58 protein-coding genes (1 of these 58 running past the window's edge) are annotated in these 55,769 nt (G+C 60.6%); 30 read left to right on the top strand and 28 right to left on the bottom strand.

Annotated elements, in window-relative coordinates:
- Positions 1-52: 52 nt before the first annotated feature.
- Complete coding sequence (locus HX811_RS28940) at positions 53-439, bottom strand: MarR family winged helix-turn-helix transcriptional regulator (protein ID WP_003207888.1); 387 nt, start codon at positions 437-439, stop codon at positions 53-55.
- 309 nt (positions 440-748) lie between these two features.
- Here HX811_RS28940 and HX811_RS28945 point away from each other — a divergent pair, with 309 nt between their 5' ends.
- From HX811_RS28945 to yghU, 4 genes are read left to right on the top strand one after another with little or no spacing between them, the layout of a single operon-like run.
- Positions 749-3,937 carry an efflux RND transporter permease subunit gene (locus HX811_RS28945; protein ID WP_177048469.1) on the top strand — a complete coding sequence of 1,063 codons (3,189 nt, stop codon included), beginning with the start codon at positions 749-751 and terminating at the stop codon, positions 3,935-3,937.
- Position 3,938: 1 nt separating this feature from the next.
- The gene (locus HX811_RS28950) at positions 3,939-5,120 is read left to right on the top strand and encodes an efflux RND transporter periplasmic adaptor subunit (protein WP_102605049.1); all 1,182 of its coding nucleotides are present in this window, start codon (positions 3,939-3,941) and stop codon (positions 5,118-5,120) included.
- Positions 5,113-6,555, top strand: coding sequence for an efflux transporter outer membrane subunit (locus HX811_RS28955; protein WP_177048470.1), 1,443 nt, complete (start codon positions 5,113-5,115; stop codon positions 6,553-6,555). The genes HX811_RS28950 and HX811_RS28955 overlap by 8 nt, the downstream gene beginning before the upstream one ends.
- 5 nt (positions 6,556-6,560) lie before the next feature.
- Positions 6,561-7,394 carry a glutathione-dependent disulfide-bond oxidoreductase gene (yghU, locus tag HX811_RS28960; protein ID WP_177048471.1) on the top strand — a complete coding sequence of 278 codons (834 nt, stop codon included), beginning with the start codon at positions 6,561-6,563 and terminating at the stop codon, positions 7,392-7,394.
- A 96-nt stretch (positions 7,395-7,490) separates the two neighbouring features.
- On the opposite strand, the gene HX811_RS28965 is transcribed toward yghU, so the two are convergent.
- From HX811_RS28965 to HX811_RS28975, 3 genes are all read right to left on the bottom strand, one after another.
- On the bottom strand, positions 7,491-8,786 hold the full coding sequence (locus HX811_RS28965) for a cation:dicarboxylate symporter family transporter (protein ID WP_177048472.1): 1,296 nt from the start codon (positions 8,784-8,786) through the stop codon (positions 7,491-7,493).
- Between the two features lie 91 nt (positions 8,787-8,877).
- Entirely contained in the window at positions 8,878-10,086 is a 1,209-nt protein-coding gene (locus HX811_RS28970) for a pyridoxal phosphate-dependent aminotransferase (RefSeq protein ID WP_177048473.1), read from the bottom strand.
- Positions 10,087-10,097: 11 nt separating this feature from the next.
- Positions 10,098-10,763, bottom strand: a complete 666-nt coding sequence (locus HX811_RS28975) for an RraA family protein (protein WP_003207901.1) — start codon at positions 10,761-10,763, stop codon at positions 10,098-10,100.
- 117 nt (positions 10,764-10,880) lie between these two features.
- Here HX811_RS28975 and HX811_RS28980 point away from each other — a divergent pair, with 117 nt between their 5' ends.
- Together HX811_RS28980 and HX811_RS28985 are read left to right on the top strand one after the other, a co-directional pair.
- On the top strand, positions 10,881-11,777 hold the full coding sequence (locus HX811_RS28980; RefSeq protein WP_177048474.1) for a LysR family transcriptional regulator: 897 nt from the start codon (positions 10,881-10,883) through the stop codon (positions 11,775-11,777).
- Between the two features lie 51 nt (positions 11,778-11,828).
- On the top strand, positions 11,829-12,752 hold the full coding sequence (locus tag HX811_RS28985; RefSeq protein ID WP_177048475.1) for a LysR family transcriptional regulator: 924 nt from the start codon (positions 11,829-11,831) through the stop codon (positions 12,750-12,752).
- Here the strand turns inward: HX811_RS28985 and HX811_RS28990 are convergent.
- Complete coding sequence (locus HX811_RS28990; protein WP_177048477.1) at positions 12,655-13,359, bottom strand: TetR/AcrR family transcriptional regulator; 705 nt, start codon at positions 13,357-13,359, stop codon at positions 12,655-12,657. The two genes, HX811_RS28985 and HX811_RS28990, sit on opposite strands and share 98 nt — an antisense overlap.
- Before the next feature lie 124 nt (positions 13,360-13,483).
- On the opposite strand from HX811_RS28990, the gene HX811_RS28995 reads away from it, so the two are divergent.
- The 4 genes from HX811_RS28995 to HX811_RS29010 all read left to right on the top strand — a co-directional run bounded on the left by HX811_RS28995 (position 13,484) and on the right by HX811_RS29010 (position 17,237).
- A complete protein-coding gene (locus HX811_RS28995; protein ID WP_003207907.1) occupies positions 13,484-14,707 on the top strand; it encodes an MFS transporter in 1,224 nt (407 codons plus the stop codon).
- A gap of 112 nt (positions 14,708-14,819) precedes the next feature.
- On the top strand, positions 14,820-15,200 hold the full coding sequence (locus tag HX811_RS29000) for a type 1 fimbrial protein (protein WP_177048479.1): 381 nt from the start codon (positions 14,820-14,822) through the stop codon (positions 15,198-15,200).
- Positions 15,201-15,222: 22 nt separating this feature from the next.
- Positions 15,223-16,128 carry a LysR family transcriptional regulator gene (locus HX811_RS29005; protein ID WP_177048480.1) on the top strand — a complete coding sequence of 302 codons (906 nt, stop codon included), beginning with the start codon at positions 15,223-15,225 and terminating at the stop codon, positions 16,126-16,128.
- Positions 16,129-16,244: 116 nt separating this feature from the next.
- Complete coding sequence (locus HX811_RS29010; RefSeq protein ID WP_003207912.1) at positions 16,245-17,237, top strand: MBL fold metallo-hydrolase; 993 nt, start codon at positions 16,245-16,247, stop codon at positions 17,235-17,237.
- Between the two features lie 7 nt (positions 17,238-17,244).
- Here HX811_RS29010 and HX811_RS29015 read toward each other — a convergent pair whose 3' ends face one another.
- Entirely contained in the window at positions 17,245-18,168 is a 924-nt protein-coding gene (locus tag HX811_RS29015) for a LysR substrate-binding domain-containing protein (protein WP_177048482.1), read from the bottom strand.
- A 196-nt stretch (positions 18,169-18,364) separates the two neighbouring features.
- Here HX811_RS29015 and HX811_RS29020 point away from each other — a divergent pair, with 196 nt between their 5' ends.
- From HX811_RS29020 to HX811_RS29040, 5 genes are all read left to right on the top strand, one after another.
- The gene (locus HX811_RS29020) at positions 18,365-19,285 is read left to right on the top strand and encodes an ABC transporter permease (protein ID WP_003207915.1); all 921 of its coding nucleotides are present in this window, start codon (positions 18,365-18,367) and stop codon (positions 19,283-19,285) included.
- Positions 19,286-19,292: 7 nt separating this feature from the next.
- Complete coding sequence (locus HX811_RS29025; protein WP_008433279.1) at positions 19,293-20,156, top strand: ABC transporter permease; 864 nt, start codon at positions 19,293-19,295, stop codon at positions 20,154-20,156.
- Between the two features lie 62 nt (positions 20,157-20,218).
- Positions 20,219-21,799: an ABC transporter substrate-binding protein gene (locus tag HX811_RS29030; protein WP_177048484.1), complete on the top strand. Its 1,581-nt coding sequence runs from the start codon at positions 20,219-20,221 to the stop codon at positions 21,797-21,799.
- A 5-nt stretch (positions 21,800-21,804) separates the two neighbouring features.
- On the top strand, positions 21,805-23,310 hold the full coding sequence (gene argH / locus HX811_RS29035; RefSeq protein ID WP_023659030.1) for an argininosuccinate lyase: 1,506 nt from the start codon (positions 21,805-21,807) through the stop codon (positions 23,308-23,310).
- Between the two features lie 11 nt (positions 23,311-23,321).
- The gene (locus HX811_RS29040; protein WP_003207919.1) at positions 23,322-25,145 is read left to right on the top strand and encodes an ABC transporter ATP-binding protein; all 1,824 of its coding nucleotides are present in this window, start codon (positions 23,322-23,324) and stop codon (positions 25,143-25,145) included.
- Positions 25,146-25,189: 44 nt separating this feature from the next.
- Here the strand turns inward: HX811_RS29040 and HX811_RS29045 are convergent, their stop codons facing one another.
- The 6 genes from HX811_RS29045 to HX811_RS29070 all read right to left on the bottom strand — a co-directional run bounded on the left by HX811_RS29045 (position 25,190) and on the right by HX811_RS29070 (position 30,524).
- Positions 25,190-25,486, bottom strand: coding sequence for a DUF3144 domain-containing protein (locus HX811_RS29045; protein WP_003207921.1), 297 nt, complete (start codon positions 25,484-25,486; stop codon positions 25,190-25,192).
- A gap of 82 nt (positions 25,487-25,568) precedes the next feature.
- On the bottom strand, positions 25,569-26,861 hold the full coding sequence (locus HX811_RS29050; RefSeq protein WP_177048486.1) for a sorbosone dehydrogenase family protein: 1,293 nt from the start codon (positions 26,859-26,861) through the stop codon (positions 25,569-25,571).
- Positions 26,858-27,286, bottom strand: a complete 429-nt coding sequence (locus HX811_RS29055; RefSeq protein ID WP_003207924.1) for a DUF2231 domain-containing protein — start codon at positions 27,284-27,286, stop codon at positions 26,858-26,860. Before HX811_RS29055 ends, HX811_RS29050 begins: the two co-directional genes overlap by 4 nt.
- Before the next feature lie 123 nt (positions 27,287-27,409).
- Complete coding sequence (proP, locus tag HX811_RS29060; RefSeq protein ID WP_003207926.1) at positions 27,410-28,912, bottom strand: glycine betaine/L-proline transporter ProP; 1,503 nt, start codon at positions 28,910-28,912, stop codon at positions 27,410-27,412.
- A gap of 128 nt (positions 28,913-29,040) precedes the next feature.
- On the bottom strand, positions 29,041-29,931 hold the full coding sequence (locus HX811_RS29065) for a bestrophin family protein (RefSeq protein ID WP_087692921.1): 891 nt from the start codon (positions 29,929-29,931) through the stop codon (positions 29,041-29,043).
- A gap of 86 nt (positions 29,932-30,017) precedes the next feature.
- Positions 30,018-30,524: a GNAT family N-acetyltransferase gene (locus tag HX811_RS29070; RefSeq protein WP_177048488.1), complete on the bottom strand. Its 507-nt coding sequence runs from the start codon at positions 30,522-30,524 to the stop codon at positions 30,018-30,020.
- A 101-nt stretch (positions 30,525-30,625) separates the two neighbouring features.
- On the opposite strand from HX811_RS29070, the gene HX811_RS29075 reads away from it, so the two are divergent.
- Both HX811_RS29075 and HX811_RS29080 read left to right on the top strand, forming a co-directional pair.
- The gene (locus HX811_RS29075; protein WP_177048489.1) at positions 30,626-31,534 is read left to right on the top strand and encodes a bifunctional oligoribonuclease/PAP phosphatase NrnA; all 909 of its coding nucleotides are present in this window, start codon (positions 30,626-30,628) and stop codon (positions 31,532-31,534) included.
- Between the two features lie 78 nt (positions 31,535-31,612).
- A complete protein-coding gene (locus HX811_RS29080; RefSeq protein ID WP_134327639.1) occupies positions 31,613-32,308 on the top strand; it encodes a tRNA (adenine(22)-N(1))-methyltransferase TrmK in 696 nt (231 codons plus the stop codon).
- A gap of 3 nt (positions 32,309-32,311) precedes the next feature.
- Here HX811_RS29080 and HX811_RS29085 read toward each other — a convergent pair whose 3' ends face one another.
- Entirely contained in the window at positions 32,312-33,166 is an 855-nt protein-coding gene (locus tag HX811_RS29085) for an aldo/keto reductase family oxidoreductase (protein ID WP_008433296.1), read from the bottom strand.
- 71 nt (positions 33,167-33,237) lie between these two features.
- Here HX811_RS29085 and HX811_RS29090 point away from each other — a divergent pair, with 71 nt between their 5' ends.
- Together HX811_RS29090 and HX811_RS29095 are read left to right on the top strand one after the other, a co-directional pair.
- Positions 33,238-33,870 carry a TetR/AcrR family transcriptional regulator gene (locus HX811_RS29090; RefSeq protein WP_256344479.1) on the top strand — a complete coding sequence of 211 codons (633 nt, stop codon included), beginning with the start codon at positions 33,238-33,240 and terminating at the stop codon, positions 33,868-33,870.
- A 92-nt stretch (positions 33,871-33,962) separates the two neighbouring features.
- Positions 33,963-34,826 (top strand): DNA/RNA non-specific endonuclease, encoded by an 864-nt coding sequence (locus HX811_RS29095; RefSeq protein WP_177048491.1) that lies wholly within the window; start codon positions 33,963-33,965, stop codon positions 34,824-34,826.
- A 19-nt stretch (positions 34,827-34,845) separates the two neighbouring features.
- Here HX811_RS29095 and HX811_RS29100 read toward each other — a convergent pair whose 3' ends face one another.
- The 6 genes from HX811_RS29100 to HX811_RS29125 form a co-directional block, all read right to left on the bottom strand.
- Positions 34,846-35,025 carry a DUF1289 domain-containing protein gene (locus HX811_RS29100; protein WP_003207939.1) on the bottom strand — a complete coding sequence of 60 codons (180 nt, stop codon included), beginning with the start codon at positions 35,023-35,025 and terminating at the stop codon, positions 34,846-34,848.
- A 4-nt stretch (positions 35,026-35,029) separates the two neighbouring features.
- Complete coding sequence (locus HX811_RS29105; protein WP_008433303.1) at positions 35,030-35,401, bottom strand: hypothetical protein; 372 nt, start codon at positions 35,399-35,401, stop codon at positions 35,030-35,032.
- A gap of 364 nt (positions 35,402-35,765) precedes the next feature.
- Positions 35,766-36,980: an MFS transporter gene (locus HX811_RS29110; RefSeq protein ID WP_177035766.1), complete on the bottom strand. Its 1,215-nt coding sequence runs from the start codon at positions 36,978-36,980 to the stop codon at positions 35,766-35,768.
- 5 nt (positions 36,981-36,985) lie between these two features.
- Positions 36,986-37,315: a hypothetical protein gene (locus HX811_RS29115; protein WP_008438861.1), complete on the bottom strand. Its 330-nt coding sequence runs from the start codon at positions 37,313-37,315 to the stop codon at positions 36,986-36,988.
- 2 nt (positions 37,316-37,317) lie between these two features.
- Positions 37,318-37,881, bottom strand: a complete 564-nt coding sequence (locus HX811_RS29120; protein ID WP_177023147.1) for an isochorismatase family protein — start codon at positions 37,879-37,881, stop codon at positions 37,318-37,320.
- 28 nt (positions 37,882-37,909) lie between these two features.
- Positions 37,910-38,359, bottom strand: a complete 450-nt coding sequence (locus HX811_RS29125; protein WP_003214523.1) for a MarR family winged helix-turn-helix transcriptional regulator — start codon at positions 38,357-38,359, stop codon at positions 37,910-37,912.
- Between the two features lie 99 nt (positions 38,360-38,458).
- On the opposite strand from HX811_RS29125, the gene HX811_RS29130 reads away from it, so the two are divergent.
- A complete protein-coding gene (locus HX811_RS29130) occupies positions 38,459-38,701 on the top strand; it encodes a hypothetical protein (protein ID WP_177021312.1) in 243 nt (80 codons plus the stop codon).
- Positions 38,702-38,759: 58 nt separating this feature from the next.
- Entirely contained in the window at positions 38,760-39,863 is a 1,104-nt protein-coding gene (locus HX811_RS29135) for a beta-eliminating lyase-related protein (RefSeq protein WP_177048493.1), read from the top strand.
- A gap of 32 nt (positions 39,864-39,895) precedes the next feature.
- Here HX811_RS29135 and HX811_RS29140 read toward each other — a convergent pair whose 3' ends face one another.
- Positions 39,896-40,288, bottom strand: coding sequence for a tautomerase family protein (locus tag HX811_RS29140; RefSeq protein WP_003214522.1), 393 nt, complete (start codon positions 40,286-40,288; stop codon positions 39,896-39,898).
- Positions 40,289-40,395: 107 nt separating this feature from the next.
- On the opposite strand from HX811_RS29140, the gene HX811_RS29145 reads away from it, so the two are divergent.
- A complete protein-coding gene (locus HX811_RS29145) occupies positions 40,396-41,259 on the top strand; it encodes a LysR family transcriptional regulator (RefSeq protein WP_134326054.1) in 864 nt (287 codons plus the stop codon).
- A gap of 4 nt (positions 41,260-41,263) precedes the next feature.
- On the opposite strand, the gene HX811_RS29150 is transcribed toward HX811_RS29145, so the two are convergent.
- Positions 41,264-42,253, bottom strand: a complete 990-nt coding sequence (locus tag HX811_RS29150) for an AraC family transcriptional regulator (RefSeq protein WP_008438855.1) — start codon at positions 42,251-42,253, stop codon at positions 41,264-41,266.
- Positions 42,254-42,318: 65 nt separating this feature from the next.
- On the opposite strand from HX811_RS29150, the gene HX811_RS29155 reads away from it, so the two are divergent.
- The 3 genes from HX811_RS29155 (at position 42,319) to HX811_RS29165 (ending at position 44,747) form a co-directional block, all read left to right on the top strand.
- Complete coding sequence (locus tag HX811_RS29155) at positions 42,319-43,551, top strand: MFS transporter (protein ID WP_177048494.1); 1,233 nt, start codon at positions 42,319-42,321, stop codon at positions 43,549-43,551.
- Positions 43,552-43,845: 294 nt separating this feature from the next.
- Positions 43,846-44,244, top strand: coding sequence for a glyoxalase/bleomycin resistance/extradiol dioxygenase family protein (locus tag HX811_RS29160; RefSeq protein WP_087693746.1), 399 nt, complete (start codon positions 43,846-43,848; stop codon positions 44,242-44,244).
- Complete coding sequence (locus HX811_RS29165; protein WP_177048496.1) at positions 44,244-44,747, top strand: DUF2867 domain-containing protein; 504 nt, start codon at positions 44,244-44,246, stop codon at positions 44,745-44,747. Before HX811_RS29160 ends, HX811_RS29165 begins: the two co-directional genes overlap by 1 nt.
- 28 nt (positions 44,748-44,775) lie before the next feature.
- Here HX811_RS29165 and HX811_RS29170 read toward each other — a convergent pair whose 3' ends face one another.
- Positions 44,776-44,994 (bottom strand): DUF4287 domain-containing protein, encoded by a 219-nt coding sequence (locus HX811_RS29170; protein WP_003214516.1) that lies wholly within the window; start codon positions 44,992-44,994, stop codon positions 44,776-44,778.
- 85 nt (positions 44,995-45,079) lie between these two features.
- Positions 45,080-46,753: a M24 family metallopeptidase gene (locus HX811_RS29175; RefSeq protein WP_177048498.1), complete on the bottom strand. Its 1,674-nt coding sequence runs from the start codon at positions 46,751-46,753 to the stop codon at positions 45,080-45,082.
- A 77-nt stretch (positions 46,754-46,830) separates the two neighbouring features.
- On the opposite strand from HX811_RS29175, the gene HX811_RS29180 reads away from it, so the two are divergent.
- Positions 46,831-48,330 (top strand): PLP-dependent aminotransferase family protein, encoded by a 1,500-nt coding sequence (locus HX811_RS29180; protein ID WP_177048500.1) that lies wholly within the window; start codon positions 46,831-46,833, stop codon positions 48,328-48,330.
- 199 nt (positions 48,331-48,529) lie between these two features.
- Here the strand turns inward: HX811_RS29180 and HX811_RS29185 are convergent, their stop codons facing one another.
- Complete coding sequence (locus HX811_RS29185; RefSeq protein WP_177048501.1) at positions 48,530-49,867, bottom strand: MFS transporter; 1,338 nt, start codon at positions 49,865-49,867, stop codon at positions 48,530-48,532.
- 321 nt (positions 49,868-50,188) lie between these two features.
- Positions 50,189-51,904 (bottom strand): ABC transporter ATP-binding protein, encoded by a 1,716-nt coding sequence (locus HX811_RS29190; RefSeq protein WP_177009657.1) that lies wholly within the window; start codon positions 51,902-51,904, stop codon positions 50,189-50,191.
- A gap of 600 nt (positions 51,905-52,504) precedes the next feature.
- Here HX811_RS29190 and HX811_RS29195 point away from each other — a divergent pair.
- A complete protein-coding gene (locus HX811_RS29195; protein ID WP_087693737.1) occupies positions 52,505-53,158 on the top strand; it encodes a hypothetical protein in 654 nt (217 codons plus the stop codon).
- Between the two features lie 86 nt (positions 53,159-53,244).
- Here HX811_RS29195 and HX811_RS29200 read toward each other — a convergent pair whose 3' ends face one another.
- On the bottom strand, positions 53,245-53,724 hold the full coding sequence (locus tag HX811_RS29200) for a hypothetical protein (RefSeq protein ID WP_023659022.1): 480 nt from the start codon (positions 53,722-53,724) through the stop codon (positions 53,245-53,247).
- Positions 53,725-53,960: 236 nt separating this feature from the next.
- On the opposite strand from HX811_RS29200, the gene HX811_RS29205 reads away from it, so the two are divergent.
- The gene (locus tag HX811_RS29205) at positions 53,961-54,194 is read left to right on the top strand and encodes a hypothetical protein (protein WP_003214497.1); all 234 of its coding nucleotides are present in this window, start codon (positions 53,961-53,963) and stop codon (positions 54,192-54,194) included.
- Between the two features lie 22 nt (positions 54,195-54,216).
- Here the strand turns inward: HX811_RS29205 and HX811_RS29210 are convergent, their stop codons facing one another.
- Both HX811_RS29210 and HX811_RS32115 read right to left on the bottom strand, forming a co-directional pair.
- On the bottom strand, positions 54,217-54,549 hold the full coding sequence (locus tag HX811_RS29210) for a DUF6124 family protein (protein ID WP_177048502.1): 333 nt from the start codon (positions 54,547-54,549) through the stop codon (positions 54,217-54,219).
- A gap of 325 nt (positions 54,550-54,874) precedes the next feature.
- Positions 54,875-55,003, bottom strand: coding sequence for a hypothetical protein (locus HX811_RS32115; RefSeq protein WP_256344480.1), 129 nt, complete (start codon positions 55,001-55,003; stop codon positions 54,875-54,877).
- 114 nt (positions 55,004-55,117) lie between these two features.
- On the opposite strand from HX811_RS32115, the gene HX811_RS29215 reads away from it, so the two are divergent.
- Both HX811_RS29215 and HX811_RS29220 read left to right on the top strand, forming a co-directional pair.
- A complete protein-coding gene (locus HX811_RS29215) occupies positions 55,118-55,717 on the top strand; it encodes a hypothetical protein (RefSeq protein ID WP_177009660.1) in 600 nt (199 codons plus the stop codon).
- Positions 55,718-55,765: 48 nt separating this feature from the next.
- Positions 55,766-55,769: the start of a hypothetical protein gene (locus HX811_RS29220; RefSeq protein WP_177048503.1), read on the top strand. The gene runs 389 nt beyond the window's last position; 4 of the gene's 393 nt are visible here — the first part of the coding sequence; its start codon is at positions 55,766-55,768; the stop codon falls past the right edge of the window.

Raw genomic sequence — 55,769 nt, forward strand, 5'->3', positions numbered from 1 at the left:
GCTGTAAGAGCGGAACCAATACAAGCCATCACCCAAATAACGGATATGCCCCCTAACCCAACAACGCCCGAGCAAACTCATCAGACGCAATAAAGTCCATGGCCTTGCGCAACTCGCAAGCCGCCTCAGCCCCAAACACCTCATCAAACCGCACCGCCATCTGCCTGGACACCACCCGCGCCTCTTCGTATTTACGCTGCCCCGCGTCGGTCAACAGCACCCGCCGGCTGCGGCGGTCCAACTCATCCACCCGCAACACCACCAGCCCATCCCGCACCAGCGGCTTGAGCGTATGCCCCAGGGCCGACAAATCCATCACCAACGACTGCGCCAGGTCGCGCATCTTTGGAGCGTCCCCGTTGGCGATGTGGTTCATCAGCGAATACTGGGTGGCCTTCAGACCAAACGGCGCAAACGCCTCGTCATAGATCTGCGCCATACGACGGGACGCGCGCCGCACGGCTCCGTTGGAGCAGGTGCTCGGGCTATTCAGGACAGGCGGTGCGCATTTCACAGGCTGATCACTCGCTACAGATCAAGGGTTAACCGAACGTTAATCCGGCAAGATGAATATTGACACATGCTGCAACAAATTAGTTGCGTATGCCACTAAACGCTATATCGTGGCATATGCCTCTATTTTGACCGGATGTCAGTGCAGTTGGCCCGGAACACAGACGGGCGGGGCAGGAGGGAAGCGCTGTTCGGTACCTCCTTCAGTCATCAACTTCCTGTCTGGATCACATCTATGCTCAACCTCGTGCGCATCGCATTGCGGCGCCCCTATACCTTCCTGGTATTGGCTATTTTCATTCTGATTGTGGGCCCGCTCGCGGCCTGGCGTACCCCGACCGACATCTTCCCCGAAATTCGCATCCCCGTGATTGCCGTGATCTGGCAGTACACCGGCTTGCCGCCCGACCAGATGGCCGGCCGCATCACCTCGCCGTTCGAGCGGGTGCTGACCACCACGGTCAACGACATCCGCCATATCGAGGCGCAATCGCTGAACGGCTACGGCATCGTCAAGGTGTTCTTCCAGCCGGGAGTCAATATCAGTACGGCCAACGCGCAGATGACTTCGGTGTCCCAGGCCATCCTGCGTCAACTGCCGCCGGGCACCACGCCGCCGCTGATCCTCAACTACAGCGCCTCGACAGTGCCGATCGTGCAGTTGGCGTTGTCCGGCAAAGGCCTCAGCGAACAGAAACTCGGTGACCTGGGCCTCAACACCGTGCGCCTGATGCTGACCACGGTGCCCGGTGCCGCACTGCCATACCCGTTCGGCGGCAAGACCCGCCAGGTGCAGATCGACCTCGACTCCGCACGCATGCAGGCCCGTGGTCTCTCGGCGCAGGACGTGGCCACTGCCCTGGCCACGCAGAACCTGATCACCCCGGTGGGCACGCAAAAGATCGGCAGCTACGAGTTCAACCTGCAACTGAACAACTCGCCGACGGACTTCCACGACCTGGAAAACCTGCCGATCAAGACCGCCGACGGCACCACCGTGTTGATTCGTGACGTGGCCACGGTGCGTGACGGCAACCCGCCGCAGACCAACATCGTGCATGTCAACGGCAACCGCTCCGTGCTGCTGCCGGTGCTCAAGACCGGTTCGGCGTCGACCCTCGGGGTGATCGCCGGGATCAAGGACAAACTGGCCGACAACAAAGGCGCCTTGCCGCCCAACCTGAATATCGACCTGATCGGCGACCAGTCGTTGTTTGTGCGCTCGGCGATCAGCGGCGTCGCCCGTGAGGGGATCATAGCGGCCGCGTTGACCAGCCTGATGATCCTGTTGTTCCTCGGCAGTTGGCGCTCCACGGTGATCATCGCCACGTCGATCCCATTGGCCATCCTGTCGTCGATTGCCACGCTGTCGGCGCTCGGCGAAACCCTCAACATCATGACCCTCGGCGGCCTGGCATTGGCCGTGGGTATCCTGGTGGATGACGCTACGGTGACCATCGAAAACATCAACTGGCACCTGGAACAGGGCAAGCCGGTGGAGACGGCGATCCTCGACGGCGCGGCGCAGATCGTCACGCCGGCGTTCGTGTCGCTGCTGTGTATCTGCATCGTGTTTGTGCCGATGTTTTTCCTGGAAGGCGTGGCGCGCTTCCTGTTTGTGCCGATGGCCGAAGCGGTGATCTTCGCGATGATCGCCTCGTTCATCCTCTCGCGAACCCTGGTGCCGACCCTCGCCAATTACCTGCTCAAGCCTCACGAACATCATGCGGACGGTACGCCGGTGGTGGCGCCGTCGAGCAACCCGCTGGTGAAATTCCAGCGCGGGTTCGAGCGCCAGTTCGAGGCGTTTCGCGGGGTTTACCACGGGGCATTGGAGAGTGCCTTGCACCACCGTCGTATCGCGGTGATCGCGATGCTGGCGTTCGTCGCCGTGTCGTTTGCGCTGGTGCCATTCCTGGGTCGCAACTTCTTCCCCGACGTCGACTCCGGGCAGATCCTGTTGCATGTGCGTGCACCGATCGGCACGCGGGTCGAGAGCAATGCGCGGCTGGTCTCGCAGATCGAGAACACCATTCATAACGTGATCGAGCCCCGGGAGCTGGCGGCCATCGTCGACAATATCGGCCTGGCCATCAGCGGGATCAACGTGGCCTACAACAACACCGGCACCGTGGGTTCACAGGACAGCGACATCCAGATCAGCCTGAAAGAGGGCCATCGTCCCACCGCCGAATACATGCGCGAACTGCGGGAGCGGCTGCCCCGTGAATTCCCGAATGCGGTGTTCTCGTTCCCGGCTTCGGACATCGTCGGGCAGATTCTCAACTTCGGTTCTTCGGCGCCGGTGGATGTGCAAGTCAGCGGCAATAACCTGCCCGCCAACTTCACCTACGCCAGCACGTTGCTGCGGGAAATCCGGCGGGTGCCGGGTGTGGTGGATGCGCGTATCCAGCAGTCGCGGCAACTGCCCACGTTCAAGATCGATGTGGACCGTACCCAGGCCCAACTGGTGGGCCTGAACGAGCGCGACGTGACCAACAGCCTGGTGGTCAACCTGGCGGGTTCCAGCCAGGTGGCGCCGACGTTCTGGCTCAACCCGGCCAACGGCGTGTCTTATCCGATTGTGATGCAAACCCCGCAGTACGGCCTCGACACCCTGGCCGCCCTGCATAACCTGCCGTTGAGCGGCAGCCCCGGTTCGGCGCAAGACCAGACCCTCGGCGGCCTGGCGTCCATCGAACGCAGCCACGCGAACTCGGTGGTGACCCAGTCGGACATCCAGCCGGTGGTCGAGGTGTTGACCGCAATCCAGGGCCGCGACCTCGGTGCCGTCGCCGCCGACATCCAGAAGATCATCGCCGCCCACGCCAGCGAAGTGCCCACCGGCTCCAAGGTGCTGTTGCAGGGCCAGGTGCAAACCATGAACGCGGCCTTCGGTGGCCTGTTGTTTGGCCTGCTTGGCGCGGTGGTGCTGATCTACCTGCTGATCGTGGTCAACTTCCAGTCCTGGGCTGACCCGTTCGTGATCATCACCGCCTTGCCGGCGGCGCTCGCGGGCATCGTGTGGATGCTGTTCATCACCCACACGCCGCTGTCGGTACCGGCGCTGACCGGGGCGATCATGTGCATGGGCGTGGCCACCGCCAACGCCATCCTCGTGGTGAGCTTCTGCCGCGAACGCCTGGCCGTGCACGGGGATGCGGTGCAGGCGGCGCTTGAAGCCGGCTTTACCCGTCTGCGCCCGGTATTGATGACCGCGATTTCGATGATCATCGGCATGGCGCCGATGGCGCTGAGCCTGGGGGAGGGCGGCGAACAGAACGCCCCGCTGGGCCGTGCGGTCATCGGCGGGCTGGCCTTCGCCACCATTGCCACGTTGTTCCTGGTTCCGCTGATTTTCAGTCTTGTGCACGGGCGGCGTCAGCACGCCACGCTTGCGACCACCGCCACTCAAGGGGTTTGACATGTCTGCTTCCGTTTCCAATCCGGGTTCGCCCCGCCGTAAATCCCGTGGTCTGCTCTGGCTGTTGCTGGGGCTGGTGGTCCTGGTTGCCGTGGTGGTATTCGGCATCGGTGTGCGCGCCAGCGAATCCCATGACCTGAAAACCTGGACCGATGCCCAGGCGTTGCCCAGCGTGATCCTGATCACCCCGAGCGTGCAGCCCCAGGGTCCGATCCTGAACCTGCCGGGGCGTCTTGAGGCGTACTCCCGGGCGTCGATCTTTGCCCGGGTCAATGGCTACCTCAAGACCTGGAACGTCGACATCGGCGACCACGTGAAGGCCGGGCAACTGCTGGCCGAAATCGACACGCCGGAGCTCGATCAGCAACTGCTGCAAGCCAAGGCGGTGCTGGCTTCGGCCCAGGCCGACGAGTCGCTGGCACAGACCACCGCCAAGCGCTGGCAGGCAATGCTTTCGTCGGACTCGGTGTCGCGCCAGGACGTGGATGAGCGCACCGGCGACCTGACTGCCAAGCAGGCCAAAGTGGTCGCGGCCAGGGCCAACGTCGACCAGTTGGTTGCCACCAAGGGCTTCCAGCGTTTGACTGCGCCGTTCGCCGGCGTGGTCACTGCACGCTCCACCGATGTGGGGGCGTTGATCAGTGCCGGTGGTGCCACTGGCAAAGAGCTGTTCGCGGTCTCCGACGTCAGCCGCCTGCGGGTGTATGTGCAGGTGCCGCAGTCGTCGGCGCCGCAGATCCAGGTGGGCACCGTGGCGCGTCTGAGCGTGCCGGAGTATCGCGGTGAAACCTTCAACGCCAAGGTGATCGCCACTGCCGATGCGGTGAACGCCGCGTCCGGCAGCACCCTGGTGCAACTGTTGGTGGAGAACCCCGGCAGCCGCCTGTTGCCGGGCGGCTACACCAGCGTGCAGTTCACCTTGCCGGTGCAGACCGACGTGCTGCGCCTGCCTGCCAGCGCCCTGGTGTTCGATGACAAGGGCATGCGCGTGGCCACCCTCGACGCGAATAATCATGTGCACTTCAAGACCGTGACCATCGCCCGGGACTTCGGTGACAGCGTGGAAATCGGCAGCGGCCTGGTCGCCACCGACCGCGTGATCGACACCCCGCCCGACGGCCTGGCCGACGACGATTCGGTGCAACTGGCCGCCAATCCCGTGGAGGCCAAACCCCATGGCTAAGCGCACTTGCCTGGTATTGGTCGCGACCCTGGGCCTGGGCGCCTGCCATCTTGCGCCGCCGCTGGACGTGCCGGAGGTACCCATTGCCGCGCAGTTCCATACCCAGGGACCGTGGACCGTCGGCACGCCGAACGACCAGGCGAGTCGCGACGGTTGGTGGCACATCTACAAGGACCCGCAACTGGACGCGATGGAGCAGCAGTTGCTGCAAAGCAACCCGGACTTGAGCGCGGCACTGGCTCACTATTCCCAGGCCCAGGCGTTTTTGGCCCAGGCGCAATCCGGGCTGTTTCCAAAGCTGATCGGTTCCAGCAATGCCCAGCGCATTCGCCAGTCGGACACCCGGCCACTGCGCTCGGCCAGCCCGCCGAATGTTTACGATTCCGGGACAGTGGGGGTAGAGCTGGACTATGAAGTCGACCTCTGGGGCCGTGTGCGCGACACCGTTGCCGCCGGCACCAGCGACGCCCAGGCCGCCAAGGCCGACCTGGCTTCGGTGCGCTTGAGTTTGCAGGCACAGTTGGCCGACAGCTATATCCGCCTGCGTGGCATCGACCGGCAAGACCAGTTGCTGCAGGAAACCAGCGATGCCTATGCCAAGGCTTTGAGCCTGACCGAAGGCTTGCACGGCGGCGGTATCGTCTCCGGGCTGGACGTGGCGCGGGCGCGTACCCAACTGTCGACGGTCAAGTCGCAGCTGAGCCAGAATTTGGTGCAGCGTGCAGTGCTTGAACACTCGATAGCGGCGATGCTGGGTGAGTCCGCATCGACCTACACGATTGCCCCAAGCGTTGCGGATATCGCCTTGCCCGGCGTGCCCACCGGTGTACCGTCTACGCTGTTGCAGCGTCGGCCGGACATCGCCGCTGCCGAGCGCCGGATTGCCTCGGCCAATGCACGCATAGGGGTGGCGAAAGCCGCCTGGTTCCCGGCCCTTACCCTGAGTGCCCAGGGTGGTTTCCAGAGTGATGAGTTCGCGCACTTGTTGAGCGCGCCCAACATTTTCTGGGCAATTGGCCCGTCGCTGCTGGGGACGATTTTTGACGGCGGCGCGCGCCAGGCCGGGGTGGACAATGCCAAGGCGGCAACAGATGAAGCCGCAGCCAAGTATCGTGGTGTAGTGTTGACCGCGTTCGAGCAGGTGGAGAACAACCTGTCGATCATCTCCGGGCTCGACACCGCCCTGGTTGACCAGCGCGATGCGGCGGCAGCCGCGCAGTACGCCGAGGACTTGTCCCTGGCCCGCTATCGCCAGGGTGGCGCGGCGTACCTGGACGTGGTGACGGCGCAGGTAGCGTCGTTGCAGGCACAGCGCACGGTGCTGGATCTGCAGACTCAACAGTTAAGCGCCAACGTAGGGCTGATCAAGGCACTGGGTGGCGGCTGGAACCTGGCCCAGTTGGCCGCCACCCCGAAATTGAACCCCAAGGAGTAATAAGCATGACTGATTACGTACCGCCAAAAGTCTGGACCTGGAAGACCCAAAACGGCGGCACCTTCGCCAGCATCAACCGGCCCATTGCCGGCGCGACCCACGACAAGGAATTGCCGGTAGGCCGTCATCCGTTGCAGCTGTATTCGTTGGCAACGCCCAATGGCCAGAAGGTCACGATCCTGCTGGAAGAGCTGCTGGCCCTGGGTCACAAGGGTGCGGAATACGATGCGTGGTTGATCAGGATCGGTGACGGCGACCAGTTCGGCAGTGGCTTCGTCGGGGTCAATCCGAACTCGAAGATTCCCGCGCTGCTGGACCGCAGCGGGTCCAAGCCGATTCGGGTGTTCGAGTCGGGTGCGATCCTGCAGTACCTGGCCGAGAAGTTCGGCGCGTTCCTGCCCACCGAACCGGCGGCCCGTGCCGAATGCCTGTCGTGGTTGTTCTGGCAGATGGGCAGCGCGCCGTACCTGGGCGGTGGTTTCGGGCATTTCTATGCCTACGCGCCGACCAGGATCGAATACGCCATCGACCGCTTCGCCATGGAAACCAAGCGCCAACTGGACGTACTGGACAAGCAATTGGCCGAGCACGAATACATTGCCGGGGATGAGTACACCATCGCCGACATGGCGATCTGGCCGTGGTACGGCGGCCTGGTGAAAGGCCGCTTGTATGAGGCGGGGGAGTTTCTCTCGGTGCAGGATTACAAGCACGTCGTGCGCTGGGCCAATGCCATCGAAGCGCGGCCGGCGGTGCAGCGTGGGCGCCGGGTCAACCGTGTGTCGGGCGAGCCGTCAGAGCAACTGCGCGAGCGGCATGAGGCGTCGGACCTCGACTGACACGGCGCTCCCTGTGGCGAGGGAGCTTGCTCCCGCTGGGCTGCGCAGCAGCCCCAAAACCTGCGCCCACGTTCTACCTGAAAGAATGCGGGCTGCTTATTGGGGCCGCTTCGCAGCCCAGCGGGAGCAAGCTCCCTCGCCACAGGTTTCAGCGGTGCCTTCACGGCGTTCCCACTTGGCGATCACCAGCGGTGCCAGAGCATTGCCCAGCACGTTCAACGCGGTGGTCGGCATTTCCATCAGGCGATACACCCCGGCGATGAAGGCGATGCCCTCCAACGGCAAGCCAGCACTCGCCAGGGTCGCCGACAGAATCACGAACATGAACCCCGGCACCCCGGCCGCGCCCTTGGATGTCAGCACCATGGTCACCACCAGCAGGGCCTGGTCGCCAAGGCTCAGGTCGATGCCATACAACTGCGCCACAAACAGCGTGCCGATCCCCAGGAACAGCGACGCACCGTCCAGGTTGAACGAATACCCCACCGGCACCACAAAGCTCACCAGCGAAGGCGGCACGCCGTAGGTTTCGAGTTTCTTCATCAGTTGCGGCATCACCGCCGCCGAACTGGCGGTGGAGAACGCCAGGATCAGTTCGTCCTTGATATGTCGCATCAACGCAAACAGGTTGATCCCGCACAGCCGCGCGACCAGGTTGAGCACCACCAGCACGAAGAATGCAATCGACACGTAGCTGACCAGGATCAGCTTGGCCAACGGCAACAGCGAGCTGAACCCGAAATTGGCCACGGTCACTGCGATCATCCCGAACACGCCGATGGGCGAATAGGCCATGATCATCGACGTGACCTTGAACATCGCCTCCGACACCCCGCGCAGCAGGGCAATCACCGGGTCCTTGCGCTCGGCCGGCAAGCGCGAAACCCCGAGGCCAAACATCACCGCGAAGAACAGCACCGACAGCAAGCTGCCCTGGGCCATGGCGTTGATCACGTTGTCCGGAATGATCCCGACAATGATCTGCCCCAGGCTGTGGCCGCCGCCGGCGCTGCTAGTGGGCAAGGTCACGGCACTCGCTTGCAGGCTGGCCAGTTCGGTACCGGCGCCCGGCTGGAGCAGGTTGCCCATCACCAGCCCGACGATGATCGCCAGGGTGGTGATGCAGAAGAAATAGCCCAGGGACTTGACCCCGATGCGTCCCAGGGATTTACCGTCACCGTGCCCGGCAATGCCCACCACCATGCAGGCAAACACGATGGGCACGACGATCATCTTCATCAGCTTGATAAAGATATCGCCCGCCGGTTGCAGCAGGTTGTCCACCAGCCACGGCCGGGATTCGGGAAAACGGTGCAGCAGGGCGCCGATGGCGATGCCGGCGAGCAAGCCGATCAGGATTTGCCAGACCAGCGCGATGCGGGGCTTGTGCATGGGAATGCCTCATTTATATCAATGATTATGAGTGTTGTTCTAGGCAGTCAATGAGCGGCCATCCCTGGCCGCCGGGTGGGGCGGGAATCCGTCAGCGCAATCGATGGCACGCTTCATTCAGGCGACGGCAACCTTCTTCAATCACGTCAAGCGAGCTGGCGAAAGACAGGCGGATATACGGCGACATGCCGTACGCCGCACCACTCACGGTGGCCAGGCCGTGTTCCCGCAGCAGGTACTCGGCCAGTTGTGTGTCACTGTCGATCCGCTCGCCGTGGGCGGTGGTCTTGCCCATCAGCCCGGCGACGTTGGCGAACACGTAGAACGCGCCATCCGGTGGCGTGAAGCTCACGCCGGGAATGTCTTCGAGCAGGCCCAGCATGCGTTCGCGGCGTTGCTGGTACACCTCGCGCATCCCGGCGATGGGCGCCTGGTCGCCAGCGAAGGCGGCAACTGCGGCAGCCTGGCTGAGGGAACTGGGGCAGGTGGTGGTTTGCGAAAGCAGCTTGGCAATGGCCGCGATCAGCCAGGCCGGGCCGGCACCGAAACCCAGGCGCCAGCCGGTCATGGCGTAGCCCTTGGAGGCGCCGTTGACGATCAGCGTGCGCGGCTTCAGGTCCGGTGCGAGTCGGGTCAGGGAAACGTGGCGGGCATCGTCGTAGACGAAGTGCTCGTAGATCTCGTCCGCCATGATCAGCACATGGGGATGGCGCCGCAGCGCCGCGGCCAGGGCCAGCAGTTCGGCCTCGTTGTACACCGCGCCGCTGGGGTTGTTCGGGCTGTTGAGGATCACCCATTTGCTGCGCGGGGTGATCGCTTGTTCCAGGGCCTGGGGCGACAGTTTGAACCCCAGTGACTCGTCGCCGGGAATGATCACCGGCGTCGCGTCATTCAGCCGTGCGATGTCCGGGTACGACACCCAATACGGCGTGTGCACGATGACTTCGTCGCCGCGATTCAGGGTCGCCGCCAGGGCGTGATAAATGATGTGCTTGCCACCGCACCCGGCAATCACTTCGTCCAGCCCATAGTCCAGCTGGTTATCGCGCTTGAGCTTGAGGCAGATCGCCTGGCGCAGGGCGAGGGTGCCGCTGGTGGCGGTGTAGTGGGTGTCGCCACCGTGCATCGCGGCGCTGGCTGCTTCGAGGATATGCGCGGGTGTATCGAAGTCCGGCTCGCCCACGGTGAAGTTGACGATGTCCCGGCCCTGGGCGCGCAGTTCGCTGACCAGTGCGTTGGCGGCGATGCTCGGGGAGGGCGCGATGCCCAGCACCCGGTCGGACAGAAAGGCAGTGCTCATGATGACTCCCCTCAGCCTGCCAGGCCGGCCTGTTGCAACACCTTGTCGATCCAGCTCTGGCGCACCGCACCGCTGGCAATTTCGGCTTTGACTTGCTCTTCATGGGCCGCGTGTTGCGCGGCCTTGCGCAATACTTCGGCGGCGTCGGCCTGGGAGAAGGCGACCAGGCCGTCTTCGTCACCCACCAGCACATCCCCCGGGTTGATCAGCATGCCGCCGATGGACACCGGCACATTCACCTCGCCCGGGCCGGTCTTGTAGGGGCCGCAATGCACCACGCTGCGGGCGTAGCAAGGGGTGTCCTCGAAGCTCGCGACATCGCGAATCGCCCCGTCAATCACAAACCCCACGCAGCCGCGTTGCTGGGCGTAGAGCTTGACCAGTTCGCCGATCACCGCGTTGTTGGTGTCGCCCTGGGCGTCCACCACCAGCACGTGGCCCGGCTCCAGCATGCTCAGGGCCTTGTAGATCAGCAGGTTGTCGCCGGGGCGGGTTTTCACCGTGAGCGCGGTGCCCACCAGCTTGCCGGTGCGGTTGTAGCGGTTCAGCCCACGGGCACCGATGTGCCGGCCGAGGTTGTCGCTGATGTGCGGGGTGACCACGTGAGTGAAGGCTTCAAGCACTTCGGCGCAAGCCAGAGGTGGGTTGGGGAGGATGCGGGAACCGGGCAAGGACATGGCTGTAACTCCGATTGATCTTATGGGTCTGTGGCTAGATCTTAGGAGTGATGAACATACAGTTTTAGCGATATTTTATTATCTGATAGGATCGCTTTTTCTCATGGGAGATAGCCGATGATCACGTTCAAGCAAATCGACGCGTTGTACTGGATTGCCGAGCTGGGCAGTTTCGAGGCGGCGGCGAACAAGCTGAACATGTCGCAGTCGGCGATTTCCAAGCGCATCCAGGAGTTGGAAGAAACCTTCGATGTGGAGATTTTCGACCGCAGCAAACGCAATGCGCGGTTGACGGAAAAGGGCGCCGAGTTGCTCGACTACGCCAAGGACCTGCTGGAGCGTCGTGACTACATGCTGGAGCGGGTCAGCACCCGTGAAGTGCTGGTGCGCAGGTTTCGCCTGGGGGTGACGGAATTGACGGCTTTCACCTGGTTGCCGGCGCTGGTGGAGGCGTTGCGCGAGGCCTATCCCAAGGTGCAGATCGAACCGTCGGTGGAGTTGAGCAGTGAGCTGTTTCGCAAGCTGGAGAGTGATGAGCTGGACCTGGTGATCGTGCCTGATGCCTACAGTGATTCGCGCTTCCTGAGTACGCCGCTGGGCAGTGTGGAAAACGCCTGGATGTGCGCACCGTGGTTGGTCAGTGAGCCTGATCCGGTGGGGCTTGAGGCGTTGGCGGGGTACACGGTGCTGACCCAGGGTTCGCACTCGGGGACGGGCTTGATTTATGAGCGCTGGTTGGCAGCGCATGCTGTGCAGATGCCGCGCAAGTTGACCAGTCATAACCTGTTGGTGCAGGTCGGGCTGGCGCTGTCGGGGGTGGGGGTGAGTTATTTGCCCAAGGGGTGTTTGTCGCATTTGATCGAGCGCGGGGAGCTGCGCGCGCTGGTGACGGAACCGGCGCTACCGAGGGTTGGGTATGTGGCGTTGCATCGCGGGGATCGGCAGTTTGGCTTGAACCAGAATGTGGCGCAGTTGGCGGTGCAGTGTTGTGATTTTTCGCGGTTGTTGTTTTAGTTTTTCGAAGCAGTGAGCGAGTCCTTAAAGACCTACCCGGTGTAATCCATCATGAAACGCCATTTCGAAGATTTGCAGCTGGGCAGCATCGAGCTGTTCTGCCTGGCCGCCGAGGCCAGCAGCTTTACCGCCGCCGCCCAGGTGGCAGGCGTGACCCCGGCGGCGGTGAGCCGCAGCATCTCGCGGTTGGAAGAGCGCCTGGGCTCCCGGCTGTTTGTGCGCACCACCCGCAGCATCCGCCTGACCGATGGCGGCCGGACATTTTTCGAGCAATGCCGCCAGGCGCTGACGCAACTGGTGGAAGCCCAGCAGGAAATGATGGGCGCGCAATCGGTGCCGTCCGGGCTGTTGCGCATCAGCATCCCGACCACCTACGGCCATCACCGGATCCTGCCGCTGCTGCCGAAATTCCGTGGGCTGTACCCGCAAGTCAGCGTGGATATCCACATCAGCAACCGCAACATCGATTTCGTCGCCGAAGGTTATGACCTGGCCATTCGCGTGCGGGCCCAGCCGGACTCGACGCTGATTGCGCGGTTGCTGGAAGACGCCAGGCTGGTGGTGGTCGCGACGCCGTCATACCTGAAGCGTGCCGGCACGCCCCAGGCCCTGGAGGATTTGCCGAACCATGAGTGCATCCAGTACGAATTGCCGAGCAACGGGCGGCGCATTTCCTGGCTGTTCCAGGTGGACGGCAAGGAGCGGGAGTTTGCCGGGGAAGCAGGCTACAGCTGCTCTGACGACGTGCTGGGTGGCGTAACCCTGGCCAAGCACGGCGCGGGGTTATTCCAGACCTACAAGTTCATCGTCGAGGAGGAGTTGGCCAACGGCAGCCTGGTGGAGGTCTTGCAGCCTTACGGCGGGCGCTCACGGCCGTTTACCTTGCTGTATCCCCATGGCCGCTATGTGCCCCATCGGGTGCGGGCGTTTGTGGATTTTCTGCTGGAGCATCGCGCCGAATGGGCGGCGCTGTAGCGGCGGATAAGTCCCAGGTCAGCATCAGTTGGCCAATGGCAGTATCGATGGCATCAGCGTCGACGCCATCCCGGGCCAGGATCGACACGCCTTGCAGAAAACTGTCGTAGACCGTGGCCATGGCACGTGCATTGGTCTCGGCCGGTAACTGGCCTGCGCGGATGCCGCGCTCGACACAATGCACGATGCCCGCCCGTGTGCGCCCTCGCGAATGGGTCAGCCCATGGGTGACTTGTGCGTTCTCGGGGGAGGGCGCGCTCATCACGCCCAGGGCTACCATGCAGCCTTTGGGATGCCCCTCTTCACACTGCATGCGTGCCGATTGGCGCAACGCCGTCTCGATGGCCTGGCGCGGTGGCAGGCTGTCATCCCAGAGGCATTCGGTGACCTGGGCGAACGTCGCCAGATAACGCTGCACGCACTCCTGGAACAGCGCGTCCTTGGAGCCGAACGCCGCGTAGAAACTCGGCGCGGAGATGCCGCCGCCCAATCCGGCTTTCAACTGGCTCAGGGACGTCGCGTCGTAACCGTGCTGCCAGAACAGGTGCATGGCCTGTTCCACGGCCTGGTCGCGGTCGAAGGTGCGGGGGCGGCCCATCTGTGCCATGTGGAAATCCTCTCGGGTGACGAGATAAATACTAGTCGATACATAAGTCGTTGACAACGCTGCGTGGGTCGCCCAACATTTATATCGATCGGTATTTAAGTCCTCTCGCTCAAGGAGTTTCCCTGTGACCCCCTCAACCACCTTATCGGCAGACGCCGTTCCCGACCGCTTGCCCGTCGGCGCCTTGCTCGCCCTGGCCATGACCGGTTTTATCTGCATCGTCACCGAAACCCTGCCGGCGGGCCTGTTGCCGCTGATCAGCGATGGGCTGGGAGTTTCAGCGTCCATGGCCGGGCAGATGGTCACCGCGTATGCGCTGGGCTCGGTGCTGGCGGTGATCCCGCTGACCATCGCGACTCGCGGCTGGCGGCGACGCAATGTGCTGCTGCTGACCATCGTTGGTTTTCTGCTGTTCAATTCCATCACGGCGCTGTCCTCCCACTACGGGCTGACGTTGCTGGCGCGGTTCCTCGCCGGGATGGCGGCGGGGCTGGCCTGGAGTTTGTTGGCCGGCTATGCGCGGCGCATGGTTGAGCCACATCAGCAGGGCAAGGCGTTGGCGCTGGCCATGGTAGGAACGCCGATTGCCCTGTCACTCGGCGTACCGCTGGGCACCTGGCTGGGTGGGCTGGTGGGCTGGCGCACCACGTTCGGGATCATGTCGGCACTGACCCTGGTGCTGATTGTCTGGGTGCTGGTGAAAGTGCCGGATTACCCCGGCCAGTCGGCCCATCAGCGCATGCCGTTGCGCAAGGTGCTGACCACGCCGGGTGTGCGGCCAGTGCTGGCGGTGGTGATCTCATGGATGCTCGCCCATAACATTCTCTATACCTACATCGCGCCGTTCGTGGCTCCGGCGGGCTTGGTGGACCGTGTGGATCTGGTGTTGTTGGTGTTTGGTATAGCGGCGCTGCTCGGGATTTGGGTGACTGCCCGGTTGGTGGATGTGGCGTTGCGCAAGACGGTGCTGGTCAGCCTGGCGGGCTTTGCGGCGACGTGTTTGGCGTTTGGTTTTCTGGCGCAGGTGCCGGGCGTTATTTACCTCGGCGTGGCGGTGTGGGGCTTGAGTTTTGGCGGCGCTGCGACGTTGCTGCAAACCGCACTGGCGGATGCTGCCGGAGATGGGGCGGATGTTGCGTTGTCGCTGAACGTGGTGGCATGGAACAGCGCGATCGCCGGAAGCGGCGTGGTGGGTGGCGTGTTGCTGGATACCTGGGGCGTGGCGTCTTTCCCATGGGCAATGTTGGTGTTGCTGGCGGTGGGCTTCGCGATTGTGTGGTGCGCGCGACTCCATGGCTTCAAGCCGGGGCACCGGGCCCACGGTAAACCTGTGGTCGGCGGGCACTGATATTTCCAAAGTCTTTGGAAAAACCGCTTCTAACATCAGACAAATCTTAAAATAACCTGCTGCTCGGCCGATATCCCGGGGCATAGGCTTTATCACCCCCGGGAGTATCGGCATGCGCATCAAGAGAATGTATGCAATCCATGTTGGCCTGTTGTTCAGCCTGTCCGGTGCCTGCATGGCCGCGAGCCCGGTGGGGCAGGGAGTCATCTCGTTTCACGGCAGCATCGTCGAAGCGTCTTGCACACCGCTCGCCGTGGCCAACGGGATGAAACTCAACAATTGCCCTACGTCCGCACGCGGCAGCGCCATCAGCGTGCGCAGTGTGCAACCGGTGGGCTCGGTCACGGCCCTCGACCACAGCGCCGTGAACGTGAAGCTGGTCGCCGACAGTGGCCGGGGAGACCGCTATTACCAGCAGCAATATGCGTTGGTGGATGGCCAAGGGAGGCCTGTGACGTCGGGGCAGTATCTGATTACATTAACGTCACCTTGAGAGATGGCAGTGGATCAACCCGATGAACCTGACTGGACACAACCTCGCGCTCCTGACTTCCCTCAGCGTCTTGCTTGAGGAGAGGAACGTCACGCGGGCGGCGGCGAAGCTCAACCTGACGCAGTCGGCGTTATCCGCGCAGTTGTCGCGGTTGCGTGACCTGTTCGGCGACCCTTTATTGATGCCTGCTCAGTCCGGAAAAGGCATGGTGCTGACAGCACGTGCCGAACATTTGCGTCAGCCGTTGCGCCAGGCGTTGCAGGTACTGGGGACGGTGGTCGGTGACCTTCCATGCTTTGATCCTGCCAAGTCGGACCGGACCTTTGTGATTGGCGCGAACGATAACGCCGCTGCGATCGTCGCGCCCCGGCTGGTGCAGCTTGTGCAGGCTGCGAGTCCTGGGGGCATCCGGGTTTCGATACGTGCGATCGACCAGGTGTTGCTTGGCGATCAGTTGGAAAGCGGCGAGATTGACGTCGCGCTGGTATCACACAGCCGTATCGGGAACCTGTCGCACGAGTTGCTGCTGCAGGAAGAATTCAAGATGGCCCAGCGCGCCGATCACCCTCGCGGATCCGCGCCACCAACGCTGGAGGAATACCTGGGCCTGGAGCATGTGGTGGTGTCGGGTGCCGTGAACAGCTTTCACGGTTTTATTGATGATGTGCTCGCGCAGAAGGGGCGTGCGCGCCGTGTCGCGGTGTCGGTGCCTTACTACAGCATCGTTCCATTGCTGCTGCAGAACAGCGACTGTGTAAGTGTGCTTCCGTCCTGTTTCCTGAGCCGTTATGAGCGCTCGCTGGCGGCCCTTGCTCTGCCCCTCGAGGTGCGCGACTTCAGTTTGTTCTCTGCCTGGCATCCACGGTTCGACAAGGACCTGGCACATCTCTGGTTGCGCGAACAACTCAAGCTCTGCGTGCTTTCCTGACGACATCAGGCCCTGGCAGGTATCTACGCCACACATACCTGGCATGCGGAGTTTCGATTTCAACTATAAAAAACGCTTGAATAGGATGCCGCCGATTCCAACTGGAGAGCTGCACCATGACCAAGCTGACATTTACCCGCGTGTTGAATTACACGGCCCTTGCTGCTGCCCTGGCACTGGGAGCCATCGCGGCACCGGCGGTGGCAGTTGCCGCCGCGCCCCAAGTCAAAACCCAGGCCCCTGGTTACTATCGCACGATGCTTGGAGATTTCGAGGTCACCGCGCTGAGTGACGGCACCATCGATGCACCGTTCGACAAATTGCTGAATGAGCCGGCTGCCAAGACCACTACCGCACTGCGCAAGGCGTTCCTCGGGGTGCCCACCGAGACCTCGACGAACGCGTATCTCGTCAATACCGGCACTCGGCTCATCCTGATCGATACCGGCGCTGGTGCGCTCTTCGGGCCGACCCTGGGCAAGCTCGCGGCCAACCTGCAGGCAGCCGGCTACAAGCCGGAGCAGGTCGATGACATCCTTCTCACGCACATGCACCCGGACCACGTGGGTGGGCTGGTTGCCGAAGGGGTGATGGTGTTTCCGAACGCCACGGTACACGCCGACAAGCGTGACGCCGATTACTGGCTCTCGCCGGCGAGGCTGGAGCCTGCCTCGGCCGACGCCAACAGCTTCGTACCCGAGTTCGCGAAGGGTGCAATGGCTTCCTTGAACCCGTATATCGCGCTTGGAAAGTTCCAGCCTTTCCAGGGCAGCGGGGAGATCCTGCCGGGGTTCAAGGCGCTGTCCAGTTATGGCCATACCCTGGGGCACACCAGCTATCTGGTTGAGAGCAAAGGCCAGAAGATGATTGTCGCCGGTGATCTGATCCACGCCGGTGCCGTGCAGTTTGCCGACCCGTCGGTGACTATCGAGTTTGATACGGACAAGAAAGCCGCCACCACGGCCCGCGAGACCGTGTTCAGCCTGGCTGCGAAAGAGGGCGCGCTGGTCGGCGCGGCGCACCTCTCGTTTCCCGGCCTGGGGCATTTGCGTGGTCAGGGCGCCGCGTGGCAATGGGTGCCGCTGAATTACTCAACCGAACTGAAGTGACTCGCGATTAGTACGCTTCACGGGGAATCATGGAAATAAACTCCGACCTGAAGATACCTTCCATGACCTGCATGAAATCCGAGGCGAGCTTGGAGCGCTGCTGGTGACCCGGAAATACCATCGAAACCTCGAAGGGTATGTCCTGGTCCAGCGCTCTGAACGTAAGGCCCGGGTATTTCGAGTAGGAGGCGGTGAATGGATCACACACGGTGATGCCGAGCCCCCCGGACACCATTCCGCAGGCGGAGTGCGCGGCGGTGGTTTCAACGCTGGAGACGCCTGCAACACCCCGAGCCTCCATGGCTGATGTGATGCGTCGCTGCAAAGGATTGTTGGCGTTCAGGGTAATCAGGCGTCGCCCGTGCAAATCCTCCAGGGTCACCACGTCTTTGGTGGCCAACATATCGTTGGCCGGCATCACGCACACCGCGCTGATGGGTGGCAGGTTGATCACCTGGATCCCGGGATATTCCCCTGAAGGAATCTGCACAAAACCAATATCGATCTGGTTGGCAGACGTCAGTTCCAGGATGCCCACCGAGTTGCGCACATCCAACGAGGTTCTGACCTCGGGGTGCTTTCGCGCGAATCGGCATACCCCCTCAGCCACCACACTGAGCCCCAGCGTGCTCATTGAACTGATCCTCAATGTGCCGGTGCGCAGCGTCACAAGGTCCTCTGCAACCCGCTCGATGCGTTCTATGCCTTGATAAAACTTGTCCACCTCCGCGTACAACACCTGTGCTTCCGCCCCGGGAATGAGGCGATTGCCTTCACGGCGAAACAGTCGAAGGGAAAGGACAATTTCGAGGTCGCGGATGAGCCGGCTGATGGCCGGTTGACTGACCTGAAGTGCCTCGGCGGCGATAGTCATGCTTCCGGTGAGCATGACCGCCCTGAAAGCTTCCAATTGGCGAGGATTGAGTTTCATTGTGGCTCTTGATCGAATGTTGGAGGGCGCATTTTTGCGAGCGTATAACATTTTGTTATGTGCGTCCAACCTGTTGCCGGTTTGCTATAAGCATGTAACGGCGCGATGATTTAGTTGCGTGGTTTTACCAAAGAAAAGCAGTTCCCGTTATTAATATCGGGTGCCGCTTAAGTAAAAATAAAAAAGAGGATAGCGCGTGCTGAATTATACCGTCCGCAGGTTGTTACTTCTGCTTCCGATGCTGCTGGGAGTCTCCATTGTGGTCTTCCTGGTCATGCACTTTATTCCGGGAGATCCTGCGCAGCTGGCAGCAGGTCCGGATGCAACAGCGGAAGATGTTGCGCAAATAAGGCAAAACTACGGATTGGATAAGCCGCTAATCAATCAATACCTTATTTATGTCAGGAAAGTTGTCGTGGGTGATTTTGGCGAGTCATTCCAGACATTCACGCCCGTGCTCGAAGGTATAGCCAGAACTCTTCCCGCCACGATTGAACTGACCGCTGCCGGAATGTTGCTTGCCGTCATCATTGGCGTTCCCCTCGGTATTGCGGCCGCTTTGAAGCCCAGAGGCTTCCTTGATAGTTCGCTGACCACCGTTGCAGTTCTGGGCATATCAATGCCTGGCTTCTTTCTGGGACTGATATTGATGCTGATCTTTTCAGCCAACCTCGGATGGTTGCCGCCGACCGGCAGAGGCGGGCTGCAACACCTGATATTACCGGCCTTGACACTTGGTTTGCCGTATGTTGCAACTTTTTCACGGCTGGCCCGATCCACCATGATGGATGTGCTGAGGGAAGATTATATTCGTACTGCCTATGCGAAAGGTGTACCGAGTTACAAGGTAGTACTCAAGCATGCACTTTCCAATGCGGCCATTCCATTGGTGACAGTATTCGGTATGGACTTCGGCCGGTTACTGGGTGGCGCGGTTATTGTCGAGACAGTATTTGCCTGGCCGGGAATGGGGCGGCTCTTGATTGATGCAATCATGGCTCGGGATATTTATGTCGTCCAAGGCACAGTTCTTGTGTTTGCCGCGGTGGTGGTAATTATCAACTTAATGGTGGATTTGGTTTATGGCGTCCTCGACCCTCGCGTCACTTACAACTGAGGCCGATATGAAACTTCCGAAAAAATATCGGTTGGGCTTTGTCAGTTTCCTTATTTCCAATAAGCGCTGGTTCGCGTTTGCTTCATTGATCGTGATTCTGGTGATGGTTGCTGCGGCGATAGCTGCCCCTTTGTTGTTTGATTGGGATTCGGTCACCAAGATCAACTTATCAACGTCCCTTGTCGAGCCCGGTGCAAGTTCCTGGCTCGGCACGGACCAATTGGGCCGTGACTTGTTGGGTCGAGTCGTGTGGGGGGCACGAATTACGCTCACCGTCGCAGTTTCAAGTGTCAGCATTGCGATGGTCATTGGCATCGCTTTAGGTGCGGCGTGTGGCTATTACAACGGCGCCATCGCCGGGGTGGTGATGCGGGTCATGGACTCGATGATTGCATTTCCCCGGACACTGGTTGCCATTCTGGTCATCACGGTGGCGGGCAACAGCATAGTAAGCCTGACACTGGCCATCGCCATTTCAACGATCCCGATTTACGTGCGTTTCTTTGCCGGGCCGGTCATGGCATTGAGAAACCGCGAGTTTGTATTGGCCTCCAAGTCGATTGGCGTCAGCGATCTGCGGCTGCTGCTGATACATATCCTGCCGAATATCGGTTCGCTGGTCATTATCCAGGCCACCGTCTCGCTGGCTGAAGCAATCCTCATTGGTTCCGGGCTCAGCTTTCTGGGGCTTGGCCCGCCGCCGCCCACCCCGGAGTGGGGCTCGATGATTGCCGAGTCGCGGCCGTTATTGACCACCCATCCCTACGTATTGATTGCGCCCGGATTTGCACTGGTTTTGACCATATTGAGTTTCAACATTGTGGGGGATGCGTTGCGAGACTACATCGACCCGAAATCACGTAACGCATAAATGAGTTCGGCGCGGTTAAACACGCCCTGTGTGTCCACCAGAATTATCAAGCGAGAAAGATTATGCGGCGTCTGAATTGCCTGGAAGTATTGATACGGAGTTTCGCTGTTGTCGGCATCCTTGGACTGTCGGCGGGCCTATCGTTTGTTGCCAACGCCAAAGACCTGAAGAAGCTGACATTCGTTCAAGGCGCTGATATCGATACCCTGGACCCAGCGATTTCGCGCAGTGTGCCTTCCTATAACGTGATTAATCACCTGTTTAATCGGTTGGTCGCATGGGACGGTCACGGGCATAACACGTTTGTAGCTGATTTGGCGCAGTCATGGTCAAGGTCCGAGGATGGACGGCAATGGATTTTTATCCTGAAACCGGGAATTACCTTTCATGACGGCACGGCGTTTGATGCTGCAGCGGTGAAGTTTAACCTGGACCGAATCATGAACCCCAAGCTCGGTTCTCCGCACCGGTCCTACTATGCGGATATAGCTTCGGTGGATGCGCTAGCGCCGAATGAGTTACGCATCACCACAAAAAATCCGTCACCCACAATGTTGGAGTTACTGGCAAAAGAATCTTCGTCAATCAGCAGTCCGGCCGCTGTCGTTAAATATGGACGGGCTTATGGGCACCATCCCGTCGGTACCGGGCCCTACGTATTTGATAGTTGGATACCCAACGACCAGGCCGTTATTCATAAGAACAACGCTTTTTATGGAACAACGGCAAAACCGGAAACCATCGTGTTCCGTCCGGTCAGGGAAGATTCTTCCCGAGTCATAGAGCTGCGAACGAACAATGCGGATATCGCGGCAAATTTATCGCCCGAGGCGGCTATTGAATTAAAGGAACTGAATAAATCCACCTTGCTGCGGGTACCCAGCACATTCCAGGTGTTCTTTGAAATGAACCTGACCAAACCGCCCTTTGATGACCCGCGCATACGGAGGGCGGTGAGTATGGCGATTGATCGCCAGGCATTGGTCGACAAAGTGTTGTTGGGATATGGAAAAGTACCCACTGGCCCATTTCCGGAGGGTACGCAAGCCCGACGTGAATTCCCTCCGGTGAAGTACGACCCTGATGCGGCAAGAAAAATAATTAACGAGGTATATCCAGGCGGTTATCCAGGCACCGTAGTTATATGGACCCCGGCGGGACGCTATACCAAAGATCGCCAGGTCTCGGAAGTTGTCCAAGGCTATCTTAACGCCGTGGGGCTGAAGACCGAGTTTAAGGTATGGGAATGGGCAACGTATCAAAAGAACTTGTATCGCCCCGAGCCGGGCAAGGGCACGGGCAAAGGTAGCAATGACCCAAACATGTGGTTACTGGGAACGGGCATATCTGACGCGGATATTCGTTTGCGTCGAAAGTTGTCCAGCGGCGACCCGCAGAATCTCACGGGTTACAGCAACCCTCAGGTAGACAAATTACTTCAGTTGGCCTCGCGTGAACTGGATGAAAAAACACGCATGTCCTATTACGGCCAGATTCAGCAGATTCTATGGGAACAAGACCCGGACAATCTGCCGCTGTTTGACCAGGAGCAAATAATTGGTGTGCGTAAAGCGTTGAATGGCCTGGATGTCGATTATGAAGGGACCATCGATTTGACGAATGTAGAACTTATTGAGCGGTGATTTAAATGTCGAATTTACATGCCAACGAAACACTGTTAACCGACGCTCGCCTGAGTGCTCCTCCCGCTGAACGCATGGTCAAGTACCATGATATTCCGGCACTTGAGACCGAGAAACGTCAGTTTCACGAGTTTGTCGAAGTGGACCTGGCGCACACCGTGATGCTGGTTGAACAGCAGATTCTTTCTGTGTCGGTCGGGCAAGCCATCCTCGCGGAGCTGCGGTTGATTCGGGACATGGTTCCCGCCGACTTCCCGTTTGATGTAAAGAAAGGCAGCTTCCTGCTTCAGGTTGAATCGTACCTTTTCTCCCGGATCGGCGAAGACTCGGCCGGGCAGATGCACACCGGCCGCAGCCGGATAGACCAAGGGGCAACGGTACGCCGCCTGTACGACCGCAAGCGCATCCTGGCGGTGCTGGACCGTATCAATGAGTTCCAGGTGGCGTTGATTCAGAAGGCCTCCACGCATTCGGGCACCATCATGCCCGGCTACACCCATATGCAGCATGCCCAGCCCTGGGTGTTCGGCCACTACCTTTTGAGTTTTACGTCGAGGCTGCACGACAGCTTCAGCCGCTTGATGCACGCTTACACCCGGGTCAATCGCAACCCCCTTGGTGCCGTCGGCCTGGCCGGCACGTCCTGGCCGCTGGACCGTGGGCGCACCACGCACCTGTTGGGGTTCGACAGCCTGGTAGAAAACTCCAAGCTGGGCCGCGAAGCATGGTACGCAGCAGAGACGATTGGCGCATTGTCCTTTGTCATGGCCGACCTGAACGACCTGGCAACCGACCTGCATATCTGGTCGAGCGTCGAATTTGGAACGGTGGAAAGCCACGACGGCTATTGCGGCACCAGCAGTATTTTCCCGCAGAAGAAAAACCCCAGCGGCTTGGAAACCATCAAGAAAGCTGCAGGTGGATCGGTGACCTGGCTCAGCACGGCCCTGGCCACTTTCCGGTCCGAAGGTACCGGCGACCAGGCGATGCGCGACCTGCCGTTGATCCATGATGCGCTGGCCACCACCGAAGGCATGCTGGACCTGTTTACCGGCATCATTGAAACCCTGGTGGTGCATGAGGACCGGATGACAGCCCTGCTCTCCGGGAGTTGGTGCACCGCCAGCAACCTCGCCGATGTGATCGTTCGGGACCGGGGCATCTCTTTCCGCCAGGTCCACCACATCGTGGCCCGCCTGGTGCGTAACTGCCTGTACGAGGGCGTGGCTCCTGCCGGGGTGACCGGCGCCGCACTGGATCAAGCCAGCGTGGAAACTGTCGGCTCAACCCTGGGCTACTCGGATGCCCAGGTCCGCGATGCTTTGAACCCGCGCCGTTTTGTCGAGACCCGCACTTCCGCGGGCGGCGTCGGCCCGGACGAGGTCCGGCGATTATTGTCGATCGCCCAGAACGAGCTGGAGCAGGACCGTGAGTGGGTTGCGCAGAGCCGGCGCAAGGTCGATCAATCCCGTGCCGACCTTGACGCGGCCATCTCGGCGATCGTCGATTAAAGGAGCGCCTCATGAACGAGAATTTGGTAGCCCGGGTGAAAAACCTGAGTGTCGGCTTCGGCACCAGAGGGCGCGAGACGCCGGTGGTGCGCGATGTGTCCTTCGAGGTGATGCGCGGTCAGACGCTGGCGATCGTGGGTGAGTCCGGCTCCGGCAAATCCGTCACCTCAATGGCGATGATGGGCCTGATCAAGCGCGCCGGCGGACGGGTGCTTTCGGGCTCGATGGAGCTGCAAACCAGGAATAACCAGATTGTCGACCTGGTGGCGGCGCCCGAGTCTGTCATGCGCACACTGCGGGGCTCGTCCATGTCGATGATCTTTCAGGAGCCCATGACTTCGCTGAATCCGGTCTTCAAGATCAGCGCGCAACTCATCGAAGGCATCTTGCTGCATCAGCGGTGCAGCCGTGCGCAAGCCGAAGCCCAGGCATTACGCATGCTGGACCTGGTGCGTATTCCGGATGCGAAGCAGGTCATGAACCGGTTTCCCCATGAGCTTTCCGGCGGCATGCGCCAACGGATCATGATTGCGATGTCGCTGGTCTGCGAGCCCACACTGCTGATCGCCGACGAGCCGACCACAGCGTTGGATGTGACGGTGCAGGCGCAGATCCTGCGGATTATCAAGGAGCTGCAAGATAGCCTGGCCATGGGTGTGATCTTTATCACCCACGATATGGGCGTGGTGGCGGAAGTCGCAGACCATGTGATGGTGATGAAGAAAGGCGAGACCGTTGAGCAAGGTCCGGCAAGGGCAGTGCTGCAGGAGCCCAAGCAGCCCTACACCCGGGCATTGCTGGCGGCTGTTCCAAAAATCGGCTCAATGCGTGGCACTCAACTTCCCGCAAAATTTGCCTTGATCGATGATGACGTCGCAGCGGGTGCAGAACCTGCGCCTGGCGTGGCCCCGGACTACCAGAGTCCGCCGGTGCTCAGAGTCGAGTCGTTGTCCATTCGGTACGACCTCAAAGGTGGTCTCCTCGGGAAGGTCCGGCGCCGTGTGCATGCCGTCGAAGGCATCGACTTTGATATCTACTCAGGTGAAACGCTGGCCCTGGTGGGCGAGTCCGGGTGCGGGAAATCCACCAGCGCTCGTGCGATTGCCGGGCTGATGCCGATACAGGGCGGGAATATCGTTTTCGGTGGCAAGAACCTTACGACGTTGAACAAGAGCGATATGAACTCGCTGCGCCGCGATATCCAGATGGTCTTCCAGGATCCCTATGCATCCCTGAACCCGCGTCTCACGATCGAGAACAGCCTGCTGGAGCCGCTGCATGTTCATGGCATTGCACATGGCGCGCAAGCACGAAAGCAGGTGCGAATATTGCTGGAGAAGGTGGGGCTGTCGGCGGAGCATGCACAACGCTATCCGCACGAGTTCTCGGGTGGGCAGCGACAGCGGATCTGCATCGCGCGGGCGCTGACTCTGTCTCCGAAGCTGATCATCGCCGATGAAGCCGTCTCGGCGCTGGACGTGTCCATTCAAGCCCAGGTGATTAATCTCCTGCAGGACCTGCAGCGCGAGATGGGCATTTCATTCCTGTTTATTTCCCATGACCTGGCGGTGGTCGAGCGGGTCAGCCACCGGGTCGGGGTGATGTACCACGGACGCATCGTTGAGATCGGGCCACGCCAGTCAGTGTTCGAGCAGCCTCAGCACCCTTACACCCAAAGGTTGCTGAGCGCGGTGCCCTCGGCGGACCTGAACGTGCCCAGAAAGCCGTTCAGCCTGATGGAGGAGAGCGTGCCCAGCAGGATTTACGAGGTGGGCTACAAGGCTCCGCCGATCAGTTACCGCGAGGTCGCCGCGGGCCACTTCGTTGCAATTTGAGCGCCGGGTATCACAGGTCGACACACCGCCCTGTGCGGGCGGGTTCAACTGCCCTTAACGAGCATGTACTTGCTGAAATTGTTGATGTGATCATCAAGATTATCCTCAAGCATCATCCGGTACTGATCACAGAAATACTTCAGCATCGCCTCACGCGCCTGGGCCATTTCTTCGCCGGATTTAAAGCTGCGTGCGCTGACCCAGGCATTGAAGCGTGTGGTGCCGAACATCATCGAGGCGCTAACTTTGCCCAGGTCGGCGAACGCCCTGAACTGCTCGTTGGACAGCTCGATGTGCGCGTCCGCGCGATCATAGAAGCCGTTGTCGGTGGTGTCTGGCATTGCGGTTACCTTCCTGTTCGTGAGTGCGGCGAAGGTACCGCCGCGCTCCACAGGAAGGCAACCACATCGGCCGCTTCAGGCCTTATTTATTGCGCGTCACCCTCCACACCGTGTTGGCCAGGTCATCGGCAATGATCAGCGCACCCTTCGGATCAACCGTGACCCCCACCGGCCGGCCGCGAGTCTTGCCATCGTCCCCGCGGAAACCCGTGGCGAAGTCCAGCGGCTCACCGGCAGGCCGGCCATTGCTGAACGGCACGAAGATCACCTTGTAGCCCACCGGATTGTCCCGGTTCCAGCTGCCGTGCTCGCCGACGAAGACGCCGTCGGCATATTTCTCGCCCATGGCCGGGATGGAAAAATCGACGCCCAGCGCGGCGACGTGGGAACCCAGGCTGTAATCCGGCTTGATCGCGGCGGCGACCTTGGCCGGGTTCTGCGGTTGGGCGCGGGTGTCGACGTTCTGGCCCCAATAGCTGTAGGGCCAGCCGTAGAACTCGCCTTCGCGCACCGAGGTCAGGTAATCCGGCACCAGGTCCGGCCCCAGTTCATCCCGCTCGTTGACCACCGCCCACACCTGCCCGGAGCCCGGTTGAATGGTCAATGCCGTCGGGTTGCGCAAACCGGTTGCATAAGGCTTGTGGGCGCCGGTGGCGGCGTCGATCTGCCAGACCATCGCCCGGTCGATCTCGACCTCCATGCCGCGTTCGGTGATGTTGCTGTTGGACCCGATGCCCACATACAGCGAGCGGCCGTCGGGGCTGATCGCCAGGGATTTGGTCCAGTGGTGATTGATCGCGGCGGGCAGCTCGGTGACGGTGGTGGGCGGGCCACCGGCCTTGGTCTGGCCGTCTTCGTAGTCGAAGCGCACCAGCGCATCCTGGTTCGCCACGTACAGCTTGCCGTCGGCAAAGGCCAGGCCGTAGGGCGCGTTGAGGTTTTCGGCGAATACGGTTTTCAACTCGTAGGTGCCGTCACCGTCGGCATCGCGCAGCAGGGTCAGGCGATTGCCGCCCTTGACCTTGGTGTTGCCCTCGGCCTTGATCACGCTGGCGATCACATCCTTGGGCTTGAGTTTCGCTGCGCTACCGCCCCGGCCTTCGGCGACGAGAATGTCGCCGTTGGGCAGCACCAGGGTCTGGCGCGGGATCCGCAGGTCGGTGGCGATGGCCCTGATGCTGAAACCCTCGGGCACCGTAGGTTTCTGCTCGCCCCAGGCCACCGGTTCGGCGATCTTCATGCTGGGCAACAGGCCGCGCTGGGGTTCCGGCAGCTTGGGGTCGGGGCCGCGAGCCTGAGTGCTGTCGGCTTCGCCACCGCAGGCGCTCAACAACATCGCCATGCTTAAAACGGTCAGCGTGCTGGAAGGCTTCATTGGGCACCTCCCGAGCGCAGGTTGGTCAGCCCGACCCACGTGGTCACGCAGGCCAGCAGGGTCACGACGGCAGACAACACCAGGCCCGAAGGCATCACGGCCCAGGCATCCTTCGCATGCTCAAAGGCATTCACCAGGCCCAGCGCCCAGGTCACCAGCAACAGCAGGAAGTACACCGTGGGGCGCCCGGCCTTGCGGTCGGCACGCAGCAGGTTGACCAGTGCAAACAACCCCGCCAGCCCGCAGAACAGCAGGGCGCCGGCGATCAGCCAGGCGGCGAAGTTGCTCCATTGGATCTGGTAGGTCTGGTAGTAGGCAATGTCGCTCAGCAGGGCGCCGAGAAACAGCGGGACGGTACCGGCCAGCAAGGTCGCGTGAAGCGGACCAGGCGTGCAGCGGTAGGTGAGGGTGGTGGTGTCGGTCACGGGCGGCTCCTTATCGTTGAGCGGCCCTGATGAGGCTCATCAGGGCCGCGCTGACTGCGCTTAAGGAAGGAGCGTGCTGCTTGCGCGTTAGTTCACCCGCTATTCGTTTCCAAATATGTTGCGTCAGTTGATGCGTGGATGTTGCTGCACCAGGTTTTCACGCTTGGCTTCCAGCTCGGCGATTTGCGCGTCGATATCTTCGATCTTCTGCTCGATATTGTCTTCGTGCTCCTGCAGCAGCTCCTTGGCTTCCTCGATATCCGACGCCGCCGGTGCCGCGCCGCGCAGGGGTTTGTTGGCGGTTTCCTTCATGGTCAGGGCGGTGAAAAGCCCCAGTACGGCGAATACCATCAGGTAATAGGCCGGCATGTACAGGTTGTTGGTGGTCTCCACCAGCCAGGCCATGGCGGTTGGCGTGAGGCCGGCAATCAGGATCGAGATGTTGAAGGCGCTGGCGAGCGCGCTGTAGCGGATGTGGGTAGGGAACATCGCCGGCAGGGTGGACGCCATCACGCCGATAAAGAAGTTGAGCACCACCGCAATGATCAGCAGCCCCGAGAAAATCAGCCCGAGCTTGCCGCTGTTGATCAGCATGAACGCCGGAATGGCGAGAAAGAACAGTGCGATGCTGCCGAACAGAATGAAGGGTTTGCGCCCGATCTTGTCGCTGACAAAGCCAATCATCGGCTGCACGAACAACATGCCGACCATGATCGCGATGATGATCAACACGCCGTGGTTTTCGCTGTAGTGCAGGTTGTGCGACAGGTAGCTCGGCATGTAGGTGAGCAGCATGTAGTACGTGACGTTGGTCACCACCACCACGCCGACACAGGTCATCAGGCTGCGCCAGTGCTTGGTGGCGACTTCCTTGAACGAGACTTTCGGGCCGCCCGCCAGGCCTTCGCGGTCACCTTGTTCGAGTTGCTCCACGTGCTGTTGAAAGGCCGGTGTTTCTTCCAGGGCATGACGCAAGTAGAGCCCGATCATGCCCAGCGGCAGGGCGAGGAAGAACGGCAGGCGCCAGCCCCAGGACTGGAAGGCGTCTTCGCCGATCACCGCCGAAATCAGCACCACCACGCCCGCGCCGAGCACGAAGCCGGCGATGGAGCCGAAGTCCAGCCAACTGCCGAGGAAGCCGCGCTTGCGGTCCGGGGCGTATTCGGCGACGAAGATCGAGGCACCGGTGTACTCACCGCCCACCGAGAAGCCCTGGGCCATCTTGGCCAGCAGCAACAGGATCGGCGCCCAGATGCCGATCGAGTCATAGGAGGGGATCAGCCCGATGGCGAAGGTGCTCAGGGACATGATCACGATGGTCGCCGCCAGGACCTTTTGCCGGCCGTATTTGTCCCCCAGCCGGCCAAAGAACAGGCCGCCCAGCGGGCGAATCAGGAACGGCACCGAGAAGGTCGCCAGGGCCGCGATCATCTGTACGCTGGGAGACGCTTCGGGGAAGAACACCTTGCCCAGCACATAGGCGACAAAGCCATACACCCCGAAGTCGAACCACTCCATGGCATTGCCCAGCGCAGCGGCGGTGATCGCCTTGCGCATCTTGGCGTCGTCGACGATGGTGATGTCATCCAATCCAATCGGATTGACGGTTTTCTTGCGTGATTTCATGGGAATACTCAGCCGCAGGTCCATTTCGATGCCACTGTTTTGGTGGCAAGCGCTTAATGGGTCAGATACATGCGGACACTGAATAATTCACCACTGGCTGGATTTTTTTGTTAACGGCCCGGCAAGGATTAACTGATCCGCTCGCCCCCCAGGGAATCACGCTGCATCGACTGCAGGTTTTTCTCGATGGTTTCGCAAAGGGCTTCCATCTGGATCTGGTGCTCGCTGTCGCGGAACGGGCTTTGCAAATCGGTGCCGATGCGTTCGATGGCCAGCAGCATGAAGCCCACCACCGTGGACGCCAGCGGGGTGAACCAGCCCAGGGATTCCACCAGGCCCACCGGCACGATCAGGCAGAACAGCGAGATGAACAGCCGTGGGAAATACACGTAAGGGTAGGGCAGCGGCGTATTGGCGATGCGCTCCATGCCGCCCTGGCTGTTGGACAAATCCACCAGGGTCGACTCCAACCGTGCCAGGCGAATGCTGTCCAGGCGCCCGGCCTTGTATTCCTGGGCCAGCAGGGCTGCGGAGCCGTTGATGATGTCGTTGGAAAAGTTATTGGTACTGGTGCTGCGGGCGAACTCGTCGGCCGGCAGGAAGGCGCGGATTTCTTCCGGGCAAGGCTGGCCCCGCAAGTGCGCCGCCAGGCAGTTCACATACGCCACGTGACGGCGCAGCAAGGTCGCCTTTATCGGGTTGACCTCATTGTCCGGGTCATCCAGCAGCGTCAGCACTTGCCGAGCGAAGCTGCGGGAATTGTTGACCATCGCCCCCCACAACGTGCGTGCCTCCCACCAGCGGTTGTAGGCGCTGCTGTTGCGGAAACTGATCAGCACCACCAGCGCCGAGCCGAGCAGGGTGAGCGGCATCAGCGGCAGGTTGATCTTGCTGTTGAGGAACAGCATGAAGTCCACGGTGACGGCGATATCCCAGAGCAGCAGCCAGAACAGCGCCCAGCCTACATAGCCCATGGTCTTGATGATCAGGCGGTATTTTTTGATGATGGCAGCTTTCAAACGGAAACCTCGCGGCGAGCGGTAAGCATCAATGCCCTAGCTCGGACGGTGTTTACCGGGTAAAGGTTCGCCGGGGGGCCGGGTCTTCAGGCCTGGAATGTCAGGACAAAGCGGTTTTCGCCCTGGGGCTTGCCGGCCGGTGCGGGCTGGTCGGGCACGAAACCGCAGCGGGTCAGGACTTTTTGTGAGCCCACATTCTCGGGGTACACGTACGCCACCAGTTGGGTCAGTGCCCAGCGCGCCTGTGCCTCGCGGATCAGATGGTTCAGCGCCAGGGTTGCCAGCCCTTGCCCGCACGAGCGCTCACCCACGCGGTAGCCGACTTCGGCAGAGCCCTTTGGCGAGTCGATGCTTTTCAGGTTGGCGCGACCGACGATTTCGCCGTTGGCGTCTTCGATCACGAACGGGTGCCATGTGCCGGTGGCCAGGCCAGATAGATAACCGTCAATATGCTCGGCGACGCCCTGCACCGAGTAAAACGATGGGTCGCGCGCCTCGATATGCGACTCGAACCACTCACGGTTACGGGCTTCGAAGGCCAGCAATGCTTCAGTGTCCGTACTGCTCAGCTCGCGAACGCGAAATGACGTCATTGCTCGAATCTCCAGGGTTGTTCTGTCCATTTAGTCATGTTTTCGTCATAAAGGCGTGTGAAATTTGCCTGCCAAAAATATGAAATCATGGAGTTTTTCCGATGAGGGTAGTCACCTCCGGCTCGGCGTATCTGGACATCGATGCATACGCCTGCTGCATTGCGTATGCCGAGTTGTTGAACCGCCAGGGAATCGAGGCGCGTGCCGTCAGCAGTGCTCCACTGAATGCCAGCATCTCCAGGACCGTGCTCGGCTGGCGATCGTCACTGGATGACTACCGACCCGAGCCCGGCGATGAGTTTGTGATGGTGGATATCTCGGACTTCCATCACTTCGATCCGGTGGTCGTGCTCGATCAGGTGGTGGAGGTGATTGACCATCACCCCGGGTTTGAAACCTATTGGGCGCAGAGGCTGGGAAGTGCCGCAGACATCCGTTTGATCGGCGCAGCAGCGACGCAGGTTTTCCTGAGTTGGGAAGCGGCCGGTTTGTTGCCGCTGATCAGTGAGCACAGTGCCGCGCTGCTGGCCACGGCAATCCTGGACAATACCCTGAATTTTACCGGGCAGTTGACCACCGCGGCGGATGTTCGGGCTTATGAAACCCTCGCGCTGCTGGCGAAACTCGCGGCGGACTGGCCTGAGCGGTATTTCTCCGAGTGCCAGGCCACTATCGAGTCAGACCTTGCAGGCGCGTTGGCGGGTGACCTGAAGTGGCTGAAAGCCGACAGCAACCTGCCGCAGGTTTTTGCGCAGATGACGGTGTGGGATGCCGGTGCGCTGATCCGAAAGCATCGCTCGACCATCGCTGATTGGCTGGCGGCGCAGGGGGAGGACTGGCTGGTGAATCTCATCAGTATCCGCGAGTGCAGAAGCTATTTCCTGGCTGAGCCCAGGGTCAGCCAGGAAAAACTGAGCCAGTTGCTTTCCATCGACTGGCAGGCCGGGATGGCGGTGCTGGATCGTTCGCTGTTGCGCAAGGAACTGGTAAGGCTGGCGGCCACTGATTGACGGCGCTCACCAAAGTGACGTTCCTCTTTGATGAACCCGCAATACAATGGCCAGGGTATTACCGAAAAGGAACGTCAGTTGAACGAACACACATTGTCCATGCGCCTTGAGCGCGTGGCGACGCACGTCCCCGCCGGGGCGCGCCTGGCGGATATCGGCTCCGACCACGGCTACCTGCCGGTGGCATTGATGCGCCGCGGCGCCATCGTGGCGGCGGTGGCGGGCGAGGTGGCCCTGACGCCGTTTCGCGCAGCCGAGCGCACGGTGCGCGAGAACGAGCTGGAGCAACACATCACCGTACGCCTGGCCAGTGGCCTGGCGGCGATCGAGCCGGGAGACGGGATCACCGCGATCAGCATCTGCGGCATGGGCGGCGAGACCATCCGCGATATCCTCGACAGCGACAAGGCGCGCCTCAACGGCCGGGAGCGCCTGGTGCTGCAGCCCAACGGCGGCGAGCAACCGTTGCGCCAATGGTTGATGGAGAACGGCTACCGCATCGTGTGCGAAGAGCTGCTGCGGGAGAACCGCTTCTTCTACGAAATCATCGTTGCCGAGCACGCCGGGCCTGTGACCTACACCGCCGAAGAACTGTACTTCGGCCCGCTGCAAATGCAGGCCCGCAGCCCGGAATTCCTGCTCAAGTGGCAGCGCATCCTGCGCCACAAACAGCAGACCCTGAGCGACTTCGCCCAGGCGCGGCAAGCGGTGCCCGAGGACAAGGTGCAAGAGGTCGCCCAGCAGGCGCGGTGGATCGCAGAACTGCTGGCGTGAGGGTCAGCCTGCGAGGGTGTTCAGCTCTGCGAGTACCTCGTCCGAAAGATCCAGCTCGCCCACCGCGATGTTTTCCCGTAGATGGGTGACCGAGGACGTTCCCGGGATCAGCAGGATATTCGGGGAACGGCGCAGCAGCCATGCCAGGGCCAGTTGCATCGGGGTGACGCCGAGGCGCTGTGCGACGTTCGACAACACCGCTGACTGCACTGGCGAGAACCCGCCCAGCGGGAAGAATGGCACATAGGCAATGCCGTCCCGGGCCAATTCGTCGAGCATCGCGTTATCGTGTTGGTGGGCGATGTTGTACAGGTTCTGGACGCACACGAAGCGCACGATTTTTCGCGCCTCGGCGACCTGCGTCGGGGTAACGTTGCTGATGCCGATATGGCGTATCAGGCCCTGTTGTTGCAGCTCGGCAATGGCACTCAGGGGTTCCTCGATCGAGCCTTCGGCAGTGCCCATCACGCCGTGCATGGCCCGCACATTCACCACGTCCAGCACATCCAGGCCCAGGTTGCGCAGGTTGTCGTGCACGGCCTGGGTCAGCTCGGCCTTCGACGAAGCGTTGAACCAGGCGCCATCGTCGCCACGGCGGGCGCCCACCTTGGTGACGATCGTGAGATCGTCTTTATACGGGTGCAGTGCCTCACGAATAATCTGATTGGTGACATGCGGCCCATAGAAGTCGCTGGTGTCGATATGGTTCACGCCGCAAGCGACAGCCTCGCGCAGTACGGCCAGCGCTGCATCACGGTCCTTGGGCGGGCCAAACACGCCTGGGCCGGCCAGTTGCATGGCGCCGTAGCCGATGCGGTTGACGGTGCGATCGCCGAGATTGAATGTGCTGGTGGTCATGGTCGGAGCTCTTGCTTGACGGGAGGAAGCCTATAATATGAAGGATCCTTCAGGTTTAGAATTCGCATTCCATGAGCCCTCTCAAAGCGTCGTTAAAGCCAAGAAAATCAGCGGTCCAGGCCCGGTCGGCGGCGACGGTGGAAGCGCTGCACACGGCAACCCTTCAGGTTTTGACCGCTCAGGGCCTGGTCCGCTGCACCACGACCCGCGTGGCCGAGCGGGCGGGCATGTCGGTGGGCAGTCTCTATCAGTACTATCCGAACCGCGATGCACTGCTTGCTGCGGTATTGGAGAAGCATCTGGTGCAGGTGGCCGAGACCGTCGAGCAGGCGTGCGATCAACACCAGGGCACCACGGTGGCGGAAATGGCATCGGGGTTTGTCACGGCTTTTCTCGCCGTGAAGCTGATGGACCCGACGGCGTCCAAAGCCCTGTATGCCATCGCAGGTGAGCGGGGCGGTGCGGAGCTTGTGGCGCGGATCAACAAGCGGGTGGTGGCCGCGATTGCAGCGATGTTGGCGACGGCGTCGGATGCGCGTTTTGAAGACCCATCCCTTACCGCCGCCATCTCGCTCAGCGCGGTGGTGGGACCGGTTCGGGCGTTGCTTGAAGGCCATGCATCTGCGGCCTTTGAAGCCGGCCTGGAACAGCAGGTGACCCGCATGCTGCGAGCTTATCTTCAAACCTATCAGTCACTTACGTAAACCGTGTTCAGGGTATTTTGCAGCGCTGCTTCGCACTAAAGTCACATCCATGGGTCCATAAGCCCCGCAATCGAACTTTGAAGATTTAACCCATGCACCTACGCAAAATTGCAGTTGGGCTGTCGGCCCTTGTTTTGCTCTCCACCGGGGCGCAAGCCCGTGGCCTGCTGGACCTCATCACACCACCTCAATCCCATACCTCCCGCTCGGGCTCCATCAGCCAGGGCGCGGCCCTGGATCTGTATTCAAGCCAACAGAAAAAGCCATCGTTCGACAGTTGCGCCGACCTGTTCCCGGCCGCACAACCGATCAACACGGCCACCGTGCCGGCCACCATGAAACCCCTGGCGCTGTGTTCCGATAATTTCGCGGTGCTGTACTCGCAAACCAGCAAGACCCCGCTGGTGGTGGTCGAACGCCTGAATGCCGGCCAGTTGAAGGATGCCAAAGGCGAAGAACGCACCAACCAGTTCTACCCCGACCCGCGTATTCCCAAGGGCGCGCGCGCCGAGTTGAGCGACTACCGTGGCCAACACCCGGCCGTGGACCGTGGCCATCAATCCCCGGCGGCGGATGCGCCGAGCACCAACGCCATGGCCCAGTCCTTTGCGCTGTCGAACATGGTCCCGCAAGACCCGACCAACAACCGCAAGATCTGGAGCAAGGTCGAGGCGGACGTGCGCAAGTTTGCCAAGCGCGCCGACGGCAATGTGTTCGTGTTCACCGGCCCGTTGTTTGACCCGGGCTACAGCACCATTGGCGACAACAAGGTCTGGGTGCCGACTCGCCTGTTCAAGCTGGTTTACGACGTGTCGTCCAAGCGCGCCTGGGCGTATGTACTGCCCAACGCTGAAACCCGTATCCAGAAGCCGATGGACTACGCGACGTTTGTGAAAACCACCGGGCTCAAGTTACTCGGGAATTTGCCGGTGACGGGCTCAGTCGGGCGTACTTGACGGCCTGAAACCGGGTGCGTCACTTGCCCTTTTTCAACGTCTTCAAGCGCAACGTTGCGCGCTGCACAGCGGCCATCTTCTCTGGCCGCTTCATCTTTTTCCATTTGCGAATATCGTCCTTGGTGCGTCCACAACTCACGCACAGCTCACCACTGAGCTGGCAGGTTGAGACGCACGGGTTCTCGATATCTTTAGCCAAGGCTTTACCCCTTTACCGCATACAGTTTGAGCAGGCGCAGGCGCCAATTGCCGCCATGCTGCAGGTGGCATTCTTCCTCGGAGTCGAAGCGCACGTAGCGGTGCGAAGAAGGGCGATCCACCCCGGCATCCTCCAGCGCGGTGGCCGTCAGCTCGCGCATGCGCAGGTCCAGTCCGGTAGAAAGGGCCAGTTCCCGGTTCGCCCTGGTATCGAATACCCAGATGACCAGCAGGCTTTGGGCAAAGGCCTGGTAGTCGACTTCGTGGGTCAGCCAGTCGAAGCCGGTGATTTCGGCTTTCGCGATCTCACAGGCATCGGTCAGGGTCGCGACCAGGCGACGTTCGATGCGTGCGCTGTCGCGTTTGCTTGAAGACATGGGGATTCCTTGAGGAGCGAGGAGGGTGATGATACGCGAGAGATCCACTGTAGGAGCTGTCGAGCTTTAGCGAGGCTGCGATGGCGGACTGGCAGGCGACATCTTTATTGCCTGACAGGGCCTCTTCGCAGCCTCGCTAAAGCTCGACAGCTCCCACATTGGTTTGTTGTCGCTTGTCAGATCGCGATCGGCTGAGCCGTCAAGCGAGCCCAATACTCAAGCCTGCGAAGATCCACTGTGGGAGCTGTCGAGCTTTAGCGAGGCTGCGATGGCGGACTGTCAGGCGACATCTTTATCGCCTGACAGGGCCTCTTCGCAGCCTCGCTGAAGCTCGACAGCTCCCACATTGGATTCGTTTTGCCTGTCAGATTTTCTTCGGCCGATCCAGCTTGCGCGTCATGGTGTACACCGCCACGCCGGCAGCCAGGATGCCCGAGGCCGCGCCGACCGCCAACGCCCAGCGCGGCCCAAGATGGTCGGCCACCCAGCCCACAATCGGTGCGCCAATCGGTGTGCCGCCCAGGGCCACGCCCACCCGCAGGGCGATTACCCGCCCGCGCATGGAAGGTTCGGTGGTGAGTTGCATCAGGCTGTTGGTGGTGTTGCTGAAGGTCAGGGCGCCCACGCCGATGATCACCAGCGCCCCGGCGAACAACCAATAGTTCGGGGCAATCGCCGCCAGCGTGCAGCCCACCCCGAACACCAGCGCGCCGATCAACAACGCCTTGAAGTGTGGCCGCTCGCGACCGGCTGCGAGCAGCGCCCCGGCAACGGTGCCGATGGCCAGGGTCGACGTCAGCAGGCCATAGCCGCGGGCATCGGCGTGGAACACGGTGACGGCCATGGTCGAGATGAAGATCGGAAAATTCATGCCGAAGGTGCCGATCAAGAACAGCATGATCAGGATCGCCATCAGGTCCGGCCGCGCCCACACATAGCGCAGGCCTTCAGTCAGGCTGCCCTTGGTGCGCAGCGCCCGCAGGCTGGTGTGCAGGCCGGAAACCCGCAGCAGAAACAGCGAGGCCAGCACCGCGAAAAAACTCGCGCCATTGAGCAGGAACGCCCAGCCGGTGCCCACCGACGCGATGGTCACGCCGGCCACCGCCGGGCCAATCATGCGCGCCATGTTGAACGAGGTGGAATTGAGCGCGATGGCATTGGACAGGTCCGCTTCGCCCACCAGCTCCGCCACGAATATCTGCCGCACCGGTGCATCGAAGGCCGAGGCGCAGCCGGACAAAAACGCGAACACATACACGTGCCACAGCTGCACGATGCCGGTCAGGGTAAACACCCCCAGCATCAGCGCCAGCACGCCCATCACGCCCTGGGTGACCATCAGCAGCTTGCGCTTGTCGTAGTGATCGGCGGCGAAGCCGGTCCAGGGCAGCAACAGCAATTGCGGCCCGAACTGCAACGCCATGACGATGCCGACGGCCGACGCGTTATGCGGCGTGAGCTGGGTCAGCACCAGCCAGTCCTGGGCCGTGCGTTGCATCCAGGTGCCGATATTCGACACCAGGGCGCCGGCGGCCCAAATGCGGTAGTTGACGCTGCGCAGCGAGCGGAAAATGCCCATCGAACTCACACCGGCCCTGAGGAATGACCACCGTTGAAGCGCCCGAAATGCTGCGCCAGGAATACACTCAGGGCCAAGGCCCCGAGCCCGAGGGCGAGCACATCAGCGGTGTTTTTGAGGTCGAAGTCCCCAACCCGGCAGACCAGCACGTAGCCGATCACCAGGTTGAGAAAACCCCAGAGCACATTCAGCGTCGAGGAAGACCGCCCCTGGCCGCGCGGCTTGGCAAACGGCGTCTGGAAGGACTGGCCCATCAAGCCACTGAGGCAATGGGGCAGCGCGTTGGCAAGCAATACGCCGCCGAAGAAATAAGACACCAGCTCATGCCATTGCATCGTCACGCCCCCCTTGTTGCAAGCAAGCCGATGATCTCTTGCGCCGTGCCGGTTTCCCCCAGCTTCGGAAATACCTGGTTCAGGCTGTAGTGATGGGCCTCGGCGTTCGCGTCGGTCATGGCATCGACGGCCAGGGTCACGTTGAAGCCGGCCTCGTAGGCCTGGCGCGCGGTGGACTCCACGCCGGTTCCGGTAGCAACGCCGGTGATCACCACTTGAGTCACGCCGAGTGCTTTGAGTTGCGCCTCAAGATCAGTGCTGGCGAAGGCGCCCCAGGTGCGTTTGGTCACCCCAATGTCGCCGGGTTGCTGATCGAGTTCGGGCAGCAGGTCTGCCCATCCCGGTGGAAATACATCGCTGCGCCGTGGCCGCTCGGTACGCCCGGGGGCGAAGCCTGTGACGTTGACCAGCACCACCGGCATGCCGCGCTCGCGGAACGCGTCGAGCAGTGCACGGGAGCGTTCCACCACGCCGCCGATGGGGTGGATGAACGGGTATTCGGCGATGCCTTTTTGCAAGTCCACGATGATCAGCGCGGTGTTGGGGTCCAGCAAGGTGACGGCCATGGGAGGTCCTCGAACGGATAGAAGTGGCTCAAAAGTCGGCGAGGCGCTCCAGCAGCTTTACCGCTGCCGCGAGTTCAGCTTGTTCTTCGGCAGACAGTTGCTCCTGCAGCGCCCGCAGCAGCCAATCGTCCTTGGCCGCCCGGCTGGCGATCAGGTGCTTACGAAAGCCGGGAGTCAGCTCGATCAGGGTTTGGCGCCCATCGCTGGGGTCGGGTTTGCCCCTGATCGCTTTCATCGTTTCCAGCCCGGCCACGGTGATGCGCATGGACTGCGGCCGCACGCTCTCCGCCCGGGCCAGGGCCGAGACGGTGCTGGGCCCGTCTCGGTCCAGGCGCAGCAGCACCGACTTCTGGGCGGAAGTGAAATCGTTCGGATGGGTTTGTTCCCGCAGCCGGCGTATCAGCTTGCCCAGGGAGATGCGCAGCTCGGCAGCCAGGGCGGCGGATTGGGTTTCGGAGGTGATGGACGGTTTGTTCATGCCGGGACGTTAGCATGCTTGCAGAAAAACTGTACAGTTTAGCTGTATGAATTTTTTGTCATAAAAGCCCGCATCAACGGTCCTTTTGCCGAGGCATTTGTGATCCTGGCTGCGCTGGCGTGTGCGACCGGGCAAATCCGGGTGCATTTCTCGGCCATTACCGTGGCCAGCCTGGCCTTCCAGACGGTGGTGTTCTCGTTCCTGAGCCTGCTGGTGTGGTTGCCGGACGAGACGCTGCAGTCATCGTTCATCGTGGGCTCGGTGCTGGTGCTGGTGGGGATTGTGGTGGTGAGTGGGCATGATCTTTTAAGGTTGCGCATGGCCAGCCTCGTCAAGGACTGATACGTTCACCAGGCCGGCCATTCCTGGACGTACTTCCTCCCTGCACAGGCGCTCAACCGTGACACCAGACATTGATGAAGAACGCCGCCAACTCAAGGCGGCCTGCACTGTAGAGATCAATGGGTTTGCAGAGCCCACGCCGGCCCAGTGGTTCCAGGAAATGGCGGACTGGGCACAGGCCAACCATGTGTCCCATGACAACTATGGCAGCGGTGCCTTGATCGAAGGCTTTGAAGCCAAGGTCGCCGAATTGTTGGGCAAGCCCGCGGCAGTGTTCATGCCCAGTGGCGTAATGGCGCAATTGATTGCGCTCAATATCTGGAGCGAGCGACGCCGGCTGCCGCGCTTCGGGATACATGCGTCCTCGCATTTGCAGCTGCACGAAGAGCAGGCGTTCCAGGCCTTGCTGCACTTGCATGGGGTGATGGTGGGCCACCGCTTGCGACCGATCCTGGCCGACGACCTTGCAGCGATTGCCGAGCCACTGAGCTGCCTGGTGGTGGAGCTGCCTGCCCGGGAGATCGGTGGGCAACTGCCTGAATGGCATGAACTGGAGGCCTTGAAGGCGACGGCGGCGGCCTCGAATACACCGCTGCATATGGACGGGGCCCGCCTATGGGAAACCCGCGCCTACTACCAGCGCTCTTACGCCGAAATCGCTGAAGGTTTCTCCTCCGTGTACGTCTCGGCCTACAAGGGCCTCGGCGGTATCGCCGGCTCGCTGCTGGCGGGCGACACCGACTTTATCCAGCAGGCCCGCCTGTGGCGTAAACGGCTGGGCGGCACCTTGATAAAGCAGAGCCCCATGGTGGTCTCCACGGCCATGCGCTTTGACCAACGCCTGGGGATGCTGGAGGCCTGCTATCAGCGCGCCCTGCGCCTGGCGACCTGCCTGCAAGCGATTCCCGGCATTCGCACCCTGCCGCGCACGCCTCAGGTGAACATGCTTCACCTGTATTTCGACGCAGACTGCGCGGCACTGCTCAACGCCCGCGATGAGATTGCCCGCCAGCACGGGTGTTGGCTGTTCACACACCTGCAACCCACCGAGGTGCCGGGATGGTGCAAGACCGAATGCTATGTGGGTGACCGATTGTTGGGCGTGGATGATGAACGGGTTCTGCAACTGTTCACGGACTTGATGAGCCGCGCATTGACCTGATCGACATGCATGCGCGGCTTTTTCCCGGCCTATCAAGTGTGTTGATAGCGGTACTCCTGAGTCACCCCTTCATAGCCGTAGGCACTGGCCCGGCAGTCGATGATGTGCACATTGGAGTGTGGGTGCAGGTTGCCGATCAACTCCGCCAACAGCGTGTAGGCCTCACGATGAAAACGCGCCTTTTGCGCCTTGGTGTTGGTCTCATCGGTCACGGTGACTTCCAGGCGGAATGCGTTGCGCCCGTGTTCGGCCAGCGAGCGGTTATGAATGAACCACTGGTCGTGCGGCACAAAATCGAGAATCAGCAAGGTCTGCTCCGGGCGTTTCTCGAGCACTTCACAGGTCAGTGCAGTGAGCTGCGGGACGAGCTGGCGGACCAGTTCTGGATTGCGTTCTCCGGATATTTTCAGGGTGATGCCTGGCATGGTGAATTCCTCGTAAGGGTAGGGTGAGGTGCCAGATTAAGAAAATTATTCGGATCTGAAAAACGGGAAGATATAATGATATCTATCGGAAAAAACGCAGGTTAGACATGCGCCCCTTTGACCTTGAGCAACTGCGCTCCTTCGTCACCATCCTGGAATCCGGCAGCCTTTCAGCGGCCGCGCCCAAGCTGTGCCGTTCCCAGTCCGCGCTCAGTGAGCAACTTCGCAAGCTGGAAACCTTCACCGGCGTGACGCTGCTGGAGCGCGGAAAAAAAGGCGTGAGCCCCACACCTGCCGGGGAGCGCCTGCTGGCACATGCGCGTGAATTGCTCGCGCTGAGTGACTGCGTGCTTGAGGATATGCGCGGCGTTACCTTGAGCGGCGAACTGCGCCTGGCCATCACCGACTATTTTTTGCCGAGCGCCATCGCGGGCATGTTGAAGGGTTTGCGCACGCGATATCCGCAGCTTCGGTTGCATGTTTCGGTGCGCAAGAGCCTGCAAATCGAAAAGGGCGCCAACAGCGGCGAATTCGACATTGGCCTGTCGATGCGCATCCTCGATGGTCGCAGCCTTCCCGAAGGCATTCCCGTACGACGAGAGGCCCTGCGGTGGGTGGCACTCAGTGGGTTCGACGCACAGCACGAACTCGTGGCGCCGCTGCCGTTGGTGGTACTTCCCCAGGATTGCAGCTTGCAGCGGTTCACCATCGACCTGTTGGATGCGCGCGGGGTGCCGTATGTCATTGCGCATTCCGCGTCCGGGGTGGCGGGCCTGCAATCGGCACTGCTGGCGGGGCTGGGCGTGGCGTGCCTGAACAGCTCGGCCGTGCCTGCCGGGGCCGAGGCATGCCGGTCGATTCAAACGCTTCCGGCGTTGCCCGATGTCGAGTTCAGCCTGTTACCGCCGCGTCCGGGCGAGGCTTCGCTGGTCAGTGCGGTGCGAGAAATGTTGATCACGCACTTTTCCTAGCGGCTCAAGACCTCCGGCTGGCCCCCGGCGGCTGCCCGGTGACGCGCTTGAATGCCCGGCTGAACGCGGCCTGGGAGTTATAGCCAAGGCGCTGCGCCACGGTTTCAATGGGCAGCCGCTCCAGCGTCAGCCACTGGCTGGCCAGGCGCATCCGCAGTTCGGTGGCGTAGCGCAACGGTGGCGTGCCGATCGTGGTTTGAAAGTGTTGGGCGAACACCGAGCGCGAGGTATGACACTGCGCCGCGAGCTCTTCCACCGTCCAGTCGCGCCCAGGCTGTTGATGCAACGCCAGCAGGGCCTTGGCCAGGCGCGGGTCGCGTAGCGCGGCCACCAGGCCGGACGCATTCCCGCAGGCACATTCGACCCAGCCCCGAACAACCATGGCCGCCACCACGTCCGCCAGGCGCGCCAGAATGCCGGCGAAGCCGATGCGGGCGCTGCTGACTTCACGCTCCATGGCCGCCAGGATCGGCATCAGCCCCGGATAACGTTGGCCCTTGGCGTCGATCAGCATCAGGTCCGGCATCAGGCGGCCAAGGCCGTGCAAACTCCCCAGTTCAAACTCCATGCAGCCGCTGAAGAGCAGGGTGCTTTGAGCCACGCCTGCATCGGCGCGGGCATCCACGGCACACACCGCATCGCCGAGCGCTGCGGCGTTGAAGCTGTCGATGTCCTGCACCGGCACCTCCGGGCTGGAGAGCAACTGATGGGCGCCCCCGTGGGAGATGAACACGGCGTTGCCCGGCGTCAGTTCGTACTGCGTGCCGTCCTCGGTACGCAGGGTGACGCCGCCGGCGGCGACAAGGTGGAAGTACGCATGCCCGGGTTTGGCCGCAAAGCCCAGGCCAAACGCCGGCCCGGCCTGGATACGGCGGTACTCGACGCCCCGCAGGCGCATGCCGCGCAACAGCTCGTTGATGAGGTCAGAGGACACGTCGAACGGTTCTGGAGGCATCATTTTCGGGGTTTCGGTAAAGGATTCAAGATTTTGCATCATAGATCATCCTGCCCTGCGTACCTAGACTGGCGGTCGCGATAACTTTTGGAGGGTGACCAGTGATGAGCAGTTGTGTGTGTGACGCCGTAATCGGTGCAGATGTGGCGCCCGCGACACCGGCCTGGATGGCGGTGTTTTCGTTGGCGATGGGCGTGTTCGGATTACTCACGGCGGAGTACCTGCCGGCCAGTTTGTTGACGCCGATGGCGTCCGAACTCGGCGTCTCGGAAGCCTTGGCAGGGCAGGCGGTGACAGTCACGGCGGTGGTGGCGTTGTTCGCCGGGTTGCTGGTCCCGGGCCTGACCCGCGGGATCGACCGGCGCGTGGTGCTGTTGTGCTTCAGCGCACTGATGATCTGCTCCAACCTGCTGGTGGCGGTCTCGTCGAGCCTCACGGTGTTGCTGCTGATGCGCGTCCTGCTGGGCATCGCCCTGGGTGGCTTCTGGAGCATGGCGGCGGCGGTGGCGATGCGGCTTGTACCGGCGGCCCTGCTGCCGCGTGCCTTGTCGATCATCTTCAGCGGCATCGCGGTGGGCACTGTCGTGGCGGTGCCGCTGGGCAGCTTTTTGGGTGGGCTGTACGGCTGGCGCAGCGCGTTTCTCGCCGCCGCCGCAGTGGGCGGCGTGACCCTGGTGTTCCAGCTGTTCACCCTGCCGCCGCTCGCACCCCGCAGGACCGCCCGCTTGAGGACGGTGCTGGAAGTGCTGCTGCGTCCGGGCATTGCCGTGGGCATGTTGGGGTGCGTGCTGGTGCACACCGGGCACTTTGCGCTGTTCACCTATATCCGGCCATTCCTGGAAAGCACCACTGGCGTCGATGCCGAGGGGCTGGCGTTGATGTTGCTGGGGTTTGGCGTTGCGAACTTTGCCGGCACGCTGCTGGCTGGTTGGCTGCTGGTGCGTCTGCCGCGTGGAACATTGGTGCTGATGCCCGCGCTGGTGGGCGTTGCGGCGCTCGCCCTGGCGCTGTTGCCGGCAACCGTGACCGGCCAGGTGTGGTTGTTGATGCTCTGGGGCCTGGCGTTTGGCGGGGTGCCGGTGGCCTGGTCGAACTGGGTGGCGCGGGCCGTGCCTGACCAGGCTGAAAGCGCCGGGGGCATGGTGGTGGCTTCAGTGCAGTCGGCGATTGCCGCCGGGGCGGCGGCAGGCGGCGCGATGTTCAGTTTCAGTGGTATCGGCGGGGTCTTTGTCGCGGCAGGTATCTTGATGCTGTTGGCGGCACTGTTGATTGCGCTGAAGGTGAAGGTTGAAGCGCCTCCACAAGGTGCAGAGGCGGGGCCGGTGTTTCATCTCTGAAACCGTGATAGAGGCAGGGGGCGAGAATAAACGCATGCGCTTCGCCCCCTTTCAGTCCGCTTGATCAATCCTGCTGGTTTTGGGCTCAGGTCCAACTCCGAGCAATCGTAGCTGAACGACCGCCTGCTGATCATTGACCTGCAGCGATCCTCGTATCTCTCTTTACTTCAGTAGCTGCGCAAAATAACCTCTGCCTCGCAGGCACCGTCCTGCTCCTTCAGGTTTGGCAAGGCGCCTCACACTCACCAGCACCGCCTGGCAGGTGTCATGGTGCTTGCACGTTGAGGTTCTGCGATGAGCGCAGTCGTTGATCATGGCGTCCGTTTCGGACGAATTGCAGTAACGCTTCCCGTAAAGGACATGGGCAGAGCCCATGATTTTTACACCAGGGTCCTGGGGTTTACGAAAGCCTTCGAAAATGGAAACCCGATCGGCTTCATGATTCTGCAGCGCGACCAGGGCGAGCTGCATTTGACCTTGCAACCCAACCACCCAGCCGCCGCGTTCACGATTGCCCACCTGATGGTGGACGATGTCGACAGGCTGCACGCCGCTTGCGTGCAGCATGGGGCGAGGATCATCAAGCGCCTCAAGGATCAGGATTACGGGTTGCGGGCGTTTGTGTTCGAAGACCCGGACGGGAATCGTATTGATGTAGGTCAGCCGCTCCAACCGAGCAATCAGGGAAGATAATGTTGACGACTACCGATGTTGTTCACACGCTGCGTGCACCGTCAGAGCTTGATTACTACGACACCCGGTCAGCCCCGCTGCCTACTGAAATCACCGCGCTGGATGCCTGGAACATCATGACCGGCGAACCGGGGCCGTTGATGCAGGTGGCTTTCCGAATCAGGGATGCCATTTCCTCGTTGTTTGGTGTGAAGCGCATCGGTGGGTTCTCCGGCACCTTGCGCGAGGCTGTGCAGGTCGGCGACCGGCTGGACTTCTTCCTGGTGGAACGCAGCGCGCCCGACATGCTGGTGCTGACCGAGCGTGACCGGCACCTGGATGTGATGATCTGCCTTTCAATCGCTGACCGTCTACTCACGATCACCTCGTCGGTTGTCACCCATAACACCTATGGGCGCCTCTACATGCTGCCAGTGGGGCCAGCGCACAAACTCATCGTGAATGCTCACCTGCGACGACTTGAACGAACGCTGCAAGAGACAGCCGCAACGGCCGGCGGGTAGGCACGTTCACCGCCCGCCGGGAGGTGGATCAATTGCCTTTTTCAGCCGCCAAGAAGTACGCAACCAACGCATTGGCGTGACCATGGCCCATGCCGTGTTCAGTCTTGAGCAAGGCCACAAGCTCCATATGCTTCCTGGAGCTGGCGGCCTTGAGCAGATCCAGCCAGTGGCTAATGGGTTGCCCATAGTTTTTTTCGATGGAGGGGAAGTACGACGCTGGCCCTTTTGTTTTTGTGTCGTCGGTCATGATGCAAACTCCCTTTTTGCTGAGGTGATAATGCCCGGATAACGTTACCGCTCTGGACTCACCGGGTCCACCGTACGGCCCGTCCCTACACGCCCCCGTTGGCCTCGCCAATCAGAATATCCTCGAAGAACGCCCCGACCGGTTGTGTGGGATGGCAAATCTGTATCTCCAGCACCCAGACCATCTCGCTCGGTACGATCTCGACTTCAGCCAGCTTGTCCTGCCCGAACAGGGCATGGGGGAAGTCGGCGATGCGGTGTCCGGCCAGGTTGCGCTCAAGGCGCCAGCCTTTGGAGTGGGCACTTTGCTCGGCGAAGTCATACAGCTCGCGTCCGGTCAGCCCTTGGTGCCAGGCGTTGCGGGTTTCGTCGAACACTTCATGCAGGGCCTTCGTGCAAGCGTCATGCAATGGGTGCTCGCCGAATACGAAGGTGTCGCCATAATCGCCTTCATAGCCATCCCACACCGGGCCAAGGTCCACCACGGCGATATCGGTGGGCCGCAGCTTGCGCAGCAGGTCGATGCCTTGGCGGGGTGTGCGGACGGTGTCCTCGCCAAAGCGGATATAGGTGGGATGCCAGGTGTGAGACGCGCCCATGGCCTGCATTGTCTCACTGGCCATTGCGAGGGCTTGCGCCGTGGTCATGCCGACTTTCAATTGATCGGCGATGGCGGCCAGGGCCCTGACCGTTTGCTCGCGGGCGGCGAGCATGCCGTCCAGCGAGTAGCGCGGGCCGACTTTTTCCAGCACCGGGTGCCGCGTGTTGAGCGACTCCGCTGGCGTCAATGCACCGCTGGGGACGAAGGCTTCGGCGACAAAGCGATGAGCCTGGGCGCCCGCTGCCAGGCAGGTTTCGCGGACTTGGCTGATCATCTTGCTGTTGCCGCAGGCATAGATCTGGCTCTCCGCCCAGTGGTGGGGCTGTGTCAGCGCAACCTGTTGCACGCGGGCGTCTACCGACTGCACTCGATGCCAGTGAAAGCGTGGATGTGCCTGGCTGGCTCGCTCAAGAAACTCAGCGTCGTAGAAGTCTTCCGGCGACGAGTTCCCCCAATACAGGGTGACTTCGGCCTGGCGGGCCAGGGCCGTCAGCAACAAGGGCTTGATACCGGCATAACCGGTCCCGGTGGCGAACAGCACAACAGGGCGCTCATCGTCGTGTTGCCAGGTGCAGGCGCCCACGGGGCCTTCGAGTTTCACCGCATCGCCCACTTGCAGGCTCGGCAGGATGCGTTCGGAAAACAGGCCACCGCTGACCTGGCGAATATGAAACACCAACCGGCCTTGGTCCTGCGCGGGCAGATTGGCCACGGAGAAACAGCGGCTGTCGCCATCGTCGAGGCGAAACCTGAGGTACTGGCCGGCCCGGACTTCAAGTGGCTGGGCAGTCAGCAACACCAGCTCGACGATGTCGGCGCTCAACGCGCGTTTGCTGATCACCTGTGCGCTGGCTTCCAGCGCGGGCGTGTCCAGTGACCAGCCGGGGATTTCCAGGCGCATGTCGCTGCAGGCATGGCTCTGGCACAGCAACATCTCGTCAGCCGCGAGCGGATAAGAAGGGGCAGGGGTGTCGGGTGTGCGCAGCTTTTCCCGGTGCTGGCCCGACACCACCTTGACCTTGCACGACCCGCAGGCGCCGCGGCGGCAGGAAAAGGGTACGGCGAGACCGCTGGCCAGCATGGCGTCGAGCAGCAATTGATCGGCAGCTTCGAAGGATTTGCCCGAGGGCAACAATTCAACGACATGGCGGTTTTGCATAAACACCTCGGGGCAATTGAGGCTCGATTGTTGCGGTAGACTAGGACCAGGAGAACCTCCAGTTTTGGATAATTCATATGGTCCAGCTTCGCAAATGGCGCCCGTTGCTCAAACTCGATGGGGCGCAGCCGCAGGCGTCCTACAGAAAGATCGTCGAGGGCCTGGTGAGCGCGATTGTCGAGGGCCGCCTGCGCCCCGGAGCGCTGTTGCCCGGCACGCGGGAGATGGCGCAACTGCTGGACGTCAATCGCAAGACGGTGATCCTTGCCTACGAGGAGGCGGTAACCAAGGGCTGGCTGGTCAGCCTTCAACGTCGCGGTACCTTCGTCAGTTCGCAACTGGCGACACGCGCGGTGCCGGCCACCCGCGCCCCGAAGTCGTTTGCCCCGGCATTGCGGGAGGTGCCTGCGGCGGCCTATTTCACCCCGGGCGAACAGGTGACAGCCCTGCAACACCGGCCCGGCGCGCTGTTTTTCGACAATGGCGCCTGTGACCATCGCTTGCTGCCGCAAGCCGTGCTGCACCGCTATTACCGCAATGCCTTGCGCAACAGCTTTACCACCAACACCGTGCGCCATGGCAGCGAAGGCAGCGGCCAGTACCTGCGCAATGCCCTGGCCGAAATGTTGCGCCACAATCGCGGCTTGACGGTCGGCGCGCCGCAGATTTGCCTGACTCAAGGCGTGCAGATGTCGCTGTACCTGACCGCCAGCGCGTTGCTCAAACCCGGTGATGTGGTGGTGGTCGAACGCCTGAGTTACCCACCGGCCTGGGAGATTTTCCGCCAGTTGGGTGCGCAACTGGTCACCGTGGACCTGGACGACGAAGGTTGCCGGGTCGACCAACTCGCCGAGCTGTGCCGCCTGCATGACGTACGGATGATGTACGTCACCCCCCATCACCAGTTTCCTACCACCGTCAGCCTGCGTGCCGGACGTCGCCAGCAGCTCCTGGAACTGGCCCGGCTGCATGACTTCTGCATCATCGAGGAAGACTACGACCACGAATACCACTTTGCCGGACGGCCCTATTTGCCCCTGGCCAGTGACAGCGCCCAGCGTCATGTGATCTACATCGGCTCGCTGTCCAAGTCCCTGGGCAGCACCTTCCGTTGCAGCTATATCGTTGCCCCGTCGAACCTCATCGAAGTGCTCGAACGTACGGCGGCGGTGAGCCTGGGCCAGGGCGATGCCGTGATGCAGCGGATGCTCGCGGACCTGATCAACGATGGCGAATTGAAGAAGCACCTGCGACGGGTGTCCAGGGAATACCGTCGGCGTCGGGAGACCCTGCTCAGTTGTTTGCTGGAAGCTTTTGGCGAGCAGATCTCTGTGCAGGAACCCGAAGGCGGGCTGGCGCTGTGGGTAAGGTTCGCCGACTCAATCGACGTCGACCGACTGGCCGAAAAAGCGCTGGAGCTGGACTTGGTGGTGCGCAGCGGTCGCCTGTTTTCACCGTTTGATCATCCTGAAAATGCCTTGCGCCTGGGCTTCGCCTCGCTCAATTCGGAGGAAATCCGCGTCGCTACGCAGCGCTTGGCTCAGGCGGCGCGGGCGATTGGGGTAGTGGCTAAATAATTACGCCGGCCGACGCCCACACTGTTCAGTCCGGCAGTGGAGATCTAACAAGCAAAGAAAAAACAATGTGGGAGCGGGCTTGCTCGCGAATGCGGTGAGCCAGTCAGCTCATTTTTCACTGACAGGCCGCATTCGCGAGCAAGCCCGCTCCCACAGTTGATCTTTGTTGGATTGGGCATTGCGTTCACACCAGCCGAACCTAGCGCGACAACACCGGCGCCGTGCCTTTTTCCTCCACGCCCACCTCATGCAGCGAAATCCGCGACGTCTCCGGCAACGCCAACCCGCCCGCCAACGCCAGCACCGCCACCGCAATCAGATAAAACGCCGGCGACAGGTTGCTGCCCGTGGTACTGATCAACCACGTCGCCACCAACGGCGCCGTACCGCCAAAGATCGTGTACGCCATGTTGTAGGTAATCGCCGAAGCCGTATACCGAGTGCGTGTCGGAAAGGTCTCCGACAACAACGCCGCCGTCACCACCCCACACAGCACCGCGCCCACCGCCAGCAACATCACCCCCACCACCGACGCCGCGAACGACCCGGAACTGGCCATCAGGAACGACGGGTACACCACCACAATCAACAATACACACGCCGTCATCACCGTGACCCGACGCCCCACCCGATCCGAATACAACCCCGCCAGCGGGCAGATTGCCGCCGCGAAAATCAGCGCAATCAGCGACACCAGCAACGCCACCGCCCGACTCAAGCCACCCGCCACCTGCAGATACGTCGCGAAGTAGGTGGTGAACATATAAAACGACAACGCCGTAAGCGACACAAAAGCGCCCAGGCAACAGATCGCCGCACCATGGTTGCGCAAGGTTTCCCTGAGGGGAGAGTGCGCGACCGCGTGCTCCTGCTTCACCGCCTGGAAGGCCGGCGTCTCATCCAGCTTCCAGCGCAGGTAAAGACCCACCAGCCCCAGCGGCGCCGCGATCAGGAACGGCAAGCGCCAGCCCCAGCTGCCCATTGCCTCGGCGGACAGCGAAGCCTCCAGGGCGTACGCCACCACGGCCGCCGCAGCGAACGCAGAAAACGTCGACACCGGCACAAAACTGCCATACCAGGCGCGCTTGTCACTGGGCGCGTGCTCCATCAAATAGGCACAGGCCCCGGCGTATTCGCCCCCGGCGGAAAAACCCTGGGCGCAGCGGATCAACGACAACAGAGTCGGCGCCGCCACGCCGATGGCGGCGTAGGTGGGCAGCAGGCCGATCAGCGTGGTGGCGCCGGCCATCAGCAAAATCGTCATGGCCAGCGTGCGTTTGCGCCCGATCCGGTCGCCGAGCATGCCAAAGAAAATCCCGCCCAGGGGCCGGAAGGCGAAGGCCACCGCGAACACCGCAAAGGTCTTCAGCAACGCCGCGCTGGCGTCACCGCTGGGGAAGAATTGCTGGGCGATGGTGGTGGCGAGAAAGCCGTAGACGGCGAAGTCGAACCACTCCACGAAGTTACCGATACCGGCGGCGATGATCACTCTGCGCAGGGTTTGGGGGCTGACCTGGTCGGTGGATGGGCTCGTCATGGGGGAAGGCCTCGGCGGTGGTAAGGGGATGCTTGATTATCGGGGGCGGGGATTGGGCGGCGGGGCTCAAAAGAGTCGTCCGCGTAGTCAGTAGCGACTTGGTGGGAGTGATGCAGGCAGGATTTGGGCCAGGTAAGGCGGGGAGCTATCCAGGGAGGGGGTGGGGTGATTTCTACGCAAGGACCACAACGGAAAAGGGGGGCATTTATTAGATCAAAAATAAATGCCCCCTTTTCCGTCCCGTATTGAGACCTACGCGACCTGAGAGGAATAGGGGTCTGACCCCTATTTCATCTTAGCGTACAAAGCCGTTTCAGTAACTTAATGCCCTGAAACCGGCTCTTCCTCCTGAACTTTGCGTATGACGTTGGAGACCGACTCCAGAGCCACCAGGTCTTGCCACTTGCCATCTGCAACGATTCTACCCGTGTCGAAGACGATGACTCGATCAAAGTGATTGAGCACAGTGAAATCGTGGGTTACACAGATCAGACTTTTATCGGCAAAGCAGGTGAAGAGAGCATCCCAGATTAACGAGGCGCCCTGGGGATCAACGGATGAGGTCGGCTCATCGAATATGTTGAAATTCCCAGGTCGTAGCAGCACGCGTAGAAGCGAAAGCTTTTTTGCTTCGCCACCGGAAATACTGGTCGCGTCTTGATTTATCGTTCGAACAGGCAATTCGTCAAACAGGTGCTGGATATTGAGCTGCGCCGCGACGCTGCTAAATGTCGAGTTGAACGAGCCATGAAAAAAAACAGCGTCTGCCAGGTTGCCTGATAAAAACTTCGGAGTTTGGGGGCAATACCGAATGAGCCGAAAATGTTCCTCTTCAGCGATTGACTCTAGCGCGGTCTGTCCTATCCGGACGGTGAGCCCGGGACGCTGCTTCACGCCCACGAGCAGTTCCACAAAGGTTGATTTTCCGGAGCCACTTGCCCCAACGACGGCAAGATGCTCACCGGGGCGCACTTCGATGGCCTGTTGAATGACTAATGAAACTCCCTCGGCGATCAGTGCAGTGGAGGCGGGGTAAATCAAGCTGTCAGAATCCAAGGGCAAGCTCTCGGCCTTACCCTTGAAGCTTTGCTCGCGCAGAATCGATCGAAACTTGGCGTAGTCCGAAGAGAATTGATCGGCGAAACGATAGACCTCTCCGATGCTGAACACCGTGTTGAAAAACATCGTGGATAAGGTAAACAAGACGACAAAGTCGCCAACCGTCAGTTCGGACGCCGAAGCCTGTCTTACAAAGATGCCGTACCCGATCACTGTGCTGCTGGTCAGGGTTAAGAAAAGTGCCCTTGACGCCCCTAGTACCGCAGCGGAATATCCGACTTTTGTGGCGGCATCCGCGTACTGGTAAAACGTATCGAACAGGGGTTTCAGCCCCGATTCCTGGGCCCGCTCCAGCCTTATCTGTTTACCCGCCTGAATCGTGTTTGCAAATACTCCCGCCTGTTCATCTTCGGCGTCATTGACCGCATCGATATGAGCGCGACGCCACGTGATCAAGTAGTGGGTCAATGCCAGGTAGACACCGGAAAGTGCAAGCACAAGCGCCAGGAACACAATATTCGCAATCCATACCAGCCACGCCGAAATCACGATGAACTCGATGCAAAGCGGCAAAATAGTGATCAGCGCGTAGTTAAGAATTCGCTCGCTGGCTTGTATGCCGCGTTCAATCGATTTGAGCATCTTGCCGATATTGATCGATGAGAACAGGTCGAAGTGCTTGGTGAATATCTCGCGAACCCATCGAATCGAAACATCGCTGAGCCCTTTTTGAATAAAACGGGTCAAATAATACCCCTGAATAGGGATAAGAATAACGTTAATAACGCCGACGCAGATAAACCCCAACAGATACAAGGCCGTCTCTGAATCCAAGGTGTGCTGGGTAAAGGTATCTACTACGCGCCCGATGATAATCGCCGGCATTATGGTTGCCACTTTGGATAGGATGACAATAACCATCACTAGCCAGAACAGTCTCTTATGACGGTAAAGTGCGTGTTTAAAATCCTCAAGCATGACCCGCCTCCTCAGTTGCTCTCGTTAATTGTGTTCAAGCAAAACGTTATTGGGTACCACGAGAGAAAAGAGTAGGGGGCAACCCCCGTTTTCAATAATGGTGATCTGACCCCTATTTAAAAACGTGGGCGCAGGCTATCCCAGTTCACACTAGCCTCCAATACCAGCCTCGCTATTATTTATGCATATCCCAAGAGGAAAATATTCTATGAGACTACTCTATAAATTTTCACATGTTGTGCCTCATGGGGCGTGAATTCAGGAACTCTCAGGATTTTCCAATCAACTTGCCGCATGGCGTTGTCACGTCGTGACTTTCCCGGCACAGGCCACTATTGCCAAGAAAATACTTCATGACGCAGTTCTCTATTTTCTACTGCGCAGTTGATACCAGCCCTTCATCGTTCTCCCGTCAGGCACGTCACCACGCTTTCGCAGCTCGCGTTAATCGCCAGCTGCAAGACCCAAACAGCGCAGACACCAGAGAAGAATAGGGGGCAGACCACGTTTTCAATAATGGTGGTCTGACCGCTATTTCTGCATCTATTATCTGAGGTCGAACCAACGACCGAAGTTGTCGAAGTGGGATTACTTTTGAGCATGGGGCCGCCGATGCAGGGAAAAACGTTCGAGATAGTGCGAATAGATCAAATCCACGAAATTGTTTCGCCAACCGTAGAGTCACTTTTACAGCCGTTAGGATTCGAAGTTCAGGGCCCGCTGTCCTGGCTTCGTAGCGCCGATGCTCCCATTCGCCAACTCTTTCGCCTTGAGCAGTGGAAAGGCGGCGCGCTAGCGCCGTCATGGGCTCTGTCACTGGACTTCGTTCCCCATCTTTCCGGCAATGAAATCAAATGGCACAGGACGTCAAAATCAGCACGACCTGATCTGACTTTCGATGTGCGCGATCGAGCGTTTGATATCTCATGCAGCTACGGACCTGATGCCATAGCAACCAGCGCACCCAATATCCTCCGGGCTGCCATTCCAAAAGCTGAATCGTTTTGGGACGAGGCTCGTTCGATAGCCGCCCTGCCTGGTGCTTTCGAGCGGGTCAAGCAGCATTTGTCGACGGCTGGCCTGGGTTTCTACAACTACATACAACATCCTCTTGCATACGCGTTTGTATTGGCCATGAACGGCAAGCCCGATACAGCCGAAGAAGAGTTTCAACGCTATTCACAGCGTCTTTCAGAGGCGGCTCGAAAAAAACTCCGCAAGCTATTCATTGATGCAGGCGGTCACCTTGGCTAAGCGAGTACGACTTTTTCAACAGAATCGGCCAGAAGCGGCCGCTCATGACCGACCGCTTCCGACCCAACGCAGCCATCCGCTCCTGACTATTGGGTTAATGCACCCACGTCATTCACCAGTGTGCGCCAGCCATCCTTTGCCTCCTGCTCCGAGGTAAAGACTTGCACTTTGGGATGCCAGAACGCCCCCTCGATTACGATGCATTCCAAGGTAGAGTCCTGAAACGTAAAGACATAGTGGATAGCATCTTTCATGAACCGCTGTTTGTCGTGTCGAGGATGAATGGCGTTCCTTTGCTCAAGCTCTGCTAACCAAGGCGAATTATCTATTCGATGAATTTGGTAATGCTTTAGGCCAAGTCCAATGAGCGGATGGCCGCCCAAAGCTTCGTCGTTTGGCGAACCGAATTGGATTTTCTTTACTAGCGGAAAATGAACCACAGCTATTTCTTCTCCGGTGGTGTAATACCGTAAACATAGTTGCGTGTCCGTGGCGAACACCACTGGTTCAGGCGACGTACTTGGCTGTGGCCAGGAGTCGAGCAGCACTACGGTCGCTAATGACATGCGGGAACCTGATGAATGAATGGGTTATAAACAGAGTGCGAGAGCGACTCGTTGTCGTCAAACCTTTCTGATCGCGACCGGCGGCTTTGGGCCGAAACCAGCCCTTTAATTCCCATACCGGTCTACCATGGCCCCCCGGCAGTGGTTCCACGCGCTACCGATTTCAATCTCAAGGTATCGCCCATGACTTCTTCACCCCGCACCACCCCATCCCGCACCTTATCCGAGGCATCCCAATGAGCATCGACCAAATCAGCCTCCCAAAAGGCGTAGGCCCTCAAGCCATCAAGCTCCTCGACGCCATCACCGGTGCTGACACCAAAGAAGACCTGAACCGCGCAGGCGGCAAGGCCGAAGGTTTTGTATTGGGTCTGGAAAGCGCCAAAGCCATCAAAAGCCAAATCGCCGAGTCGCTGTATGTGGCATACGACGACGCGGCGAGTAATCGGTTGGGTGAGTTGAAGGGCTAGTCCCGCAGGGTCGCGTTGGACTCTATGCCCGAGGTGTTTCGCGGTCCATCAGTTTGCCGATCAGCAGTACGCTCAATTCGCTCAGTTGGTGAATGGCTAATGCCACGTCGCGGTCTTTGCCGGTTAGTTCGTCGGACAGGTCGAGCAGCAGGGCGCTGACGGAGGTAACGGTTTCGTAGCTGTTGGCGATCAGGATTTCGCTGCTGACGCCGGAGGTGACGCTGAAGAGGGCGGTTGTCTCTGGGACTGTCTCGGTATCAGTGCCGGGATTGAGGTAGTGATCAATGGCGCGCTGGGCAGCCTGATGGAGTTTTAGATCCGGTTTCTTCGGAGGATTCGGCGTTACTTTGAACATGGTGCAATTCCTGAATGGGGCCGACACCCTTTCGCTACTACACAAGAAGGGTGGCAGCTGTACGCAGGTTAGTAGACCGGGGAATTACACAAAGCCGGCGCACCCGAAGGCGCCCTACGCACAGCCACCATCAAGCACAGACAGGAACGTCTGATAGATGTAGCTCATGCACTATGTGTAATTGACCCTAGGGCTACTAAACCCGATCACTGAGTTTTCAGCGACCGAGCAACCTTAGAGATGACCACCCAGGTGCACAAGCCGGCGGATTCTGACGCAAGCGTAGGCAATGGAGCAAGGTGCTACGGCCTACGCAAAGTCTCCTTTATCCCGCAAATGGAACCACCAGCCCGTCGGCCTTTATGGTCCATTCACCGTTCAAACCATGCTCCAGCGTTTCGCCGATGGCCGCGAACAATTGCCAGTCGGACGTTTCCGAAATCTGTATTTCCATAAAGTTTCGCCGAAAGTTACTTGTCGTAGAATGTGACAGAACCTGCGCAGCTTTCAAAGGAATGACCCCCTGGCAACGCGCGCAACGACCTGCCGTGCCTGTTATGGAAAACCTATGCGCTCTTATCGCCTGTTGTACGTGTTACTGGCCCTGATCCTCAGCGGCTGCAGCATTCCGTATCAAACCCCCGAAGCCCGCCAGCAAATCGAGCACGACCTGCAGATTGCCCCCGGTTCGGTGCGGGCCCTGAGCCAGACCAACTGGTGCTACTTGCCCTACGGCTCGGAGAATGGCGGCGATGGCCAGTGCCGTGCCACTCAGGGGCTGGGCGTTCTGGTGGACGATGGCTTGATTCTGAGCACCTATTCCAGTGGTCGTTATCAGCGCTTTATCACGCTGCGTACCCGCGATGTGCTGTGCGTGAAAACCTTCCGCAGCCGTGAAGCCGCCGCGGCGTTTTTCGCGTTCACTCGGGCGGGGGCTGCTCAGATCATTCCGCTGACGGCCGAGGGGCAGTTCAATACGCCGGTGAAAATCCAGTTTCTGGATTACCTGCTCGGTGAGAACCAGCCGGGCGATCTGACGACCGACAAGACCTATGTGCGTGACACCGGCAAAAATGCCTACTCCGTCGGGATCATTCCAGGTACGAAAATTCCGTATGTGTCTGCGGTGGCGGCGACGGAAGTGTTCAATCCCTGTCCGGAAAAGTAGTCGCCGGCAGTAACCCAGCGCGTATGAATCACTATCAAGGAGAGCGACATGG

The sequence above is a fragment of the Pseudomonas sp. F8002 genome (assembly GCF_013385495.1).
GTDB lineage: Bacteria > Pseudomonadota > Gammaproteobacteria > Pseudomonadales > Pseudomonadaceae > Aquipseudomonas.

Excerpts from the sequence above, each read along its gene's own strand:
- HX811_RS29010 (WP_003207912.1), top strand. The coding sequence starts at position 16,245 with ATGACCAAGCTGACATTTACCCGCGTGTTGAATTACACGGCCCTTGCT.
- HX811_RS29030 (WP_177048484.1), top strand. The coding sequence starts at position 20,219 with ATGCGGCGTCTGAATTGCCTGGAAGTATTGATACGGAGTTTCGCTGTT.
- HX811_RS29215 (WP_177009660.1), top strand. The coding sequence starts at position 55,118 with ATGCGCTCTTATCGCCTGTTGTACGTGTTACTGGCCCTGATCCTCAGC.
- HX811_RS29205 (WP_003214497.1), top strand. The coding sequence starts at position 53,961 with ATGAGCATCGACCAAATCAGCCTCCCAAAAGGCGTAGGCCCTCAAGCC.
- HX811_RS29050 (WP_177048486.1), bottom strand. The coding sequence starts at position 26,861 with ATGAAGCCTTCCAGCACGCTGACCGTTTTAAGCATGGCGATGTTGTTG.
- HX811_RS28965 (WP_177048472.1), bottom strand. The coding sequence starts at position 8,786 with ATGCACAAGCCCCGCATCGCGCTGGTCTGGCAAATCCTGATCGGCTTG.
- HX811_RS29000 (WP_177048479.1), top strand. The coding sequence starts at position 14,820 with ATGCGCATCAAGAGAATGTATGCAATCCATGTTGGCCTGTTGTTCAGC.
- HX811_RS29160 (WP_087693746.1), top strand. The coding sequence starts at position 43,846 with ATGAGCGCAGTCGTTGATCATGGCGTCCGTTTCGGACGAATTGCAGTA.
- HX811_RS28970 (WP_177048473.1), bottom strand. The coding sequence starts at position 10,086 with ATGAGCACTGCCTTTCTGTCCGACCGGGTGCTGGGCATCGCGCCCTCC.
- HX811_RS29090 (WP_256344479.1), top strand. The coding sequence starts at position 33,238 with ATGAGCCCTCTCAAAGCGTCGTTAAAGCCAAGAAAATCAGCGGTCCAG.
- HX811_RS29150 (WP_008438855.1), bottom strand. The coding sequence starts at position 42,253 with ATGCAAAATCTTGAATCCTTTACCGAAACCCCGAAAATGATGCCTCCA.
- HX811_RS29120 (WP_177023147.1), bottom strand. The coding sequence starts at position 37,881 with ATGGCCGTCACCTTGCTGGACCCCAACACCGCGCTGATCATCGTGGAC.
- HX811_RS29155 (WP_177048494.1), top strand. The coding sequence starts at position 42,319 with ATGAGCAGTTGTGTGTGTGACGCCGTAATCGGTGCAGATGTGGCGCCC.
- HX811_RS29115 (WP_008438861.1), bottom strand. The coding sequence starts at position 37,315 with ATGCAATGGCATGAGCTGGTGTCTTATTTCTTCGGCGGCGTATTGCTT.
- HX811_RS29200 (WP_023659022.1), bottom strand. The coding sequence starts at position 53,724 with ATGTCATTAGCGACCGTAGTGCTGCTCGACTCCTGGCCACAGCCAAGT.
- HX811_RS29075 (WP_177048489.1), top strand. The coding sequence starts at position 30,626 with ATGAGGGTAGTCACCTCCGGCTCGGCGTATCTGGACATCGATGCATAC.
- HX811_RS29145 (WP_134326054.1), top strand. The coding sequence starts at position 40,396 with ATGCGCCCCTTTGACCTTGAGCAACTGCGCTCCTTCGTCACCATCCTG.
- HX811_RS28945 (WP_177048469.1), top strand. The coding sequence starts at position 749 with ATGCTCAACCTCGTGCGCATCGCATTGCGGCGCCCCTATACCTTCCTG.
- HX811_RS29110 (WP_177035766.1), bottom strand. The coding sequence starts at position 36,980 with ATGGGCATTTTCCGCTCGCTGCGCAGCGTCAACTACCGCATTTGGGCC.
- HX811_RS29175 (WP_177048498.1), bottom strand. The coding sequence starts at position 46,753 with ATGCAAAACCGCCATGTCGTTGAATTGTTGCCCTCGGGCAAATCCTTC.
- HX811_RS29085 (WP_008433296.1), bottom strand. The coding sequence starts at position 33,166 with ATGACCACCAGCACATTCAATCTCGGCGATCGCACCGTCAACCGCATC.
- HX811_RS29180 (WP_177048500.1), top strand. The coding sequence starts at position 46,831 with ATGGTCCAGCTTCGCAAATGGCGCCCGTTGCTCAAACTCGATGGGGCG.
- HX811_RS29015 (WP_177048482.1), bottom strand. The coding sequence starts at position 18,168 with ATGAAACTCAATCCTCGCCAATTGGAAGCTTTCAGGGCGGTCATGCTC.
- HX811_RS29140 (WP_003214522.1), bottom strand. The coding sequence starts at position 40,288 with ATGCCAGGCATCACCCTGAAAATATCCGGAGAACGCAATCCAGAACTG.
- HX811_RS29105 (WP_008433303.1), bottom strand. The coding sequence starts at position 35,401 with ATGTCTTCAAGCAAACGCGACAGCGCACGCATCGAACGTCGCCTGGTC.
- HX811_RS29040 (WP_003207919.1), top strand. The coding sequence starts at position 23,322 with ATGAACGAGAATTTGGTAGCCCGGGTGAAAAACCTGAGTGTCGGCTTC.
- HX811_RS29025 (WP_008433279.1), top strand. The coding sequence starts at position 19,293 with ATGAAACTTCCGAAAAAATATCGGTTGGGCTTTGTCAGTTTCCTTATT.
- HX811_RS29125 (WP_003214523.1), bottom strand. The coding sequence starts at position 38,359 with ATGAACAAACCGTCCATCACCTCCGAAACCCAATCCGCCGCCCTGGCT.
- HX811_RS28985 (WP_177048475.1), top strand. The coding sequence starts at position 11,829 with ATGAAACGCCATTTCGAAGATTTGCAGCTGGGCAGCATCGAGCTGTTC.
- argH (WP_023659030.1), top strand. The coding sequence starts at position 21,805 with ATGTCGAATTTACATGCCAACGAAACACTGTTAACCGACGCTCGCCTG.
- HX811_RS29165 (WP_177048496.1), top strand. The coding sequence starts at position 44,244 with ATGTTGACGACTACCGATGTTGTTCACACGCTGCGTGCACCGTCAGAG.
- yghU (WP_177048471.1), top strand. The coding sequence starts at position 6,561 with ATGACTGATTACGTACCGCCAAAAGTCTGGACCTGGAAGACCCAAAAC.
- HX811_RS29005 (WP_177048480.1), top strand. The coding sequence starts at position 15,223 with ATGAACCTGACTGGACACAACCTCGCGCTCCTGACTTCCCTCAGCGTC.
- HX811_RS29170 (WP_003214516.1), bottom strand. The coding sequence starts at position 44,994 with ATGACCGACGACACAAAAACAAAAGGGCCAGCGTCGTACTTCCCCTCC.
- HX811_RS29095 (WP_177048491.1), top strand. The coding sequence starts at position 33,963 with ATGCACCTACGCAAAATTGCAGTTGGGCTGTCGGCCCTTGTTTTGCTC.
- HX811_RS28955 (WP_177048470.1), top strand. The coding sequence starts at position 5,113 with ATGGCTAAGCGCACTTGCCTGGTATTGGTCGCGACCCTGGGCCTGGGC.
- HX811_RS29185 (WP_177048501.1), bottom strand. The coding sequence starts at position 49,867 with ATGACGAGCCCATCCACCGACCAGGTCAGCCCCCAAACCCTGCGCAGA.
- HX811_RS28940 (WP_003207888.1), bottom strand. The coding sequence starts at position 439 with ATGGCGCAGATCTATGACGAGGCGTTTGCGCCGTTTGGTCTGAAGGCC.
- HX811_RS28990 (WP_177048477.1), bottom strand. The coding sequence starts at position 13,359 with ATGGCACAGATGGGCCGCCCCCGCACCTTCGACCGCGACCAGGCCGTG.
- proP (WP_003207926.1), bottom strand. The coding sequence starts at position 28,912 with ATGAAATCACGCAAGAAAACCGTCAATCCGATTGGATTGGATGACATC.
- HX811_RS28980 (WP_177048474.1), top strand. The coding sequence starts at position 10,881 with ATGATCACGTTCAAGCAAATCGACGCGTTGTACTGGATTGCCGAGCTG.
- HX811_RS28975 (WP_003207901.1), bottom strand. The coding sequence starts at position 10,763 with ATGTCCTTGCCCGGTTCCCGCATCCTCCCCAACCCACCTCTGGCTTGC.
- HX811_RS28950 (WP_102605049.1), top strand. The coding sequence starts at position 3,939 with ATGTCTGCTTCCGTTTCCAATCCGGGTTCGCCCCGCCGTAAATCCCGT.
- HX811_RS29070 (WP_177048488.1), bottom strand. The coding sequence starts at position 30,524 with ATGACGTCATTTCGCGTTCGCGAGCTGAGCAGTACGGACACTGAAGCA.
- HX811_RS29195 (WP_087693737.1), top strand. The coding sequence starts at position 52,505 with ATGGGGCCGCCGATGCAGGGAAAAACGTTCGAGATAGTGCGAATAGAT.
- HX811_RS29210 (WP_177048502.1), bottom strand. The coding sequence starts at position 54,549 with ATGTTCAAAGTAACGCCGAATCCTCCGAAGAAACCGGATCTAAAACTC.
- HX811_RS29045 (WP_003207921.1), bottom strand. The coding sequence starts at position 25,486 with ATGCCAGACACCACCGACAACGGCTTCTATGATCGCGCGGACGCGCAC.
- HX811_RS32115 (WP_256344480.1), bottom strand. The coding sequence starts at position 55,003 with ATGGAAATACAGATTTCGGAAACGTCCGACTGGCAATTGTTCGCGGCC.
- HX811_RS29190 (WP_177009657.1), bottom strand. The coding sequence starts at position 51,904 with ATGCTTGAGGATTTTAAACACGCACTTTACCGTCATAAGAGACTGTTC.